This window comes from Catenibacterium sp. CAG:290, from assembly GCF_000437715.1.
Taxonomy (GTDB): domain Bacteria; phylum Bacillota_I; class Bacilli_A; order Erysipelotrichales; family Coprobacillaceae; genus Catenibacterium; species Catenibacterium mitsuoka_A.
Window position 1 is genome coordinate 1 of sequence record NZ_FR898781.1, and the last position, 49,354, is coordinate 49,354.

Annotated in this window: 53 protein-coding genes and 1 tRNA gene; 48 read left to right on the top strand and 6 right to left on the bottom strand. The window is 34.3% G+C overall.

The window, feature by feature from the left end:
* Window positions 1-186 precede the first annotated feature (186 nt).
* The 36 genes from QVO42_RS02480 to QVO42_RS02655 all read left to right on the top strand — a co-directional run bounded on the left by QVO42_RS02480 (window position 187) and on the right by QVO42_RS02655 (window position 30,932).
* Complete coding sequence (locus tag QVO42_RS02480) at window positions 187-600, top strand: PTS sugar transporter subunit IIA (RefSeq protein WP_022424605.1); 414 nt, start codon at window positions 187-189, stop codon at window positions 598-600.
* Window positions 601-619: 19 nt separating this feature from the next.
* Window positions 620-1,087: a PTS sugar transporter subunit IIB gene (locus tag QVO42_RS02485; RefSeq protein WP_022424606.1), complete on the top strand. Its 468-nt coding sequence runs from the start codon at window positions 620-622 to the stop codon at window positions 1,085-1,087.
* Window positions 1,088-1,105: 18 nt separating this feature from the next.
* Window positions 1,106-1,879, top strand: a complete 774-nt coding sequence (locus tag QVO42_RS02490; protein ID WP_055234119.1) for a PTS mannose/fructose/sorbose/N-acetylgalactosamine transporter subunit IIC — start codon at window positions 1,106-1,108, stop codon at window positions 1,877-1,879.
* Entirely contained in the window at window positions 1,869-2,717 is an 849-nt protein-coding gene (locus QVO42_RS02495; RefSeq protein WP_022424608.1) for a PTS system mannose/fructose/sorbose family transporter subunit IID, read from the top strand. Before QVO42_RS02490 ends, QVO42_RS02495 begins: the two co-directional genes overlap by 11 nt.
* 35 nt (window positions 2,718-2,752) lie before the next feature.
* Window positions 2,753-3,748 carry an SIS domain-containing protein gene (locus QVO42_RS02500; protein ID WP_022424609.1) on the top strand — a complete coding sequence of 332 codons (996 nt, stop codon included), beginning with the start codon at window positions 2,753-2,755 and terminating at the stop codon, window positions 3,746-3,748.
* A 50-nt stretch (window positions 3,749-3,798) separates the two neighbouring features.
* Window positions 3,799-4,443 carry an HAD family hydrolase gene (locus QVO42_RS02505; protein WP_022424610.1) on the top strand — a complete coding sequence of 215 codons (645 nt, stop codon included), beginning with the start codon at window positions 3,799-3,801 and terminating at the stop codon, window positions 4,441-4,443.
* 4 nt (window positions 4,444-4,447) lie between these two features.
* Window positions 4,448-5,083 carry a hypothetical protein gene (locus tag QVO42_RS02510; RefSeq protein ID WP_022424611.1) on the top strand — a complete coding sequence of 212 codons (636 nt, stop codon included), beginning with the start codon at window positions 4,448-4,450 and terminating at the stop codon, window positions 5,081-5,083.
* Window positions 5,084-5,209: 126 nt separating this feature from the next.
* Complete coding sequence (locus QVO42_RS02515) at window positions 5,210-5,467, top strand: type II toxin-antitoxin system Phd/YefM family antitoxin (RefSeq protein WP_022424612.1); 258 nt, start codon at window positions 5,210-5,212, stop codon at window positions 5,465-5,467.
* 167 nt (window positions 5,468-5,634) lie between these two features.
* Entirely contained in the window at window positions 5,635-6,594 is a 960-nt protein-coding gene (locus QVO42_RS02520; protein ID WP_022424613.1) for a helix-turn-helix domain-containing protein, read from the top strand.
* Between the two features lie 145 nt (window positions 6,595-6,739).
* On the top strand, window positions 6,740-7,483 hold the full coding sequence (gene larB, locus QVO42_RS02525) for a nickel pincer cofactor biosynthesis protein LarB (protein ID WP_022424614.1): 744 nt from the start codon (window positions 6,740-6,742) through the stop codon (window positions 7,481-7,483).
* The gene (gene larC, locus QVO42_RS02530) at window positions 7,480-8,274 is read left to right on the top strand and encodes a nickel pincer cofactor biosynthesis protein LarC (RefSeq protein ID WP_022424615.1); all 795 of its coding nucleotides are present in this window, start codon (window positions 7,480-7,482) and stop codon (window positions 8,272-8,274) included. Before larB ends, larC begins: the two co-directional genes overlap by 4 nt.
* A complete protein-coding gene (gene larC2, locus QVO42_RS02535) occupies window positions 8,249-8,713 on the top strand; it encodes a nickel pincer cofactor biosynthesis protein LarC2 (protein ID WP_055289682.1) in 465 nt (154 codons plus the stop codon). The genes larC and larC2 overlap by 26 nt, the downstream gene beginning before the upstream one ends.
* A complete protein-coding gene (gene larE, locus QVO42_RS02540) occupies window positions 8,691-9,491 on the top strand; it encodes an ATP-dependent sacrificial sulfur transferase LarE (protein WP_022424617.1) in 801 nt (266 codons plus the stop codon). Before larC2 ends, larE begins: the two co-directional genes overlap by 23 nt.
* 1 nt (window position 9,492) lies before the next feature.
* The gene (locus tag QVO42_RS02545; protein WP_022424618.1) at window positions 9,493-10,479 is read left to right on the top strand and encodes an energy-coupling factor ABC transporter permease; all 987 of its coding nucleotides are present in this window, start codon (window positions 9,493-9,495) and stop codon (window positions 10,477-10,479) included.
* Between the two features lie 4 nt (window positions 10,480-10,483).
* The gene (locus QVO42_RS02550) at window positions 10,484-11,188 is read left to right on the top strand and encodes an energy-coupling factor transporter transmembrane component T family protein (RefSeq protein WP_288163644.1); all 705 of its coding nucleotides are present in this window, start codon (window positions 10,484-10,486) and stop codon (window positions 11,186-11,188) included.
* Complete coding sequence (locus QVO42_RS02555; protein WP_022424620.1) at window positions 11,185-11,913, top strand: energy-coupling factor ABC transporter ATP-binding protein; 729 nt, start codon at window positions 11,185-11,187, stop codon at window positions 11,911-11,913. The genes QVO42_RS02550 and QVO42_RS02555 overlap by 4 nt, the downstream gene beginning before the upstream one ends.
* 23 nt (window positions 11,914-11,936) lie before the next feature.
* Entirely contained in the window at window positions 11,937-12,443 is a 507-nt protein-coding gene (gene nrdG, locus QVO42_RS02560) for an anaerobic ribonucleoside-triphosphate reductase activating protein (protein ID WP_022424621.1), read from the top strand.
* 96 nt (window positions 12,444-12,539) lie between these two features.
* Window positions 12,540-14,162: a peptide ABC transporter substrate-binding protein gene (locus QVO42_RS02565; protein ID WP_022424622.1), complete on the top strand. Its 1,623-nt coding sequence runs from the start codon at window positions 12,540-12,542 to the stop codon at window positions 14,160-14,162.
* Between the two features lie 117 nt (window positions 14,163-14,279).
* A tRNA-His gene (locus tag QVO42_RS02570) sits at window positions 14,280-14,356 on the top strand.
* A 105-nt stretch (window positions 14,357-14,461) separates the two neighbouring features.
* Complete coding sequence (locus QVO42_RS02575; protein ID WP_022424623.1) at window positions 14,462-15,055, top strand: L,D-transpeptidase family protein; 594 nt, start codon at window positions 14,462-14,464, stop codon at window positions 15,053-15,055.
* Between the two features lie 74 nt (window positions 15,056-15,129).
* On the top strand, window positions 15,130-15,969 hold the full coding sequence (gene dapF / locus QVO42_RS02580; RefSeq protein WP_022424624.1) for a diaminopimelate epimerase: 840 nt from the start codon (window positions 15,130-15,132) through the stop codon (window positions 15,967-15,969).
* Window positions 15,962-16,666 carry a 2,3,4,5-tetrahydropyridine-2,6-dicarboxylate N-acetyltransferase gene (gene dapD, locus QVO42_RS02585; RefSeq protein ID WP_006505521.1) on the top strand — a complete coding sequence of 235 codons (705 nt, stop codon included), beginning with the start codon at window positions 15,962-15,964 and terminating at the stop codon, window positions 16,664-16,666. The genes dapF and dapD overlap by 8 nt, the downstream gene beginning before the upstream one ends.
* A gap of 2 nt (window positions 16,667-16,668) precedes the next feature.
* The gene (locus tag QVO42_RS02590) at window positions 16,669-17,784 is read left to right on the top strand and encodes a M20 metallopeptidase family protein (RefSeq protein WP_022424625.1); all 1,116 of its coding nucleotides are present in this window, start codon (window positions 16,669-16,671) and stop codon (window positions 17,782-17,784) included.
* Window positions 17,784-18,959 (top strand): aspartate aminotransferase family protein, encoded by a 1,176-nt coding sequence (locus QVO42_RS02595; protein ID WP_022424626.1) that lies wholly within the window; start codon window positions 17,784-17,786, stop codon window positions 18,957-18,959. The genes QVO42_RS02590 and QVO42_RS02595 overlap by 1 nt, the downstream gene beginning before the upstream one ends.
* A gap of 55 nt (window positions 18,960-19,014) precedes the next feature.
* Window positions 19,015-21,033, top strand: coding sequence for a cysteine peptidase family C39 domain-containing protein (locus tag QVO42_RS02600; protein ID WP_022424627.1), 2,019 nt, complete (start codon window positions 19,015-19,017; stop codon window positions 21,031-21,033).
* A gap of 6 nt (window positions 21,034-21,039) precedes the next feature.
* Complete coding sequence (gene ybeY, locus QVO42_RS02605; RefSeq protein ID WP_022424628.1) at window positions 21,040-21,507, top strand: rRNA maturation RNase YbeY; 468 nt, start codon at window positions 21,040-21,042, stop codon at window positions 21,505-21,507.
* Window positions 21,507-21,902: a cytidine deaminase gene (cdd, locus tag QVO42_RS02610; RefSeq protein WP_022424629.1), complete on the top strand. Its 396-nt coding sequence runs from the start codon at window positions 21,507-21,509 to the stop codon at window positions 21,900-21,902. The genes ybeY and cdd overlap by 1 nt, the downstream gene beginning before the upstream one ends.
* Complete coding sequence (era, locus tag QVO42_RS02615) at window positions 21,899-22,795, top strand: GTPase Era (protein ID WP_022424630.1); 897 nt, start codon at window positions 21,899-21,901, stop codon at window positions 22,793-22,795. Before cdd ends, era begins: the two co-directional genes overlap by 4 nt.
* Window positions 22,782-23,519 (top strand): DNA repair protein RecO, encoded by a 738-nt coding sequence (gene recO / locus QVO42_RS02620; RefSeq protein WP_022424631.1) that lies wholly within the window; start codon window positions 22,782-22,784, stop codon window positions 23,517-23,519. Before era ends, recO begins: the two co-directional genes overlap by 14 nt.
* 15 nt (window positions 23,520-23,534) lie before the next feature.
* Entirely contained in the window at window positions 23,535-24,458 is a 924-nt protein-coding gene (locus QVO42_RS02625) for a serine aminopeptidase domain-containing protein (protein ID WP_022424632.1), read from the top strand.
* Between the two features lie 138 nt (window positions 24,459-24,596).
* Entirely contained in the window at window positions 24,597-25,973 is a 1,377-nt protein-coding gene (locus QVO42_RS02630; protein ID WP_022424633.1) for a glycine--tRNA ligase, read from the top strand.
* Between the two features lie 12 nt (window positions 25,974-25,985).
* Window positions 25,986-27,752, top strand: coding sequence for a DNA primase (gene dnaG / locus QVO42_RS02635; protein ID WP_022424634.1), 1,767 nt, complete (start codon window positions 25,986-25,988; stop codon window positions 27,750-27,752).
* A gap of 2 nt (window positions 27,753-27,754) precedes the next feature.
* Window positions 27,755-29,011, top strand: coding sequence for an RNA polymerase sigma factor RpoD (gene rpoD / locus QVO42_RS02640; protein WP_022424635.1), 1,257 nt, complete (start codon window positions 27,755-27,757; stop codon window positions 29,009-29,011).
* Entirely contained in the window at window positions 29,011-29,682 is a 672-nt protein-coding gene (locus QVO42_RS02645; RefSeq protein ID WP_022424636.1) for a tRNA (adenine(22)-N(1))-methyltransferase, read from the top strand. The genes rpoD and QVO42_RS02645 overlap by 1 nt, the downstream gene beginning before the upstream one ends.
* 46 nt (window positions 29,683-29,728) lie before the next feature.
* Window positions 29,729-30,472, top strand: coding sequence for a Nif3-like dinuclear metal center hexameric protein (locus QVO42_RS02650; protein ID WP_022424637.1), 744 nt, complete (start codon window positions 29,729-29,731; stop codon window positions 30,470-30,472).
* A gap of 1 nt (window position 30,473) precedes the next feature.
* On the top strand, window positions 30,474-30,932 hold the full coding sequence (locus tag QVO42_RS02655) for an NUDIX hydrolase (RefSeq protein WP_022424638.1): 459 nt from the start codon (window positions 30,474-30,476) through the stop codon (window positions 30,930-30,932).
* 13 nt (window positions 30,933-30,945) lie between these two features.
* Here the strand turns inward: QVO42_RS02655 and QVO42_RS02660 are convergent, their stop codons facing one another.
* On the bottom strand, window positions 30,946-31,797 hold the full coding sequence (locus QVO42_RS02660) for a Cof-type HAD-IIB family hydrolase (RefSeq protein ID WP_022424639.1): 852 nt from the start codon (window positions 31,795-31,797) through the stop codon (window positions 30,946-30,948).
* 8 nt (window positions 31,798-31,805) lie between these two features.
* Window positions 31,806-32,717, bottom strand: coding sequence for a 4-hydroxy-3-methylbut-2-enyl diphosphate reductase (locus QVO42_RS02665; RefSeq protein WP_022424640.1), 912 nt, complete (start codon window positions 32,715-32,717; stop codon window positions 31,806-31,808).
* A 98-nt stretch (window positions 32,718-32,815) separates the two neighbouring features.
* On the opposite strand from QVO42_RS02665, the gene QVO42_RS02670 reads away from it, so the two are divergent.
* The 3 genes from QVO42_RS02670 (at window position 32,816) to QVO42_RS02680 (ending at window position 36,961) form a co-directional block, all read left to right on the top strand.
* Complete coding sequence (locus QVO42_RS02670; RefSeq protein ID WP_022424641.1) at window positions 32,816-34,189, top strand: DEAD/DEAH box helicase; 1,374 nt, start codon at window positions 32,816-32,818, stop codon at window positions 34,187-34,189.
* Entirely contained in the window at window positions 34,186-35,058 is an 873-nt protein-coding gene (locus QVO42_RS02675; RefSeq protein ID WP_022424642.1) for a deoxyribonuclease IV, read from the top strand. Before QVO42_RS02670 ends, QVO42_RS02675 begins: the two co-directional genes overlap by 4 nt.
* Before the next feature lie 649 nt (window positions 35,059-35,707).
* Complete coding sequence (locus QVO42_RS02680) at window positions 35,708-36,961, top strand: RNA-binding domain-containing protein (RefSeq protein WP_022424643.1); 1,254 nt, start codon at window positions 35,708-35,710, stop codon at window positions 36,959-36,961.
* Window positions 36,962-36,998: 37 nt separating this feature from the next.
* Here the strand turns inward: QVO42_RS02680 and ispG are convergent, their stop codons facing one another.
* On the bottom strand, window positions 36,999-38,066 hold the full coding sequence (gene ispG, locus QVO42_RS02685; protein ID WP_022424644.1) for a flavodoxin-dependent (E)-4-hydroxy-3-methylbut-2-enyl-diphosphate synthase: 1,068 nt from the start codon (window positions 38,064-38,066) through the stop codon (window positions 36,999-37,001).
* Window positions 38,067-38,178: 112 nt separating this feature from the next.
* A complete protein-coding gene (gene rpsT, locus QVO42_RS02690; RefSeq protein ID WP_022424645.1) occupies window positions 38,179-38,442 on the bottom strand; it encodes a 30S ribosomal protein S20 in 264 nt (87 codons plus the stop codon).
* A gap of 144 nt (window positions 38,443-38,586) precedes the next feature.
* Between rpsT and fmt the strand changes: the two genes are divergently transcribed.
* Genes fmt through QVO42_RS02710 form a run of 4 tightly spaced genes read left to right on the top strand, consistent with a single transcriptional unit; the run spans window position 38,587 to window position 42,377 of the window.
* Window positions 38,587-39,537, top strand: coding sequence for a methionyl-tRNA formyltransferase (fmt, locus tag QVO42_RS02695; RefSeq protein ID WP_022424646.1), 951 nt, complete (start codon window positions 38,587-38,589; stop codon window positions 39,535-39,537).
* 9 nt (window positions 39,538-39,546) lie between these two features.
* Window positions 39,547-40,848, top strand: a complete 1,302-nt coding sequence (locus tag QVO42_RS02700; RefSeq protein WP_022424647.1) for a pyrimidine-nucleoside phosphorylase — start codon at window positions 39,547-39,549, stop codon at window positions 40,846-40,848.
* Between the two features lie 3 nt (window positions 40,849-40,851).
* Entirely contained in the window at window positions 40,852-41,694 is an 843-nt protein-coding gene (locus tag QVO42_RS02705) for a Cof-type HAD-IIB family hydrolase (RefSeq protein WP_022424648.1), read from the top strand.
* 11 nt (window positions 41,695-41,705) lie between these two features.
* Window positions 41,706-42,377, top strand: coding sequence for a TIGR00266 family protein (locus tag QVO42_RS02710; RefSeq protein ID WP_022424649.1), 672 nt, complete (start codon window positions 41,706-41,708; stop codon window positions 42,375-42,377).
* A gap of 24 nt (window positions 42,378-42,401) precedes the next feature.
* On the opposite strand, the gene QVO42_RS02715 is transcribed toward QVO42_RS02710, so the two are convergent.
* On the bottom strand, window positions 42,402-42,992 hold the full coding sequence (locus QVO42_RS02715; RefSeq protein ID WP_022424650.1) for a sugar O-acetyltransferase: 591 nt from the start codon (window positions 42,990-42,992) through the stop codon (window positions 42,402-42,404).
* Window positions 42,993-43,130: 138 nt separating this feature from the next.
* Here QVO42_RS02715 and pyrB point away from each other — a divergent pair, with 138 nt between their 5' ends.
* From pyrB to QVO42_RS02740, 5 genes are all read left to right on the top strand, one after another.
* Window positions 43,131-44,066, top strand: coding sequence for an aspartate carbamoyltransferase (gene pyrB / locus QVO42_RS02720; RefSeq protein WP_022424651.1), 936 nt, complete (start codon window positions 43,131-43,133; stop codon window positions 44,064-44,066).
* Complete coding sequence (locus tag QVO42_RS02725; RefSeq protein WP_022424652.1) at window positions 44,063-44,488, top strand: aspartate carbamoyltransferase regulatory subunit; 426 nt, start codon at window positions 44,063-44,065, stop codon at window positions 44,486-44,488. Before pyrB ends, QVO42_RS02725 begins: the two co-directional genes overlap by 4 nt.
* Window positions 44,489-44,583: 95 nt before the next feature.
* Window positions 44,584-45,012: a MarR family winged helix-turn-helix transcriptional regulator gene (locus QVO42_RS02730; RefSeq protein ID WP_022424653.1), complete on the top strand. Its 429-nt coding sequence runs from the start codon at window positions 44,584-44,586 to the stop codon at window positions 45,010-45,012.
* A 13-nt stretch (window positions 45,013-45,025) separates the two neighbouring features.
* On the top strand, window positions 45,026-46,777 hold the full coding sequence (locus QVO42_RS02735; RefSeq protein WP_022424654.1) for an ABC transporter ATP-binding protein: 1,752 nt from the start codon (window positions 45,026-45,028) through the stop codon (window positions 46,775-46,777).
* Window positions 46,767-48,659 carry an ABC transporter ATP-binding protein gene (locus tag QVO42_RS02740; protein WP_022424655.1) on the top strand — a complete coding sequence of 631 codons (1,893 nt, stop codon included), beginning with the start codon at window positions 46,767-46,769 and terminating at the stop codon, window positions 48,657-48,659. The genes QVO42_RS02735 and QVO42_RS02740 overlap by 11 nt, the downstream gene beginning before the upstream one ends.
* 11 nt (window positions 48,660-48,670) lie before the next feature.
* On the opposite strand, the gene QVO42_RS02745 is transcribed toward QVO42_RS02740, so the two are convergent.
* Window positions 48,671-49,090: a hypothetical protein gene (locus tag QVO42_RS02745; RefSeq protein WP_022424656.1), complete on the bottom strand. Its 420-nt coding sequence runs from the start codon at window positions 49,088-49,090 to the stop codon at window positions 48,671-48,673.
* Window positions 49,091-49,354: the final 264 nt, after the last annotated feature.

Genomic DNA, 49,354 nt, shown 5'->3' on the forward strand with positions numbered 1-49,354 from the left:
AAACTGGCACGAAGCTTGCTTGAGTATAAGTGGAAGTTAGTTGTACAGATCAAGTGCAAAGATCTATAAACTGGTACAAAGCTTGCTTGAGTATAAGTGGAAGCTAGTTGTACAGATTGAGCGTAAGAATCTATAAACTGGCACAAAGCTTGCTTGAACTAAGATGAGTGGAAAGGAGTGTAAATCATGGCAAAAATCATACTTGCATCACATGGAGGATTATCTGCAGGAATGCTTGATTCAGTAAAAATGATTGTTGGAGAATTAGCTGCTGACGTAGAAACATATAGTTTATTACCAGGACGCAATCCTAACGAATATGTAACTGAATTAAAAGAAAGAATCAGTACTTCTTCAGAAGAATTCATAATTTTATGTGATATCAAAGGAGGTAGCGTTTATAACGCTATGATTCAGTTGCTGGATATGGGTAATGTAGAAATTATTTCAGGAATGAACATGAATATAGTTTTAGAATTAGTTATTAAAAACAGTAGCGGATGTATTGATATTGATAATGCCTTAAAAGAAGGAAAAGAAGGAATTCAATTAAAAAATAAAGATAATGTCGCCGTTAATACAGAAGACGAAGATTTCTAAAAAAAAGGAAGGTGGATTTATGTTAGTAGGGTTAAGAGTTGATCATCGTTTATTGCATGGTCAGGTAGCATTTTCTTGGACAAGTGCATTAGGAGCTGATTGTATCTTGATTGCAAATACAGCAGTTACTAAAGATAATCTTAGAAAAACAGCTATTAAAATGGCAAAGCCAGCAGGAACAAAATTAGTTATTAAGAATATTGAAGATTCAATCAAAGCATTAAATTCAGGAGTAACAGATAAATACAAGTTATTTGTTATTGTTGAGAGCGTAAAAGATGCTTACGAATTGATGACAAAAGCAGATATTCATTCTGTAACACTTGGCGGAACAAAGGCTACAAATGAAACAAAGAATATTTCTAAAGCAGTGAATCTGACTGATGAAGAAATTTCATTAGTAAAGGAACTAATCGAAAGAGGGGACGAAGTTGAAATTCGAATGGTTCCAGCAGATAAAAAGATGTTAGCTAAAAACGTTCTATAAAGGAGGAAAAAGATTATGATGTTGAAGGCGTTTTTACTTGGCTGTATCGCATTCTTAGGGAAATGTGATTTGGCTACAGGTACTAACCAGTTACAGAGACCTATTATTTTGGGCCCGCTAGTAGGTCTAGTGTTAGGTGATCTTGATGCAGGAATTAAGATTGGTGCAACACTTGAACTTGCATTCTTAGGTTCTTATTCAGTTGGTGCATTTATTCCACCAAACGTTATTGTTGGTGGTGTATTAGGAACAGCATTTGCGATTGTTACAGGTAAGGGACCTGCAGTTGCATTTACAATGGCGTTCCCAATTGCTTTACTTGCAGTAGCAATTGATAATATCTTCTTCTCATTAGTTAGACCATTGCTTGGTAAAGTTGCTGATAACTATGCTGAAAAAGGTAATGTACACATGGTAAGTGTCATTCATATGGCTACAGGGTTCTTAACATGTACAGTACTATTTTTAATGGTATTCCTTGGATTCTCAGTTGGATCAGATGCAATGAAGAAATTTGTAGAAGCTATTCCAGCTGTTATTACTAACGGATTAACTGTCGCAACAGGTTTGTTACCAGGTATCGGGTTTGCTATGTTAGCTCAGATGATCATGAATAAGAAGGTCGTACCATTCTTCTTCTTAGGATTTGTATTATCAGCATATTTCAAATTACCAGTAGTTGGTATCGCACTCTTAGGTCTTATTATTATTTTTACAACAATTGATTTCACAGCTAAAAAAACACAGTTAGCAACAGATGTAGTAGAGGAGGATGATGACGATGACTTCTAAAGTAGATACACCAATCAATGCTGAAAATGGTGGTGTTATTACAAAAAAAGATTTAGTTAGAATGTTCTGGAGATCATTACCAATGGAATTCTCATGGCACTATGAAAGACAGATGCATATGGGATTTGAATTCATGATAGGTCCAGCTCTTAAAAAGATTTATAAAGATGATCCTGAAGGATTAAAACAAGCATTACATAGAAACTTGGAATTCTTTAACTGTACAGCCCATGTCACACCTTTCATTGGTGGTATCACACTAGCTATGGAAGAAATGAATAGAGCAAATGATGATTTTGATGCATCATCTATCAATGCAGTAAAAGCTGCGTTAATGGGTCCTTTAAGTGGTATTGGTGATTCACTTATCTTAGGAACACTTCGTGTATTAGCAGTAGGTATTGGTACATCTCTTGCTATTAAGGGTAATATTCTTGGACCAATCCTATTCTTCTTAATTTTCAATGTTCCTACTTTCATCTTACGTTATGTATGTGCAATTAAAGGATATGAATTAGGAGCAAACTATTTAGAAAAAGTTCAGGCTTCTGGCTTGATGGAAAAATTCATGTTAGCAGCTGCAATTCTAGGGGTTATGGTCATTGGTGGTATGACAAACGAACTTGTTGTAGCTAAAACAGCATTGAAAATCGGTAGTGGTAAGTCAGCTACACAGATTCAAAGTGTATTAGATGGTATTATGCCAGGATTGTTACCATTAGCAGCAACTGGAATCTATTATAAGTTGTTGCAAAAAAAGACAAATGTCATTCTTATGATTATTGGTACAGCTATCTTTGGTATTATCTGTGCACAATTTGGAATCTTAGCAGCTTAAAAAAAATATTTATAAATAAAAAAGGAGAAAATTTTATGTTTAATTTTGATGAAAAGAAAGTTTATACAGATCATTTAAATGGGGTTAATATGATCCCTCAGGTAGAAAAGGTAGTAGATAAGATTTGTGAAGATGGATACAAGAATATCTTTTTAGTTGGTATTGGTGGAACATTATTATATGCAGGACAGATTTTCCATACAGCTAGACAGTTAGGATGCTCTTTACCTTTATATTTAACTAATGCTACAGACTTCTTATATGAAGGTGATGCAAACTTTACAAAGGATTCAGTAGTAGTTGTTGCTTCATTATCTGGTCATACAGTAGAAGTAGAACAGGCTATTGATAAGGCACATGAAGTAGGTGCTAGAGTTATTGGTTATGTAGAAGTAGTTGATTCTCCAATTGCAAACAAAGTTGATGAATTAGTCACAACAGTAGGTGGAGAATATTACTGGTGGTATACAGTTGTCTTAAGATTCATGAAGAATGCTGGACAGTTCGATAAGTATGATGAATTAGTATCTGATATGCAGAACTTACCAAAAGATATCGTTCAGGTATATAAAGATGCAGATGCTCAGATGAAAGAATATGCAGATAAATACTGTGATTCACCACTTACATACTTAGTAGCTTCAGGTAACCTTGAAGACTGGGCTAATTGTTATGGTATGTGTATTATGGAAGAAATGCAGTGGATGCGCACTCGTCCTATCTCAGCAGCTAACTTCTTCCATGGTTTATTAGAAGTTATCGAAAGAGATACTACAGTATTATTAATCAAGGGTGAAGATAAGACTAGACCAGAAATGGATCGTGTTGAAAACTTTGTTGGTAAAATTTGTGCAAATGTTACAACTATCGATACTAAGAACTTTGAATTACCTGGTATCAGAGATGAATTCAGAGGTATCTTATCTCCAATCGTAATGAGATCAGCATTCATGAGACTTAATGTTCATCTAGAACACAACAGACGTCATCCATTAGACATCAGAAGATACTATAAGTGCTTAGAATACTAAAAAGAGAAAACGAGCAAGGCATTATATAATGCCTGCTCGTGTTTATAATTATGATTAAAACTGTTATTTTTGATATGGATGGTGTGATCTTTGATAGTGAAACCATGTATATAAATGATTTGATAAGATTTTTTAAACAGCATGATATAGAAATACAAGTAAGTGATTGTATTCCTCTCATTGGTATTGATAGTAAACTATATTATGAACATGCATACACAATGTGGAATGGAAAAACTGATTTCATGACATTTAAAAATATGCTTCAAGAATATTTTCGTTCATTAGATCGTGATTATAAAGCGGTAGTTAGACCTCAGATCTATTCCGTTTTAGAACACTTAAGTAAACATTATAAAATAGCGTTAGCGTCCTCTTCTAGGTTATATACTATTAATAATGCATTGGATCAGGCTGGTTTAAGAAAGTATTTCTCACTTATAGTAAGTGGTGAACAATTCAAAGAAAGTAAACCAAATCCAGAAATATATTTATATACAATCAAAGAATTGAATGTGAATAAAGATGAAGCTATTATTATTGAGGATTCATCTAAAGGAATATTAGCTGCAAATAGAGCTGGTATTAAGGTGTTGGCTTTAAAAGATGATAAGTTTGGCTTAGATCAGAGTCAGGCAGATATAATTATTAATGAATTAAATGATATTATAAAGTTGATTGAGAAAGGGGCATAAAAGTATGAATGCTATGTTAATTGTCGCTATAGTGATTGCTATTATTGGTACTATTCCAGTAATCATCAGAAAGAAACTCCTAAAAAATTATCTAACATTACTCCAAAACAATGATATTAAGGCAATAAAAGACTTAATGGCAACTCAACTAGCTAAGATATGTATTCCTCTATTTAATAGGGAATATTTACTTTTAAATGCTTATCTAAAAGTAAATGATGACAAACAAATAGATAATCAAGTAAACAATATAATGGATCATGTTCCTATGAATTCTAAGCAGAAGTCTGCTCTTGTAAAATCAGTATTCTATATATATATAGATAAGAAGAATGCATCTATGATTGATCGTTTGTTGGAAATGGTTAGCACTACAAATGATCATGCCCTATATAGACAGATGGATATGGTTAATGATACTTTGATTAGTGGTGGAATTAAGTATTATGATGAATTAAAATCTGATCTAGAAGATGTAGAATATACTAAAAACAATGAAGATACTCCCTATCTTGAATTCTTATTATCAGTTATCTACAAGAATATGGGTAATGAATCAAAAAGCAAGGAATATAAGAATAAAGCCTTAGAAGACAGTAAAGGAACTGTATATGAATCTTTAATTAAATCCCAAAATTAATAGGATGATTGAAAGATTCCTTACCGTAAAGACAGCCTAATAGGTTGTCTTTTATATTTACCAGAATATTTCTATCACATCAACATAATTATGCTATAATTATGTCGATGAAAGGAGTGAAGTATTATGCCACTAATTCTACCTATTAAGGAGTTAAGAAATACAAATGATATCTCTAATATTGCACACAAACATCATGAACCTATTTTCATTACAAAAAATGGCTATAGTGACCTGGTTGTGATGAGCAGTGAATTATATGATGAGTTTGCTAGAATAAATCGTATAGACAAAGCAATCTTTGAATCTGAACAAGAACTGTTGGATGGTGCAGAAGCAGTTGATGCAAAAAAAGTATTCGATGATTTGGAGAAAAAGCAATAAGAATATAGATGACTATAAAACGCATTCACACCATGCGTTTTTTTTATATAATCAGACTTGTTTAGAAAAATCACCTCCTGCAACCACCAGTTGACATATTTACAACCTGAATTGGTAGAAGGAAATTACCATAATTGGTATATTTGGTATGTAAGGAGGAGATGAAGATGATTCTTGCTGATAAGATTATAGAAGAAAGAAAAAAGAATGGCTGGTCACAGGAAGAACTCGCTAATAAGTTAGGTATCTCTAGACAAGCTGTTTCTAAATGGGAGAGTTCAGGATCTATACCAGACCTACAAAGAATACTTCTGATGTCTGAACTATTTGGTGTGACTACTGATTATTTACTAAAGGATGAAATAGAAGAAGAACGACTGAATGAATATGTTGAAACAAAAACAATCAAGGTAAGTATGGAAGAAGCCAATCAATATCTTGATATGAAGAGTAGAGGTTCAAGAATAGTCGCAAATGCGACGAGTTTATGCATATTAAGCCCTGTACCTCTTATAGTATTAGGTAAAATGACAGAAGATCATACAATTGTAGGTTTTGGTTTAGTATTTCTTCTTATACTAGTCGCAATAGCTGTTTATCTGTTTGTGAATTATGGATTACATGAGTCGCATATGCAGCATCTAGAAAAAGAAAGCTTTGAAACAGAATATGGTGTATCAGGAATGGTACGTGAAAGAAGAGAACAATATGAATCAACATTCACAAGGAATATTGCGATAGGAGTAGTACTTTGTATTCTTTCTGTCATTCCTACTATAATGGCAAGTGTAATGGAAGTAGAAGATTATATAAGTGGTATATCTGTGGGTCTATTACTTATTATTGTTTCTATTGGTGTCAATATTCTTATTCGTGCAGATATGATCAAGTCTAGCTATGATACTTTATTGCAGGAAGGAGAATATACAAAGGAAGAGAAACATTTGAAAAAGAAGACAGATGCTTTTTTGGGTGCTTATTGGCGTTTGGTAGTCGCGATATATCTTGGATGGAGTTTCTGGACAAATAACTGGGAGTTCACATGGATTATATGGCCAGTGGCTGGAGTATTATATGCGGCAGTACCTGGTATTGTGAAAATGATTATATGTGATAGAGAGAAGTAGATCATTCATTCTTAAAATAATTATTAGAAAAGTGATAGTTTACAAGTTTTCTTGTGAACTATTTTTTTATCATTGTATAATGAATATACAAAACATTTGACACTAAACTAGGGTTTAATGTTACCCTAATAAAGGTGGTGATTGTATGGAAACAAAAGAAATACTAGAAAAAGTAAAAACAGGAGAACTATCTGTAGAAGAAGCTGAACAGTTCTTTAAGAAATCCGCTTTTGAGGAATTAGGCTATGCGAAATTAGATACAAATAGAGAAATACGTTCAGGTTTTCAGGAAGTGATTTATTGCCAGGGAAAAGCAGATGATCACTTAGTTGGTATTGTGAGAAGACTTTATGAGGTGCAGGGAGAAGTTTTTGGGACTAGAGCCTCAGTACATCAATATGAACTCTTAAAGAATGAATTTCCTGAACTAGAATATGATCCATTATCACATATTATTAAGATAGAAAAAGAAAAGGAACATAAAGGGAAGATTGTTGTATGTAGTGCTGGTACAGCAGATCTTAATGTGGCTGAAGAAGCAGCACAGACAGCTGAATTCTTTGGCAGTCATGTAGAACGTTTGTATGATGTAGGTGTGAGTGGTATTCATCGCTTATTATCTAAATTAGATATCCTACAATCAGCACGATGTATTATTGCGGTGGCAGGAATGGAAGGAGCTCTTGCAAGTGTTATTGGCGGCCTAGTAGATTGTCCTGTTATTGCAGTACCTACATCAGTGGGTTATGGAGCCAGCTTTCATGGTGTCAGTGCTTTACTTACAATGATTAATTCTTGTGCCAATGGTATTGCGGTAGTGAATATTGATAATGGCTATGGTGCAGGTTATATCGCAACTCAGATTAATAGAACGGGAGAATCAAAATGAATCAATTATATTTAGAATGTTATTCTGGAATAAGTGGAGATATGTTTGTCGCAAGCTTACTTGATCTAGGGGCTTCAAAAGAAGTATTAGAAGAAGTACTTTCATCATTACCTCTTACAGGTTTTAAAACTGAAATCACAAGAGTCAATAAATCAGGACTTGATGTCTGTGATTTTAATGTTATTTTGGATCATGATAATCATGATCACGATATGAACTACTTATATGGTGAACATACACATCATGAACACCATCATCATGAACATCGTCACTTGCATGATATTTTACATATCATTGATCATGCACAAATGACAGATCATGCTAAAGAATTGGCTAAAAAGATCTTCACTATTTTAGGTGAAGCAGAAGCCAAAGCCCATGGTACAACTATTGAAGAAGTCCATTTTCATGAAGTAGGTGCTGTGGATTCTATTGTAGATATTATTTCTGCAGCCGTATGCTTTGATGATTTAGGTATTGATGAAGTCTATATCCCGGTTATTTATGAAGGAACAGGAACTGTACATTGTGCTCATGGAACACTTCCTATCCCAGTTCCTGCAGTGAATAATATTGTATCGAGTCATCATTTACCTATTCATATTGATACTATCAAAGGTGAATTAGTGACTCCTACAGGTGCTGCCATTGCTGCGTCTATTGTGACATCTCATACACTTCCTTCTACCTTCACAATTAAAAAGACAGGGATAGGGGCAGGTAAGCGTGCTTATGAAAGACCAAGCTTACTTCGTGCAATGTTGATTGAAACAGATCCCAGGCACCAATAAGGTATGTAAGCTAGAAACAAATATTGATGATAGTACAGGAGAAGTATTAGGTCATGTGATGGAGTTGTTAATGTCTCATGGTGCTAAAGATGTTCATTATATTCCCGTAATGATGAAAAAGAACAGACCTGCTTACTTACTCAATGTATTATGTGATGAAGAAAAAAGAAAAGAATTAGAAACAATCATCTTTAAAGAAACAAGCACCATCGGTATTAGACGTACTTACATGGAACGTACAGTTCTTCAAAGAACTTTTGAAACAATTTCTACTCCTCTTGGTGATGCTATATTTAAGGTAGTTAATATAGAAGGAAATATAAGAGCGTATCCTGAATATGAAAGTGCGAAGTTATTAAGTGAAAAACATAATTTATCTATTATTGATGTTTATCAGTTGCTGGAAAGGAGTTATTATGAATTTAGTCGCCATCATTGATCAGTATCTACATGAAGATGTTATGATTGCTTTTTCTGGTGGCGTAGACAGTACACTCTTATTAAAAATGGCAGTTGAAGCATCAAAGAGATATCATACGCATGTCTATGCTGTTACTATTCAAACAGCGCTTCATCCTGTGATGGAGGCGGATGAAGCCAAGCAAATAGCTGAAGAATTAGGGGCTATTCATAAAGTGATTCATGTAGATGAATTAGAAGGTGCAGGAATAGAGAATAATCCTGTAGATCGTTGTTATTTATGTAAGAAGTATATGTTTACTAAAGTGAAGGAACTTGCACATAGTTTAGGTGTTTCTACTATTCTTGAAGGTACAAACGCCGATGATTTAAAACAATATCGTCCTGGTATCAAAGCAATTCAAGAATTAGAATTACATAGTCCACTCTTAGAGGCTAATATGACTAAAAAAGAAATTAGAGAATTGGCTGGTACTTACGATTTAAAAGTGGCTAATAAGCCATCTTCACCTTGTCTTGCGACAAGATTTCCTTATCATACATTACTTAATTATGAGGCAATGCGTAAAGTAGAAAAGATTGAAGATTATCTTCATGCATGTGGTTTTTATAATGTACGTGCAAGAATACATAATGACTTAGTACGTTTAGAAATTGACCAGGATGCTTTTATGAAATGTATGGATAAACGTCAAGAGATTGTCTTATTTATTAAAGAATTAGGATATGACTATGTAACACTTGATCTAGAAGGATTTAGAAGTGGTAGTCAAGATATTAAACTGGAGGAAAAATAATATGCATATGGCTGACGCCCTAGTCTCACCTGCTGTTGCGACAACGATGTATCTGGCATCAGGTGCAATGACTATTTATTCAATTAAAAAACTAGAAGAAGAAAATGATCCACAGAAACTCCCAATGATGGGGGTTATGGGTGCCTTTGTCTTTGCAACCCAGATGATCAATTTCACTATCCCAGGAACAGGTTCTTCAGGACACTTGACAGGAGGACTGATGTTAACAGCGTTACTTGGCCCTTATGCAGGTTTCTTAACGATGGTAGGTATACTGGCAATACAATGTCTGCTTTTTGCGGATGGTGGGTTACTTGCCCTAGGATGTAATATATGGAATATGGCATTTTATGGATGCTTTATCTCTTCGATGTTGATATTTAAGCCAATAATCAGTAAAAAATTATCTAAGAAAAATTTGATGATTGCCTCTATCTTAGGTTCTATCATCTCTTTACAATTAGGTGCCTTCTCAGTAGTTGTAGAAACAGAATTATCAGGTATTACAGCACTCCCATGGAACTTATTCATTGGTGTGATGCAGCCTATTCATCTTGCGATAGGTGCGGTAGAAGGTATTATTACAGGCTTAGTTCTATCATTTATTTATGAAGCACGTCCAGAACTTATCTGGCAGGGGCATACAACTAAACTGGCAAAAACATCTAAAAAGAAGCTTCTTGCACTATTTGGTGGTCTCTCTGTCGCAGTGGCTGGAATCTTATCAATATTCGCTAGTGCTTTCCCTGATGGATTAGAATGGTCTATTTTACAGTTAACTGGTTCTACAGAACTACAACATAAAGGGGCTATTTATTCTATGTCTTCGCGTGTTCAGAAACTCACAGCATTATTACCTGACTATAATATTGCAGGACATGAATCAATCTTAGGTGGGATGTTTGCAGGAATTGTTGGAGTCTTAATCGTCATAGGACTCTATATGCTCATTCATCATTATCATGAAAAACATACAGAAAGCCATTAAGAGAGTGCATCAAATTGATGCACTTTCTAAGCGTACAACCATTCTTTCTGCCATTCATCCCACTTATAAGATTTTGATTGTATTACTTTATTTGATAATTACTGCTTCTTATTCTATTCATGATCTCTATATCTTAGTGATGTTTTTACCATTACTCTTATTTTCGTTATTGGGAGAAATCAATTTATTCAAATGCCTAGGAGAACTCAAACCATTAGTGGCTTTACTACTCTTTATGGGAACACCTTTCTTATTCTTTAAGGGATATGGAATCACTTGTTTTATTGTGCTTGCATTAAAAGGAATATTTGCTTTATTATTCTCTTACATATTGATGACCACAACATCTATGGAGGAACTTTGTATGGGATTATCTAAACTAAAAGTGCCTCAATCTCTTATTGTCGTCATCATGTTAATCCAAAGATATCTCATTCTTTTCTTTAAAGAAACAGACAAAACTTTGCTTGCCTATAGCTTGCGTGCACCAGGGCAGAAAGGTATTTCTATAAAGACATGGGGTACATTAGTTGGTTCAATGATGCTTCGTTCCATTGATCGTGCTATGAATGTCTATCAATCTATGATGTTAAGAGGTTTTAAAGGTGTAATGCCATTACAATCACAAAAATATGATTATAAGTTGTCTAAACTTACATTTGGTATTATGTGTATACTATTACTATTCTTAAAAGGGGTGACATTATGATTGAACTGAATCATTTCTCTTTCTCTTATATAGAGAATCGTATTATATTAGATAATTTGAATTTTCATATCCAAAAAGGTGAAAAAGTAGGACTCATTGGCTGTAATGGTGCAGGAAAATCTACACTTCTTAAAACTATTATTGGAATAGAAAATGGTCAAGGAGAACTGAAAGTTACAGATTTAACTATGAACAATCAAAACCTTGCATCTATTCGTTCCCATATAGGTTATGTCTTCCAGGATTCAGATAATCAGCTCTTTATGTCTTCTGTATATGAGGATGTAGCCTTTGGCCCAATGAATGAAGGGTTACAGGGAGAAGAATTAGAAGAACGTATCAACAAAGCATTAGATCTTGTACATATGCAGGAAAAGAAGCATGAAAAGATTTATCGCTTATCTGGTGGAGAGAAAAAAAGAGCTGCCATTGCGACAGTCCTCTCTATGCGTCCAGATATTCTATTATTTGATGAACCTTCTGTTTCATTAGATCCTAGACATCGCCGTGGACTAATCAACGTATTAAACGAACTCCCTTATACAATGTTGATAGCGTCCCATGATTTAGATTTTATTTATGATACATGTGATCGTGTTTTATTACTATCTAACGGAAAGCTTATTGCAGATGGACCAACTCAAGACATCTTAACAAATAAAAAGTTTCTTGAAGAAAATGGTTTAGAGCTTCCTCTTTCATTTAGTAGACAAAAGAGTATATAATAAAACTTTGTGAGGTGAAAAAGATGCGTTATGCACAAATAAGAGAAGTAGATATTGCGAATGGACCAGGTATTAGAGTATCTCTTTATACTCAAGGATGTCATCGTCATTGTCCATTCTGTTTTAATCAGGAAACATGGGATTTTAAAGGAGGAAAGGCTTTTACATCTGAATTAGAAGATGTATTAATTAAACTTATTAACAAACCCCATATTGCAGGATTCACACTTTTAGGTGGAGAACCTTTTGAAGAAGAAAACAGAGACGATATTTTAGAATTACTCAAACATATCAAAAAAGAATGTCCTACTAAATCTATCTGGGTCTATTCTTCATTCCTTTATGAAGAAATTATGGAATGGAAACAGCCATTACTTGATTATGTTGATGTATTAGTAGATGGACCATTTGTGAATGAATTAAAAGATGCGAATCTCAAATTCAGAGGTTCTTCTAATCAAAGAATTATTGATATTAAGAAAACAAAAGAAAATAAAGAAATCACTTTAGTTGAGTTCAAAGAGATATAATAAATACTTATCAAATTGATAAACATTTTTCTGTACAAAAGAAAGCGTTTTTGCGTATAATAGTATTTATAAAGATTATAAATGGAGGGGATTTTTATGAAAAGTCTCAAGATTATAGTGGCAGCAGCCTTGGTTGCTTCTATGTTAGTGGGATGTGGTTCTACTTCCGACGATAAAGCGATTTATAACTTTTCAAGTGAAGCAGATGTAACATCTCTAGATTCAAGTGTATCTGATGATGGTGTTTCATTTAATGCGATTCATGCATTTAGTGAAGGACTCATGGATATTACTGCAAAGGGTGGTACAAAGCTTGTACCAGCTGCTGCATCATCTTATAAGCTATCAGATGATGGATTAACTTATACATTTACTATTAGAAAGAATGCGAAATGGTCTAATGGTGATGATTTAACTGCAGATGATTTTGTTTATTCATGGAGAAAACTAATTGCGAATGCAGGTAGCTATGCCTATATCTTTGGTAAAGAAGGGGCATGTATTAAGAATGCAGATGAACTCGCTGAACTTGGTACAACTGCTGGTGATAAGATTAAGGAACTAGGTGTTGAAGCAAAGGATAAGAAAACATTACAGGTTACTTTATCTCAGCCATGCCCTTATTTCTTAGAAATCATGACATTCCCATGCTTCTATCCACAGAATCAGAAATTCGTTGAAAAGTGTGGTTCTAAATATGCCACTGATGCGAAGTATTTACTTGCAAATGGTCCATTCAAGGTAACTAAGTGGACTAAGTCTAATAAGATCACTTTTGTAAAGAATGATAAGTACTACGGTGCAGATAAGATTGAATTAGATGGTTTAAATATGTATCTTGTTCAAGATCCTAAGACTGCAGCTGCAGCATTTGATAATGGTAAAGTTGATTTTGCGACTATTAACTCAGCTTTAGTTGATAAGTATGAAGGTAAAGATAGTCTTGTAAAGTTCAAACAAGGTTATATGTATTATTTATATTTGAACTTCAACAATAAAGCACTTGCGAATACAAATATTCGTAAAGCATTATCTCTAGTTATTGATCGTAAAGACTTATGTAATAAAGTCTTAAAGGATGGTTCTAGAGAAGCAGATGGTTTTGTAAGTGCTGATTTCACTTATGGACCAGATGGTAAAGAATATCGTTCAGAAGGTAAAGATTATACTGAATATAATCTAAAAGAAGCACAGGCTGCTTTTGATCAAGGCTTAAAAGAACTTGGTGTTTCTTCATTAAAATTAAGATTACTTTATGGTACAGATGAAACACCTGCAGATACTGAAGCAGAATATTTACAGGCATGTTTCAAAAAACTTAAAGGTTTAGATATCGAAATGGTTGCAACTGTTAAGAAAGACCGTGTAGAACGTCAGAAATCAGGCGATTTTGATATCTCATGTGCAAGATGGGGACCAGACTTCCCAGATCCAATCACTTATTTGAACCTTGTTTCTACAGGCAATTCAAATAACTATGGTAAATATAACAATGCGAAGTATGACCAGTTAATTGCGGCATCTACTACTGAAAGAGATGCTAAGAAGAGATGGCAGATGCTTTATCAGGCAGAAGATATCTGTATGAGTGAATATGCTGTATTACCAGTATTCCAGAAGGGTGCTGCATCATTGCAGAATAAGAAATATACAGGTATTGTATATGAAGCTGCATTAGGTTCAGCATTCACATTTAAGTTTATTCATAAGACTAAATAAGATACAAATCCCGGGTCAATCTCGGGATTTTAAATTTCTTTAAAAAAAAGTTAAATTTTCTCTTTACAAACTATCAGCACTTGTATATAATCTTACTTGTCTCTTACGAGAGATATGGCGGTTGTGGTGAAGCGGTTAACACACCGGATTGTGGCTCCGGCATTTCGTGGGTTCGATCCCCATCAGCCGCCCCATTTGAAAATAACTCTGGTTTACCAGAGTTTTTATTTTATTTAAATAAAGGAACTGTATTTTCATATAGTTCCTTTTTTAATATAATGTAGCCAGGAGGCGGTTACATGAATATAGAAAGCTTAAAAGCATCAAAGAAAACAGATCAGCTCTTTTTGGTTTGTGTCGATCATTATAATACAAGTCATGCGACATTCTATTATTATAAGAAAGAAGAAAAATGGGAGCTTGTCTTACAAACACCGGCACTTATTGGACAAAGAGGCATGGGTGAAGGAAAAGAAGGAGCAAGACAAACACCTATAGGTGAATATACTTTTGGGAAACTCATGGGTATTGCGCCAAATCCTGGCACAAAGATGGATTATCATCAGATTACTGAAGATGATTATTGGTGTGGTGAACAGTATTATAATGAGTTTGTGGATGAAAAGACTAGGGACCATTCTCATTGTACAAAAGAGAATGATGAACACTTGATAGATTATACTAAACCTTATGAATACACAGCTTTCTTTAACTATAATAAGGAGTGTATTAAAGGGAGGGGCAGTGCTTATTTCTTTCATTGTTTTGGTACACATGACTATACAATGGGATGCGTTGCCTTACATCATGATGTTGTGAAATATCTCTTTACTATGATTGATGAGAAGACGATTATGATCATCGATTCTTACGATAATTTGTATAAATATTAGTTAGTGTTACTATGATAATTTTGTGTTATACTGTTAATAAATTCAGACTATGAACAAGAAAGGTGTAAAAGAAAATGTTGAAATTCTTGAAAATGGAAGGTATCGGGAATGATTATGTTTACTTTGACGGAATCAATCAGAATGTTCCAACAGATGAAACATTTATCAAGAAGGTATCTAATCGTCATATAGGTATTGGCAGTGATGGTGTCATTATCATCTTACCAAGTGAAACATGTGATTTCAGAATGCGTATGTTCAACCTTGATGGAAGTGAAGGAAAGATGTGTGGAAATGGAATCCGCTGCTTTTCTAAATTTGTGTATGATCAAGGCTTAACTGATAAGACAACATTGAAGATTGAAACACTTGCAGGAATAAGAACCTGTGAATTGAATGTAGAAGATGGAAAGGTAACAAGTGTCTGTGTAGATATGGGTGAACCAATTACTCTATGTTCTGATATTCCGGTGAATTATTCTAAAGTAGAGATGGTGAATGCACCTATTGAAATAGATGGTAATACATATTATTGTACAGCTGTTTCTATGGGTAATCCGCATGTCATCCAGTATGTAGATACACTTGATTTTGATATCGAAGCAATTGGTCCTAAGTTTGAGCATGCTTCTTTATTCCCTGAATCAGTCAATACAGAATTTGTAAAGGTTGTTGATAGAGAACATCTAAAGATGCGTGTATGGGAAAGAGGCAGTGGTGAAACAATGGCTTGTGGTACAGGCGCATGTGCTGTGATGTATGCAAGTTATCTCAACAACAAGTGTGATGAGAAAGTGGATGTAGAATTATTAGGAGGTCATTTACAGATTGAACTCCGTGATAAGAAGATATTTATGACAGGTCCTGCAAGGACTACTTTTGAAGGTACATTAAAGGAGGAAGAATATGCTTAAAACTGCAGAAGAAATTATCCAGTATATTGGAAATGCGAAAAAACAGACACCAGTCAAGGTATATATCAATGGTCATGATTTACCTAAGGCTGAAGGATTCAAGATGTTTGGTACAGAAGATTCAAAAATCTGTATTGGAGATTTAGATGCAATCCGTGCTTATTTAGAAGAAAACAAAGATAAGATTACAGAAACTTATATGGAACAGGATCGTCGTAATAGTGCGATTCCTATGATTGATATGACAAATATCAATGCTCGTATTGAACCAGGCTGCTTTATCCGTGAACATGTCACTATTGGAGATAATGCAGTTATCATGATGGGTGCAGTTATCAACATTGGTGCTAAGATTGGTGAAGGTTCTATGATTGATATGGGGGCAGTACTTGGAGGACGTGCTGAAGTTGGTAAACATTGTCACGTTGGTGCAGGTGCAGTGCTTGCAGGTGTTATTGAACCCCCTTCAGCAAACCCAGTTGTCTTAGAAGATGACGTATTGATTGGTGCCAATGCGGTTGTTATTGAAGGTGTAAGAATTGGTAAGGGTGCTGTCGTAGGTGCAGGTTCTATTGTTACTAAGGATGTACCAGCAGGTGCCGTTGTTGTGGGTAACCCAGCTCGTATTGTGAAAGAAGAAAAAGACGACCAGACAAAAGATAAGACTCAGTTAATGGATGATTTAAGAAAGATCTAATCATGGATGATTTAAAGAGATGGCGCAGGGATCTACATCAGATTCCTGAGCTAGGATTAGAAGAGACACAAACAACAGCTTATCTAAAAGCCGAACTGGAAAAGATGGGGTATCAGCCACAGCCATTATTAGAAACAGGACTCTATGTCTTTATTGATCATGGCTATGGTAAATCAGTGGCTTTTAGAACAGATATTGATGGCTTACCTGTCAATGAAGAAACAGGTGTAGACTTTGCTTCTACCCATAAAGGAATCATGCATGCCTGTGGACATGATGGCCATATGACTGCACTTCTAGGCTTTGCGAAGGCTTTAAAAGAGAATAAAGAACCTATTCTTTATGATATTCTTTTAATCTTCCAGCCTGCTGAAGAATCTCCTGGAGGGGCACGTATTGTCTGTGAAAAAGGTTTATTAAAACAGTTTAACGTAGAATCTATTTTTGGTATTCACCTCATGCCTTTGTTAGATGAAGGTGTGATTGCTTCTAAACCAGGTGGTTTAATGGCTGAATGTGGTGAATTAGATGTAAAAGTAATAGGAAGAGGGGCTCATGCAGGACTACCTCATGAAGGTGTAGATTCGTTACTTATTGCTTGTTCTTTAATAAATGAATACCAGCATATTTTGACAAGAATGAAGACACCATTCCATCCGGCTATTATGAATATTGGAGAAATTCATGGTGGTACAGCACGTAATAGTGTGGCCAAGGAAACAGAATTCCATGGCACAGTACGTTGTTATAGTGATGAAATGTTTGCCCATCTCACAGATTCTATAGGACGTATTAATAAAGGTTTTGAAGAAGCCTATGGATGTCAAATTGAGTGGAGCTGTCCACCATTCTATCCAGCTGTCATCAATGATAAAAAGCTATTTAACTATGTCTCATCAATCACTTCATTAAAAGAACTTGATGAACCACTCATGCTTGCTGAGGATTTCTCTTTCTATCAGAAAGAGGTAAAAGGTCTATTTATCTTTGTCGGTACTAAAACCAAGGAATTCCAGAGTGGACTTCATACAGGTACATTTAATTTTAATGAATCTGTATTACAGTCTGTTGTGGATATGTATATGAAAATTATTTTGAATTATCAGGAGGAGAACTAATGGGGTATTATGAAGAAGGAGAACAGTATTTTCTTCATGCTTATGGCAGATACGATACTGTTTTAGATCATGGAGAGGGAGTATATCTCTATGATACAGAAGGTAATAAATACTTAGATTTCTATAGTGGTATTGGTGTCAATTCACTTGGTTATGGTTATCCTGCTTATATAGAAGCAGTAGAAAAGCAGTTAAAGACATTAACTCATGTGTCTAACTATTTCTATACTGTTCCTGCCATTGAAGCAGCTAAGAAAGTAGTAGAAGCAACTCGTCTTTCAAAGGTATTCTTCTGTAACTCAGGTGCAGAAGCAACTGAAGGGGCATTAAAGCTTGCACGTAAATACTACTTCTTAAAACACCATAAGGCTGATAGTGAAGTCATCGCATTCCATCAGTCATTCCATGGACGTACTACAGGTTCTGTTAAGTTAACTGGTAATGCCCATTATCAGCAGGCTTTTGGTCCATTAATGGAAGGTGTAAAATATGCCACTTTAAATGACTTAGAAAGCGTTAAAGCCTTACTTACTGATCGTACAGGCGCTATTATTGTAGAACCAGTACAGGGTGAAGGTGGTGTCAATCCTTGCACAAAAGAATTCTTACAGGGATTAAGACAAATCTGTGATGAAAAAGATATCTGTCTTATTCTTGATGAAGTACAGTGTGGTATGGGAAGAACAGGAACTATCATGACTTATTTCCAGTATGATATCTTACCTGATATTGTATGTCTTGCGAAAGGTATTGGCTGTGGTGTGCCAGTAGGTGCATTTGTAGCTAATGCAAAGTTTGCGAAGGCAATGGAACCAGGAGACCATGGAAGTACTTATGGAGGTAATCCATTTGTGACTGCTGCAGTCTCTACTGTATTTGATATCTTAAAGAAAGATTCAATTGTAGAAAACTGTAAAGAAGTATCTGAATATCTTTTAGAAGAATTAGATAAAGTAGTCAAAGACTATGATTGTGTTGTAGGTCATAGAGGCTTAGGATTAATGCAGGGAATTGTATTAAATGTCCCAGCTAAGAAATATGTTCAGGCATTACTTGATGAAGGTGTTATTGTAGTAACTGCTGGTGAAAAGGTAATTCGTTTATTACCACCTCTAGTAATCACAAAAGAACATGTTGATGAATTTATTACTAAACTTAGAAAAGTTTTAGGATAAAATATTAAGAAATCTCTCACTTATGAAGGAATAAATAAGTGGGAGGTTTTTTTATATGCGTAAATATCCTATATATCTTCAGGATGATGAAGTATCCTGTGGCGTTTATTGTATCAAGATGATTTTAAAATATTATGATATTGAAGAAGACACACTCAATATTAAAAGAAAAGCACGTATGGATCATACTGGAACGACTATTAAAGGTTTAGTAGAAACATTGAAATCCTATGCGATAGAAGCAAAAGCCTATCATGCTTCTTTAAAAGACATAGAGGAACATATCACCTTACCTTGTATCTTACATACAATAGAAGATGGTATAGGTCATTTTGTAGTACTCTATGAAATCAAGGGAGATACGTATATTATTGGTGATCCAGCCCATGGTATTGTGGTCTATGATCAAGAAGAACTAACATCAGTTTATACAGAGAATGTTGTATCTATTACACATATTGGGCGCTATTTTGAATATGAGAATAAGACATTTAAACAGTTCTTAAAGGAAATCAAGAAACTCTATCATAAAGATATTAGAAAACTAGGAAGCTATACATTCTTTATCACATTATTCTCTTATGTTTTATCACTTATCTATGCATCACTCATTGATTATATGAAGGTTAAAACACCTATTGTGGTATTAATGATTGTATCAGGTGCATATTTCATTATCGGCTTAATAAAGATTGGAATAGAAAAGACAAAAGAGAAGAAAAGTATCCTTCTCACACGTGCTTTTGATAAAGAGTTTGTCTATACAAGTATTAGTCAAGTTATGGATCATAAAGGAGATACAGGAACACTCCATCCACAAATCATGGACTTATATCAGTTAAGTGAGTTTTGTATTGCCTATTTTAGTATCTTCTATGTAGATCTTGTTTCTATTGTATTAGAACTACTTGGTTTATTACTTATTTCTACGCAATTATCATTAGTACTTATTATTGTGTTAGTTATTTTAGGTATCTTTGTTTATTTTAAGAGTAAACATTTTATAGAACTCTATAAAGACTATATCGCTGCTCATATTGAATCAGAACATGCACTCATTGATTATTTAGATCAAAGAGAAATAGGAAAGAGATATTATGGAAAACATCAATGGCTTAAAAGATATGAACATTACTATGAGAATGAAGCCAATCATAAACAGGATCAGGAAGAATTCTCATTAACACTCTCTACTGGTATGCATATGATCCAAATACTTGGAGAAGCACTTATATTATTTGTAGGATTGTTCCTCTATCATAATAAGAGTATCAGTATGGGTGAATTGATTCTATTCTATATGGTTTATAATATGATTCTTATTCCCCTTATTCATCTTTGTACTACTTTAGTAGAATATTCTCAAAGTACAGTACTTTATGAGAAATATAAGGAACTTACAACACCACTCGTACAAGGTAAGTTATTGATAGAAGAACCTATTCATACTATTTATATGAATAATGTAAGTTATGCTTATGGCTTCCATGAACCTGTCTTAAATCACCTTGATTTAGAAATCAATCATTCATTCTTTATATTTGGAGATAATGGTTCAGGTAAATCTACATTAGCTTATTTACTAGAAGGTAATGATCCACATTATCGTGGTGAAATACTCATGAATAATAAGTCTTTAAAAGATATCAATCAGGATTCTTTAAAGAAACATATCATTCTTGTAGAAGAACATGAATCATTTATACCTGGTTCTATCAAAGAAGTATTGAATTGTGAGGATGAAGAACGTATACTTCATGTATTACTTTCCTTAACAGGAGAAAGATTGATTGAATTAGGAGATTCACCTATCACTTCTCAGGGACTTCCTTTATCATTAGGAGAACAACAGATTCTTTCACTTACCCGTGCATTGTTGTGTGATGGAGATATTTATATTCTTGATGAAGCCCTCAGTCATCTCTCTTTTGAGCGTAAAGAAATCATTATTCGAACTTTGTTTGAAACATATTCAGAAAAGTTATTTATGGTGATTTCACATGATAAAAAAATCATGAACATGGGATATGACTATGTTATAATGGAGAAAGGAAAAATCATCGAGAAAGGGTGATCATAAATGAATATAGATTTTGTATTTGATAATGAAGTAGAGAACTTCGAAAATAATTATGAACAGGATTTTACAGCTATTATTGAACAGGCTTTAAAGACTTTAGGTATTGAAGATGATGTAGAAGTATCATGTGTTCTTGTAGATGATGAAAGAATACATGAAATTAATAGAGAATACCGTCATATTGATCGTTCCACTGATGTTATCAGTTTCGCAATGGAAGATAATGATCAATTTTATGTAGAAGGTATGCCTAGAACTTTAGGAGATATTTTTATTTCTGTAGATCATGCTAAGAAGCAGGCAGAAGAATATGGTCATTCTTTAAGAAGGGAAATGTGTTTCTTATTTACACATGGTATTCTTCATTTGTTAGGATATGATCATATGACAGATGAACAAGAAAAAGAAATGTTTGGCTTACAAGATCAAATCCTAGGTGCCTTGAATATTGAAAGAGAGGGAGCTTAATGGATTATCAATATCTTGTAGATGAAGCTTTTAAGGCAAGAGAGAATGCTTATGCTCCTTATTCACATTTTAAAGTAGGTGCCTGCTGTGAACTCAATGATGGCAAGATGATTTATGGTGCCAATATTGAGAATGCAGCTTATGGCTCTACAATGTGTGCTGAGCGTAATGCAGTATTTCAGGCTTATTGCCAAGGCTACCGTAAAGAGGATATTAAAGCACTTGCGATTGTCGGAGATGGACCGACATTGATTTCACCTTGTGGTTCATGTCGACAGGTATTAAGTGAACTCTTGAAATCTGATACACCTATTGTATTAGGGGCTAGAGATCACTATGAAGTGACTAATATCTATGAATTATTACCTAGAAGTTTTAGTGAGGAGGATTTATGAGTTATAAATCAGGTTTCGTAAGTATTGTAGGACGTCCTAATGTAGGAAAATCTACTTTATTAAATCATATTTTAAAGACAAAATTAGTGATTACATCACCTACTGCCCAGACGACAAGAAATACAGTTCAGGGTGTTTATACAGATGATGAAGCACAGATTGTATTTGTAGATACACCAGGTATTCATAAGCCACAGGATGGCTTAGGATCATTTATGAATACAACAGCTTTAAATAGTATTGTAGGAACTGATGTGATTCTATTTATTGAACCTGCCAATGAACGTATTGGTAAGGGAGACCGCTTTATTGTAGAAAGGTTAAAGAAAGCAGAATGTCCTGTCTATCTTGTATTAAATAAAGCAGATCTTCTTTCTAAAGATGAATTAATGGATAAACTGATTGAATGGAATCAGATGATGAACTTTAAGGAAATCATCCCAATTAGTGCACTTAATGGGGATAATGTGGATGAATTAATTAAGACTGTCAAACAGGATTTACCAGAAGGACCAGCTATTTATCCAGAAGATACAATTACCGATCATCCAGAACAGTTTATTATGGCTGAATTTATTCGTGAAAAGATTCTTTATTTCACTCATGATGAAATTCCTCATGATGTGGCGATAGAAATTGAACAGTGGATTGAAGATGAAAATGGAATAGATATCATGGCTGTGATTATTGTGAATAGAAAGAGTCAGAAGGGTATTATTATTGGTAAGCAGGGTACAATGATCAAGAAGATCAAAGACCAGGCAAGACGTGATATGAAACGTTTTGCGGGTGTTCCTGTTAAACTTTCACTCTTTGTAAGAGTAGAAAAAGACTGGCGTAATAAAGCACAGTATTTAAAGGAATTTGGTTATAACCAGGATGACTACTCATAATATCGAGAAAACAGAAGGGGTTGTACTTAAAATAACACCTTCAAAAGAATCTGATGCAATACTTTCTATTTATACATATGACTATGGTAGAATATCAGTCTATGGAAAAGGAATTAGAAAAATCAATTCTAAAAATGCGCGTGGTGTCACACCTTCCTCGTTAAGCTTATTTGAGCTAAATGTACGTAAAGGATTATCATCTCTTATACGTGCTTCAGGAATTAAGTATTATACACATATCCAGGATCATATAGAAACAGATATACTGGCACAATGCTTATTAGAATACTATTATCGCTATGTTCCTGAAAATAAACCTGATCTAGAGACTTATACATTCTTAGTAGATGCTTTAAAAGCTATAGATACAGGATATTCATATAAATTGATTTATGCATTGATTCTTGTCTTTATTATGAAAGATAACGGAATAGAGTTAGAAGTAGACGGATGTGTTCATTGTGGACATACATCAGTCACTTCTTTTTCACTTGTAGATGGTGGTTTTGTATGCCATAAGCATCAAACGCCACAGGATGTAGAATTATCTATAGATGCACTTAAGGCAATACGTCATATATATAAGACACCCATAGCCCATATTGATGCATTATCTATAGATGAAGCAGTACTTAAAGAGATATTATTTATATTTGAATATTATATTGATGAATATTGTGGAATATATCTCAATGCGTTACGTTTTGTGAAGGAATGGATATGAGGGGAGGAATGATGTATGAAGCATGAAGAAACTTATACATCAACACTACATACACATGTTCACTTTTTCATTTATGAACCACAGGTGATCATTAGAGTCAAGGCTGTCTTATTTGTACAGCATGATCTTAATGAAAATGCATCTAACTATGATCATTTTGCGAATTTCATGTGTGATAAGGGATATGTAGTCGTAGTGAGTGATATGGTCGGACATGGTCATTCACTTATTGATTTTGAACAAGGTTATTTTGGGAAAACAGATGTCCTTGATCATTTGATGAAGGATATGCATCATCTGCAGAAGGTGATGATGGCACGTTATACAGATACACCTTATTATTATATAGGTACAGGACTAGGTGCACAGATGATTCGTGAATATGCAGCACGCTTTGGAGACTATTTCCAGGGAATGTTGTTGATGGGAGCAGTGTCCGGTGTCAGAGCGTACCGCTATAAGAATCTTTGTCTTAACTTCTTTAAACTGATGAAGGGTGAAAGATATCATCTCAATAAACTGGCATTAAGAAACAGAATGAAGTTATCACATCGTTTCAATGGAAATCATCCATTCTCTTATCTTACAGATAATGAAAAATTAGTAGATAGATTTTCTAATGATACATTGACGAATTTCTCTTATACAGTTAAAGGGTATAGTGATATCTATAAAATTTCTAGACATGCCAACAGTGAAGAGACATATCAGAAAACACCAACATACTTATCTACATGGATTGCATCTGGTGCACTTGATCCTCTTACTCGTTTAGGTAAAGATGCGCAGCTCATCTATCATAACTATAAAACACTAGGTATGGCCGATATCACATTAAAAATCTATGACAACAAACGTCATGCATTACTATTTGGTAAGGATCGTATCAATGTCTATACAGATATTCTTGCCTGGCTAAACGCACGTACTTACATCTAACCTTTCTTTCAGAAAGGTTCTTTTTTAATACACTTATAATTGGTTGACAAATATACACTATAAGGGTATAAATAGTGGGACTATAAAGTTCATGGCTTAGGTTATTCCTAAGTCATTTCTTATCTCAAGGAGGAAAATATGGCTACAAAAGATATGGAAAAGCTAATTGCACATGCAAAAGGTGAAGGTTTTGTCTATCAAGGTTCAGAAATCTATGATGGACTCGCAAATACATGGGATTACGGACCAATGGGTGTTCAGTTAAAGAACAACATTAAAAACTTATGGTGGAAGAGATTCGTTCAGGAATGTCCTTACAACGTAGGTATTGATTCAGCAATCTTTATGAATCCAAGAGTTTGGCAGGCAAGTGGACATGTAGGTAACTTCAATGACCCACTTATTGACTGTAAACAGTGTAAATCAAGACATAGAGCGGATAAATTAATTGAAGCTTATGATCCTGAATTACATCCAGATGGATGGACTCCAGAAGAAATGATGACTTTTATTAGAGAACATAACATCGCATGTCCTGAATGTGGTGGACATGATTTCACAGATATCAGACAGTTTGAATTGATGTTTGAAACATCTATGGGTGTTGTAAAGGATGCAAAGAGCAAAATCTATTTAAGACCAGAAACTGCTCAGGGTATCTTTGTAAACTTCAAGAATGTTCAGAGAACATCACGTAAGAAATTACCATTTGGTATTGGACAGATTGGTAAATCATTCCGTAACGAAATCACTCCAGGTAACTTCATTTTCCGTACAAGAGAATTTGAACAGATGGAACTTGAATTCTTTACAAAACCAAATGAAGACTTAGAATGGTTTGAAAAATGGCGTCATGACTGTATGCAGTTCTTATATGATTTAGGTATCAAAAAAGAAAACTTAAGATACAGAGACCATGACCAGAAAGAACTTTCTTTCTACTCTAAAGCAACAACAGATATCGAATACTTATACCCATTTGGATGGGGTGAATTATGGGGTATCGCAGATCGTACTGATTACGACTTAGGACGTCATCAGGAATATTCTAAGAAGAACTTAGAATACTTAGATCCAGACACTCATGAAAAGTATCTTCCATACGTTATTGAACCATCAGTAGGTGCTGACCGTTTATTCTTATCAGTTCTTGCAGATGCATTCGAAGAACAGGAACTTGAAAATGGTGATGTAAGAAAAGTTATGCATTTCCATCCTGCATTAGCTCCAGTAAAGGTTGCAGTATTACCACTTACTAAGAAGCAGTCTGATGAAGCAATGGAACTTTATAATGATTTAGTAAAAGACTTCTATTGTGAATATGATCAGGCAGGTCAGATTGGTAAGAGATATAGAAGACAGGATGCTATTGGTACACCATTATGCGTGACTGTAGACTTCGATACAGCTGAAGATCATAGCGTTACTGTAAGAGATCGTGACACTATGGAACAGATTAGATTACCAATTGATCAGTTAAAAGCTTATATTGCAGATAAAACACGTTTTAACTAAGAGGATGATTAGATGGCAAGATTATCACAGGAAAAGATTGATGAAATCAGACAAAGCGTAGATATCGTTGATGTGATGGGCCAGTACCTTGAACTTCATAAAAAAGGCAAGAACTATATGGCTATCTGTCCTTTCCATGATGATAATCATCCATCTTTATCTATTTCACAATCGAGACAGATTTATAAATGTTTTGTATGCGGCAACGGAGGGAATGTTTTCACATTCATTCAGGAATATTTAAAGGTTCCTTTTGTAGAAGCCGTTATGAAAGTGGCAGAATTTGGACATGTAGATATGTCCGGCTATTCACTAGAAAAGCGTGTTGTGAAAGTAGATGAGGCGCTTGCGCCTCTTTATGATATGCACGCTTTTGCCTTGAAGCTTTATATGTATTATCTCTATACACAATCAGGTAAACAGGCACTTGATTATTTACGTCATCGTGGTTTTGATGATGAACTCATTAAGATGTTTGGAATTGGGTATGCGCCAGATAAATCCATCTTACATGAACGTTTCCAGAAGGAAGGCTATACTGAAGTCGCTCAGGTGAAATCAGGATTAGTTTTAGAAAATGAACGTCATTATGATCGTTTCCATGATCGTGTGATGTTTCCTCTCCATGATGAATTTGGAAAGGTTGTAGGTTTTTCTGGAAGAGTCTATAAAGCACAGGATAAGAATTCTAAATATATGAACTCACCAGAGTCCGATATATTTATTAAAGGTAAAACACTTTATAATTACCATCGTGCGAAAGAAGCAGTCCGTCAGGCAGGCTTTGTATATATTAATGAAGGGTTCATGGATGTGATTGCGATGCATCGTGCTCATCATGATAACTGTATTGCTTTGATGGGTACAGCTCTTACTAAAGAACATTTAAGAATGTTGAAGCGTATGACACGTACAATTCATTTATGCTTAGATGGTGATATGGCAGGGCAGGCTGCCGCTATGAAATCCAGTGATTTACTTACAGCACAGGGCTTTGAAGTCAAGATTGTATTATTACCTGATGGAAGAGATCCAGATGAGATCTTATCAACAGAAGGTATAGAGGGTCTTGATGCTGTTTTAAAGGATACTTTAAGCCCTATTGATTTCATGATGGCCTTTGAATGTTCAAGACTTGATTTACGTAATTATGAAGATCGTAAAACCTTACTTATAAAGGCATGCGAGAAGATTGCGAAGATAGAAGATAGAATTGATCGTGGACACTATATTACGAAACTTTCATCATTGACTGATTTCCCTAAGGAAATCATTGAGGAACAACTTTTAAATAGTTCTGCAATTATTGAACATCGTGAACAGTTTTCTCAAAATCGTATTGAAACAATTCAGGACCAGCGTCCTATTCTAGATAAATATACTTTGGCAGAAAAGAATTTATTATTCTATATGTTGAATGACCGTCAGGTCAGTGATATTTATGAAGCAAAAGCAGGCTTTATGCACAATGATACATATCGTGCACTTGCTGCTTATATTAGAGACTATTATCGTACGCATCAAACAATGGATATTGCGAATCTGATTGATAAGATTGGGAGTTCTCATTCAAGCCTTGTGAATGCGTTGACAGATATTGCGGAGTGTTCACTTCCACTCCCTTATCAAAAAGAAGTGATTGATGATTATATTGCGAGAATTACAGAAAATACCAAGAATATTCGTGAACAGGAATTACAGGAACAGTTTAAGAATGTTCTTGCGCCTAGCGCAAAAGCTGAGATTCTCCAAAAGCTAATTGATTTAAAAAAGGAGTAGCTATGGCAAAAAAGGAAAAAGCAGTACAGGGTATTACTCTTGAAGAACTTGAAAAAATGCTGATTAGTGCCGCTAAGGCTAAAGGCAACCGTTTAACTCAGGATGACTTAGATGCTTTCCAGTCTAGATATGATTTAGATGATGAAGCATATGAAAACCTTATTGATGCAATCAATGAAAACCATATTGAAATTGAAGATGGTTTAGATGCATTAGAAATAGATGATGATGACTTCATGGCTGGAGGGGCAGATGATCTTGATGACCTTGAAGGCTTAGAAGTAGATACAGATGATGATTCAGGTGATGATGATATCGCTAATCTAGATTTCGGTAATGATCTAGATATGGACTTCGGTGATACAAATAAGATGTATAACCAGTCTGATGACGATGATGATATGAACCAGTTAGGTTCTAACGTTAAAATCAATGATCCTGTAAAGATGTACTTAAAGGAAATTGGTCGTGTAGACTTATTAACTCATGAACAGGAAATTGAACTTGCAAAACGTATTCTTGAAGGTGATGAACAGGCTAAGAAAGAACTTGCAGCTGCAAACTTAAGATTAGTTGTATCTATCGCTAAGAGATATGTAGGTCGTGGTATGTTATTCCTAGACTTAATTCAGGAAGGTAACATGGGTCTTATTAAGGCTGTAGAAAAGTTCGATTATACAAAAGGATTTAAGTTCTCTACATATGCAACATGGTGGATCAGACAGGCTATTACTCGTGCAATTGCCGATCAGGCACGTACTATCCGTATTCCAGTACATATGGTAGAAACTATCAACAAGTTAACTCGTATCCAGAGACAGCTTGTTCAAGAATTAGGTAGAGAACCAACAGCTGAAGAAATCGCAGAAAAGATGGATGGAATGACTCCTGCAAAGGTAAGAGAAATCCAGAAGATTTCTTTAGAACCAGTTTCTTTAGAAACACCTATCGGTGAAGAAGATGATTCTCATTTAGGTGACTTCATTGAAGATGAAGGTGCTATGAGCCCTGATGATTATGCATCTAACGAATTATTAAAAGATGAATTAAATGAAGTATTATTAGAACTTACAGATAGAGAAGAAAAAGTATTAAGACTTAGATTCGGTCTAGATGATGGACGTACAAGAACACTTGAAGAAGTAGGTAAAGAATTCAATGTTACTCGTGAACGTATCAGACAGATTGAAGCAAAAGCTTTAAGAAAATTAAAACATCCTTCACGCTCTAAACGTCTAAAGGATTTCTTAGATCACTAATGAAGCTTCATTCAAAACGTCTAAGCAAAGTTGCTTGGATGATTGAAGAACATAAACAAGGAACTATCCTGGCAGATATCGGCACTGATCATGCCTATCTGCCTTGTTTTTTACTTGATGAAAACATCATCACATCAGCTTATGCATGTGATGTAGCGGAAGGACCTCTCTCTAGTTCTAAAGAAACAATTCAGTCTTTACATCTTGAAGATCAAGTCATCCCATTACTTGGTAATGGATTAGACCCTATCATTGATAAGAAAGTAGATATGATCTCTATTTGTGGTATGGGTGGCTTATTGATGAGTGAAATATTAGATGCCCATCTTGACTATGTAGAAGATAAAATACTCTTCCTACAGGCAAATACAGCCATTGATTTATTAAGAGAATACTTAATGAATCATAACCTACAGATTATTGATGAAGCATTAGTCAAAGATGCTCATCATATTTATGAAATCATGGTTGTGAAAAAAGGCCATCAGGAATTAGATGAAAAAGATATTCTCTTTGGACCAGTCCTTAGAAAACAGAAGGATCCTCTCTTTATTGAGAAGTGGGAAAGAGAACTAAAGATTCAAAGACGTATATTGGATTCATTAAATACTGAACATGAAAAATATGCAAAGGTATTACATTCTATTGCCTTAATTGAAGAAGTACTCTAGGTACTTCTTTTTTGTGTTATAATGATTGAAACGGAAGGTGATATTTATGAAAGCAGAACAGATTATTAAAATCATGGAATCTCATTATCCTTTAAGCTGTCAAGAGGACTGGGATCATTGTGGATTACAGGCGGGTAATATTCATACTGAAGTGAATAAAATAATGATTGGTTTAGATGCAGACTTACAAACATTGCAGGAAGCCATTGATGCAGGATGTCAGATGTTGATTACCCATCATCCATTCTTATTCAATACATTGACTTTAGATACAACAACACCGGTAGGACGTTTTATTGAAAAAGCGATTAAACATAATATTGTTGTCTATAGTGCGCATACATCTTTAGATAAGATTTCTATGAATAGATGGTTAATGGAAGCATTAGGATGTTTAAATATTGAAGACGCCGATGAATCTAATATTACTAAGAAGGGTGTACTCCCAGATACAATGGGTATGTATGAATTCTTAGACTATGTAAAGAAAGCTTTTAATATTCCATCAGTCAATTATGCAGGTAAAGTGAAAGAAGTCTCTACAGTAGGAATCTGTGGTGGTTCTGGAGGAGATTTAATAGATGAAGTCGCTCCACAGGTAGATGCTTATATCACAGGTGATTTGAAATATCATAGTGGTTTAAAAGCATCAGATTATAATATTCTTTTAGTAGATGTAGGGCATCATGTAGAAGTCATTATGGTACATAAATTAAAAGAATTATTAGAAAAAGAAATAGATTGTGAAATCGTAGAAGCCACTTCTCCAGGTTATTTTAAGGGGTATTAAGATGATTCTGACTACAATTGCCTATTTAAAGAAAGATGGGAAAACATTACTTCTTCATCGTATAAAAAAGAAGAAAGATATCAATGAAGGTAAATGGATTGGTGTAGGTGGTAAATTAGAACCAGGTGAATCACCCGATGAATGTGTAAAAAGAGAAATACTAGAAGAAACAGGTTATACAGTACATTCTATTCAATGTCATGGTTATGTTACATTTCCAGGTCTTTATTATGGTGAAGATGAAGGTATGTTTGTCTATTCTTGTCATGACTTTGAAGGGACATTAAAAGAATGTGATGAAGGTGTTCTTGAATGGGTGGATGATGATTTGATTCCTGATTATCCACAATGGGAAGCAGATTATCATTTCTTAAACTGGATGGAAGATGATTATTATCACCATGCTAAGGTTGTTTATAAGAATGATGAACTTATAGAATATAAAGAAGAAATATATTAAAAAGGAGCGCGGATTAGATTAATCCGTGCTCCTTCATATTTTTATAAATACCATCATTCGCAATATCATCACATACCTCATCAGCAATAGCCTTTAAACCTTCTTTCGCATTACCGACTGCAACACCATGAGCTACAAATGTCAACATCTCTGCATCATTCATGCCATCACCATAAGCATATGTATCCTTTTGATCAATACCTAAATGGTTAATAAGTGCTTCAATGGCAGTATGCTTATTCACACCTGCTACAGATAATTCACCTGAAGCATCACCAAATGCAGGAACAGTACATTCAATCACTTGGAATGCATCACTAAACTGCTTTCTAATTTCATCAAATGGAATAGATTCATGTTCTAAGAAACAAATCTTATTCACATCGTTTCTATACATATTCTCATTTTCAATCAGCGCAGTTATAAAATGACTTGGTTCCTCTTCCTTCTTTCTTCTTGCTTCAGGATCATTTTCTAGATCACCATAGATGATGCTTTCTAGTCTTTTAATGAGGTTCTTAGAGGCAAATAAACCACCATTAGACTCTAAATAATAGTCATAATGATTTGTTTCAAAGAAGTCTACAACACGATGAACATCTTCATCACTGACCTTCTTATGATACAACATTTCATCACCCATCTGTACAAATCCGCCGCCAGCACCAATGATGCCATCAAATCCTACATCTAGAATATAAGGATAGATTTCTGCAAGAGAACGTCCTGTACAAAGGTAACATAAATTTCCTTTTTTACGCGTCTCGTGCACTGCCTGAATAGTTGATTCAGGAATACATTCCTTTACAGGTCTCACATCTACTAAAGTCCCATCTACATCAAAAAATATAATCTTCTTACTCATATATTCTCCTATAACATCTTTTCATAAGGTATTTCAGGTTTAATAAAACTATCTGGATTGTTTTCATCATACTGTTTCAAGAAATCAATAATCTGATTAGTCAATACAGTAGGTGTAGAAGCTCCAGAACTTACTCCTACATGCTTCTTTCCTTTAAGCCATGATAAGTCTAACTCTTCAAGACTTCCAATCATCTTAGTATCTTTATGTGCTTTCTCCATACTAATAGAAGCCAGCTTCTTTGTATTATTAGAATGAGGATCACCTACAATAATGACTAGATCAATATCTTCATCCATCTTCGCAATGGCTTCCTGTCTAATCTGTGTAGCTGAACATGTTTCCTTCATGATCTCTACATCTAATATTTTTTTTGCATACTCACATAAATCATAAACATCATAAAGGGACATAGTTGTCTGGTTAGTCATCACATAATGTTTATCTTTATCTAGTGTCTCTAAATCTTTCTTAGATGTAATTAAATGAATATGTTCAGGATCAATCAATAATGCACCTTCAGCTTCAGGATGATTCTTTTTACCTATATATAAAACATCCTTCCCACGCTTTAACTGTTCTTTAATAAGTGTATGTGTCTTAATAACATCTAAACATGTTGCATCCACTACATTGAGTCCTTTACTCTTTGCCTTCTCAATGACACAATCTCCTGCACCATGTGCTGTAATAATGACTGTACCTTCATTAATTTCATCAAGAAGTTCCATTCTTGTCTTACTTGCATCCTCAATTGTGATGGCACCTCGTTTCTTTAATGCATCCACAATAAATTGATTATGGACAATCATACCAAGTACTGTAATAGGACCTGGCTGTTCTATTGTCTCTTTTACTATATTAATAGCACGAATAACACCCTTACAATATCCTCTAGGGACAATTCCTGTAACCTTCATATTCTTCACCTCAAAAACAATTCTAACATAAGTGAGATTAGATTTGTTTTTTTTTAAAATCATGGTATGATAATAGACGCTAAAGGAGGCGAATTATAATGGATTTATTTGATAAATTTCAATTTAATGATTATGTAAAAAAGACTTTAAACAAAATACATTTCACATCACCAACACCTATCCAGGATGAGGTGATCCCCCTTGTTTATAAGAATAAAGATATTATTGGTATTTCACAGACAGGTACTGGTAAAACTCATTCATTCTTAATTCCTATTATTGATCGTATTGATACAAGTGCAGATTATGTACAGGCAGTTATAACAACACCTACTAGAGAACTTGCACATCAGATCTATGAAAACGCAAAGGAATTCAAGAAAGAAAACCCTGATTTAAGAATCTCACTTGTGATTGGTGGTTCTGATAAACAGAAGGCTATTAATAAGCTTTCTACACAGCCACATATCGTTATTGGTACACCAGGACGTATTAAAGACTTATCTTTAAATGAACAGGCTTTAATTATCACTACAGCAACTACATTTGTAGTGGATGAAGCCGATATGACTTTAGAATATGGTTATCTTGAAGATTTAGATGCAGTCTTATCTAAGATGAGAGAAGATTTACAGATGCTTGTATTCTCAGCAACTATTTCTGAACATTTATGGCCATTCTTAAGAAAATATATGAATGCGCCAGAATTAGTACAGATTGATGCCCATAAGAAAACAACAGACAATACAAAACATTACTTGATTCATACAAAGCATCATGATCGTTATACAGTATTAAAGAATATCATGGATATCATTGATCCATATATCTGCTTAATCTTCTGTAATAAGAGAACAGAAGCCACTAAGCTATCTGATCAGTTAAGAAGCGATGGTTATCGTGTCGGTGAAATTCATGGTGACTTAGAACCACGTGAACGTAAACAGATGATGAGACGTATCAATAATAATGAATATCAGTACATTGTCGCTACAGATATTGCGGCTAGAGGTATTGATATTGATGGTGTATCTCATGTTATTAATATGGAATTCCCAACAGAAAGAGACTTCTATATTCATCGATCTGGTAGATGTGGTCGTGGTAAGTATAAGGGTGAATGTTATTCTATGTATGATTCATCTAATCAGCAGATGGTTGAATCACTTGAAAAGAAGGGTATTCACTTTGAAGTAAAAGAAATCCGTAACGGTGTATTAACGGATGCCAAGGCACGTAATAAGCGTAAGAATAGAAATGCGCCACAGTCTGAATTAGAAAAAGAAATTCAGCGTATTATTAAGAGACCTAAGAAGGTTAAACCTGGTTATAAGAAGAAGAGAAAGAGAGAAATCCAGGCTATTTACCAGAAGAAGAAGAGAGATATTATTCGTAGAGATATTCAGAAACAGAAAAAAGAACGTGCTAAACAGGCACAAAGAGAAAAACGTGAAAGGGAGAATATGCAGTGATTATAGGTTCACATGTCTCAATGGGTGGTAAGGAAATGCTTCTAGGAAGTGTAAAAGAAGCATTAAGTTATAACGCCAATACATTCATGTTTTATACAGGTGCGCCTCAAAATACGAGACGTAAACCTGTTTCTGAATTACGTGTAGAAGAAGCTAAAGAATTAATGAAAGAAAAGGGATTAGACATGGACAAGGTTGTTGTTCATGCCCCTTATATCATTAATTTAGGAAATACAATCAAGCCGGAAACAAGAGAACTTGCTGTATCATTCTTACGTCAAGAAATTGAAAGATGTGATGAAATTGGTGCTTCAAGACTTGTTCTTCATCCAGGTGCCCATGTTAAAGCAGGGGATGAAGCAGGATTAGATGCCATCGTATCTGGCTTAAATGAAGCAATGAAGCCAGAACAGAAGGTACATATTGCCTTAGAAACAATGGCAGGTAAAGGCACTGAACTAGGTAGAACATTTGATCAGTTAGCTTATATTATTGATCATTGTGATTATCCTGAATTATTAGGTTTATGTTTAGACACATGTCATTTAAATGATGCAGGTTATGATATTTCTGATTTTGATGCAATTCTTGATGAAGTCGATGAAAAGATCGGTTTAGATAAGGTATTAGTTGTTCATGTCAATGACTCTAAGAATCCACAAGGTTCTCATAAAGATAGACATGAGAATATTGGTTTTGGGACAATCGGTTTTGATACATTGGACTCTATTGTATCTAATGAACGTTTAAAAGATGTTCCTAAGATTCTAGAAACACCTTATATTGAAAAGAATGCACCTTATAAAGAAGAGATTGAAATGTTGAAGAAGCATGAATTCAACCCAGATCTAAAAGAAATGTTTGAATAAGCAGCTATGGCTGCTTATTTTTTTACGTTCACTATTAGGTGAAAATCAATACATGATTTGGTCGAAAAGTGCGTAAATAGCCTATTTTTTTAGTTTTCGATTGAAATAATTTGGACGTAAAACTTTTCGATTGAATTTACGATTGTTTTTGATGTGTATTGTTGAATAATTCAGCTATATTATTACCCTGTCATGTAACAAGCGAGTTATTAATTTTGATAAAAATCCAACAAAGAGGGTGTTTTAAAATTTACGATTGAAAATATCGCGGACGAAAAAGTTTTCGATTGAATCTTCGATTGTTTTTACGCGTATTTTTGCTTGAATAAGCTCTATGTATGTATCTAATGAGTGTTTGATATTGTAAAAAATACTGTTATATACTTTGTAATTTTTGTTATGTTTTAAAGCATGAACGAAAATTGAATCGATTGAAATTACGTTCGTTTTTAATTTTATTTATGAGAAATGGAATGTATTCTGAGATTGATATTCGTATAATTAAGTGTATTATTCGCTCGAAAATCATACAAAAAGGGTGTTTTTTCTGATTTACGATTGAAATAATTTGGACGAAAAAGTTTTCGATTGAATTTACGCTCATTTTTAATTATACTTAAAGTAGTAGAATAGGAAAGGAGATAATAATATGCGTGAAACAAGAAATCTAGAGTTTAAAGAAACAATCACAAGTACTTTCTTGAAAACAGTTAGTGCTTTTTCAAATTATGATGGTGGAACAATCTTGTTTGGAATTGACGATGATGGCAATATTAAAGGTTTATCAGATCTAATCAAATCATGTTTAGATATTGAAAACAAAATCAATGATACTATTTCTCCACAACCAGATTATGTACTTGAACCAAATGAAGTAAACAAGACTATAAAACTTATTGTGAAAAGTGGATTACAGAAACCATATTTATATAAATCAAAAGCATACAAGCGTAATGATTCTGCGACTATAGAAGTGGATACATTAGAGTTCTCAAGACTTGTATTAGAAGGTAAAAATATTAGCTTTGAGGAATTACCATGTAAAGACCAAAATCTTACTTTTCATTTTCTTGAAGAACAATTAGAAAAAACTGTTCAAATCAGTTCGTTTAATCTTGATACATTAAAAACTCTTAATCTCTATGACAATAATAATGGATATAATAACGCGGCTGGTTTACTAGCGGATAATAATGAATTCCCTGGAGTTGATATTATAAAATTTGGAGAAAATATCAGTGTTATTCAGAAAAGAATTACATTTGATCATATGTCTATTCTAGAAGTCTATAAGAAAACACTTGAGGTATTTAGAGATTATTATAGATATGAAGTGATAGAAGGACCTGAAAGAAAGAATGTAGAAAAGATACCAGAAGCAGCTTTTAGAGAAGCTATTGCGAATGCTCTTATTCACAGGGTGTGGGATGTGAATTCTCATATTAGAATATCTATGTTTGATAATCATATCGATATAGTGTCTCCAGGTGGATTGCCTTCGGGGATTTCTGAAGAAGAGTATTTGAATGGTAAAATATCTGTTTTAAGAAATAGAAATCTTGCGAATGTATTCTATCGATTAGGCTTTGTAGAAATATTTGGGACAGGTATTACACGAATCAAACAATTATATGAAAGTAGTTTTGTGAAACCTCGTTTTGAAGTATCAGAAAATACTATAAAGATTGAATTGCCTGTTTTTGAAGATATTTCTGATTTAACAGATGATGAGCATCTTATTTTAAAAGCATTAAGTAAAACAGTCCTAAAATCTATTAGTGAAATAGTACCAAGTACACCTTTTGGTAAATCAAAAGTATCTTCTCTATTAAAAATATTAGAGAAAAAGGGAGTTATACTGATTCAAGGAAAAGGTAGATCCACAAAATATATAATAAAATAGAAAACCTAACGTAACGTAAAAAAGCGAGTTTTATTAATTACTCGCTTTTTTCTTCAACCATCTTTAAAATTTCATCTTTAAGTGTCTGAACCATATCTTCCTGTTTAACACGTTTTACAATCTCACCATGCTTAATAAGAAGACCTTCACCAACACCACCTGCAATACCAATATCTGCATGACGTGCTTCTCCTGGACCATTTACTGCACAACCCATAATTGCGACAGTAATATCGAGATGAATATCCTTTAAGAAATCTTCCATCTCTTTAGCAATAGGAATCAAATCATACTGAATACGACCGCAAGTAGGACATGATACAAGGGTAGGAACACCCTTTAATAAACCTAATTCCTTTAATAGAATCTTAGCAACCTTAATTTCTTCTACAGGATCATCACTTAAAGACACTCTAATAGTATTTCCAATACCTTCATATAATAATGTACCAATACCTAAAGCAGACTTAATAGTGCCTCCTAAGGCAGTACCTGCTTCAGTGACACCTACATGTAAAGGGTAAGGAAATGTTTTAGATGCTAATTCATACGCTTTAATAGTCAACATTGTATTAGAAGACTTTAATGAAATAACGATATCATGGAAATCTAGATCCTCTAGAATCTTTACATGCTTCATTGCAGATTCAACCATACCTTCAGGTGTAGGTTCTCCATATTTCTCTAGAATATCTTTTTCTAAAGAACCACCATTAACCCCAATTCTAATAGGGATATGCTTCTCTTTGCATGCATCTACAACTGCTTTTACCTTTTCGATAGAACCAATATTACCAGGATTAATACGTACCTTATCAATACCAGATTCTATGGCGATAAGAGCGAGCTTATAATCAAAATGAATATCAGCCACTAAAGGAATATGAATCCCTTTCTTGATCTCTTTAATTGCATAAGCATCCTCTTTATCAAATACAGCTACTCTTACAAGTTCGCAGCCGGCCTGTTCTAACGCATTAATCTGTTTAATAGTTGCTTCTACATTCTTAGTCTTTGTATTACACATAGACTGAATCACTACATGATTATTATCACCGATAGTTAAATTGCCTACCTGTACACTTCTTGTTTCTTCTCTTAACATATTTCTATACCTCGCACTTATATTTTAAGAAACTTACACCCTAAATGCAAGGCATAAGAAAACATCCAGCAAAATGCTGGATGTTTATGTTTCATATAGAAAACTCTATCAATTATCCGATTGAGTTAATTTTCTTCTGAAGTCTTGCTTTCTGTCTGCTAGCATAGTTCTTGTGATGGATATGCTTAGTTACAGATGCATCTAACTGTCTTGTGCAATCGCTAAATTCCTTAGTAGCAACTTCTTTGTCACCAGCTTCTACAGCGTTTAATACTTTCTTGATTGAAGTCTTTAAAGCGCTCTTTACTGCGTTGTTTGCTAATCTTTTTTCATTATCGTTTTTATAACGTTTAATCTGCTGTTTCATGTTTGCCATAATAATCTCACCTCGTTCTATAGTTTGCTGAACTATAATACCAAAAATGCTAGATGATTGCAATAGTTTTTTTGGTTTTTCCTGTGTGGTAGCACTTATAAAATGAGTATGTTATAATAAAAAAGACAATACAGGAGGAATTTTATGAGTGAAAAAATAGTTTTTATGGGAACTGCATCTTTTTCATTAAAAGTACTGCAGATGTTACTAGAAAATAAATATGATGTTGTGGGTGTTGTTACTCAGCCAGATCGTTATGTAGGAAGAAAGAAAGTACTCACTATGAGTGATGTGAAACAGGAAGCATTAAAACATGATATTCCTGTATTACAGCCGGAACGTATTAGAAATGATTATCAGGCAGTCTTAGATCTAAAGCCTGATTTAATTATTACTGCAGCTTATGGACAGATTGTCCCAACTGCTGTATTAGAAGCACCACGTTTAGGTTGTGTGAATGTACATGCGTCTTTATTACCACTTTATCGTGGTGGAGCACCAGTGCATCGCGCTATTATTGATGGTCGCAAAGAAACAGGTGTGACTATTATGTATATGGCAGAAAAGATGGATGCAGGTGATATTATCTCTCAAAAATCCACACCAATTACAGATGATGATAACTTAGAAATTGTATATGATCGTTTAACTGATATTGGTGCTGAATTATTAAAGGATACATTACCATCTATCTTTGATGAAACAAATGATAGAATTCCACAGAATCCTGATGAAGTTGTTTATGCACCTATTATTAAGAGAGAAGATGAGAGACTTGATTGGAATAAGACAGCAAGAGAAATCTTTAATCATGTAAGAGGCTTATATCCTCATCCGGGTACATTTACAACTTATAATGGACAGGTTGTAAAAATCTATAAGGGTGAAATTCATAACTGCCCTAATGCTAAGGAACATCATAAAGATGAAAAGAATGGTACTATCGTTAAGATCTTTAAGGATGCAATCGGTGTAAAGGTAGAAGATGGTGTATTTATTATTACAGAGATACAGCTTTCTGGTAAGAAACGTATGTCTGTAAGGGATTATTTAAATGGTAAGAATATATTCGAGGTAGGAACTCAGTTTGAGTAGGTGACATTTATGAGAATGGTAGATCTTATTGAAAAGAAAAAAGATAATGTAGTATTAACTGATGAAGAAATTCATGAATTAATCCAGGGATATACAAAAGGTGATATTCCTGATTATCAGATGAGTGCTTTCTTGATGGCTGTTGTCTTTAATGGATTAACAGATCACGAAACAGCCCAGCTGACTTTAGAAATGATGCATAGTGGTGATGTGATTGATTTAAGTGGTATTCACGGTATTAAAGTAGATAAGCATTCTACTGGTGGTGTTGGTGATAAGACATCTTTAGTATTAGGTCCAATGGTCGCTGCATGTGGTGTACCAGTCGCTAAGATGAGTGGTAGGGGACTTGGACATACAGGTGGAACTCTAGATAAGATGGAGTCTATTCCAGGACTTAATATTTATGTCAATGAAGAAGATTTTATTAAACAGGTGAATGATATTCATTTAGCTATTATTGGTCAGACAGCGTCTCTTGATCCTGCAGATAAGAAGATGTATGCATTAAGAGATGTCACTGGAACTGTTCAGTCTATTCCTTTGATTGCTTCTTCTATTATGAGTAAGAAGTTAGCTGCAGGCAGTGATGCAATTTTACTTGATGTCAAATATGGTGATGGTGCTTTTATGAAAAACTTGGAGGATGCGAAGAAGCTTGCTCGTACAATGATCACAATTGGTCAGCATCTTCATAAGGATACAAGAGCCACTATTTCTAATATGTCCCAGCCTTTGGGCTATGCAATTGGTAATTCATTAGAAGTAAAAGAAGCAATTGCAACACTTAATGGCAATGGTCCTGAGGATTTATTAGAATTATGTTTAACTGCAGGAAGTACAATGTTGATAATGGCACAAAAGGCAGAAACAGTGACTGAAGCTAGAAAGATGCTAGAAGACGCCATTTCTTCTAAAAAAGCATTACATGCTTTAGAAGCAATGGTAAAAGCACAGGGTGGAGACAGCGATTATATTCTTTATCCTGAAAAGTTTACAATGGCTGAACATATATTTGATGTTTATGCACCTGAAACAGGATATATTGAAGATCTAGAGGCATTAACTCTTGGACTAGTATCAATGCGTCTAGGTGGAGGAAGAGAAACAGTCACAGATGAAATTGATCATAGCGTTGGTTTAATTCTACATAAGAAGATTGGTGATTATGTAGAACAGGGAGAACCATTAGTGACTGTTCATGATAATGGTAAATGGACACAAGAAAGAAAAGAAGAATTATTAAGTGCATTCCATTTTAGTAAAGAAAAGGTAGAAAAACCTATATTGATTGATGAGATTATGGAGTAGTATATGAGTAAATTTTTATTTTTTGATATTGATGGTACATTAGTAGGAAAATCAAGACATATAACAGAAAAAACTAAAGAAGCGATTCAAGCAGCAAAGAATGCAGGAAATAAAGTATTCTTATGTACAGGTAGAGCACCTACTTCTATTGTAGGTGATGTTAAAGCATTACCTATTGATGGTATTGTGGCAAGTGCAGGAGGATTTGTCCAGGTAGATGGAAAGTATATCTTTAAGAACTACATGGATCAATATACTTTTTCAGAAATGATGACACTTTTTGTGAATCATGGTATCTTATTCTGTCTAGAAACTGAACATGCTATTTATCAGACACCAGGTGTGAATGAATTCTTTGACAAGAGACACAATAAGGAATTTGGGGATAATGTAGAATTACAGAGATTCTTTGAATTAAAACGTCAGGAAGAAAATCGTATTCCTGTCTCTCAGTTTGACTTAGAAAAGACAGGTGTCACTAAGATTGGTTTTATTGCCCCTGATCCGATCGCTTTTTATGATTGTGTAAAGTATATTGCACCAATGTTTAATATTGTGACATTCTCTAAATATGAAGATGATTTCATTAATGGTGAAATCATCTTAAAGAACTGTACAAAAGCAGATGGTGTGAGACGTGTTGTAGATTATTATCATGGAGATATGAAGGATACAATCGGTTTTGGAGATTCTATGAATGATTTCCAAATGATTGATGCATGTGAAATTGGTGTCGTTGCAGAGAATGCGCCTGATAAATTAAAAGCTATTGGAACATGCTTTTTCAAGGACCCAGATGCTGATGGTTTAGCAGATGCAATTTATGAATTAAAATTAGATCAGTAGGAGAAAATTATATGAAGTATGAAATTAAAGGAAAACCACTTCCTGTCGCAATACTTCATCTAGATCAAGGTGAATCTATTTTGACAGATAGTGGCGCAATGGTATGGATGAAACCAGCCTTAACTATGGATACTGTATCAGGTGGTATGAAATCTCTATTTGGCCGTGCTTTTTCAGGAGAAACACTTTTCTTGAATAAGTATACAGCAACCGAGCCGAGCATGATTGCCTTAGGATCTTCTTTTCCTGGTGACATACTTGTGTATGATGTGAGCCAGGGAGATATTATTGTTCAGAAGTCTTCTTATCTTGCAAGTGAAGAAACAGTAAAAAGAGAAATCTCTTTTTCTAAAAAAGGTACAATAGGATTTTTTGGTGGCGAAGGGTTCATCATGAATAGATATTTTGGCTCAGGTTTACTATTTATTGAGATAGATGGTACAGCTATAGAATATGACTTAAATCCTGGTGAAGAGATGGTTGTGAATACAGGTAATCTTGTCGCAATGAGTTCATCTTGTCATATTGATGTTGTTTCTGTAAAAGGTATAAAGAATAAGTTCCTAGGAGGAGAAGGATTCTTTAATACAGTAGTCAAGGGACCAGGTCATGTCATTGTACAGACAATGCCTATTTCTACATTGGCTGAAAGCTTATCTGGTTTTATGCCTCAAAATGACTAAAAAGGATGTCAGTGACATCCTTTTTTAATAATGATTCCAATTTGTTTGTTCGTCTTTATCAGTTATTTCTCTTATCACATGGCATGGATTACCTACGGCTACACTGTTGCTAGGAATATCCTTTACAACAACACTGCCTCCACCAATGACAACATTATTTCCAATAGTGACTCCAGGCATTACTTGAACACCTGCACCAATCCAGACATTATTTCCCACCGTAATAGGATAAGCAAATTCAAGTCCTTGATTTCTACGTTTTGTATCAATTGGATGTCCCGCAGTATAAAAACCACAGTTAGGTGCGATAAAGACATTATCTCCAAAAGTTACTGGAGCACAATCAATAATGACAGTATTATGATTCGCAAAGAAGTTTTTTCCTACTTTGATGTTGTAACCATAATCACACCAGAAAGATGCTAGAATCGATGCGGTATCATCTATTTGTCCAAGCAGTTCCTTTAATAGTTTCTTTTGATTCTCTACATCAGAAGGCATCATCTGATTAAATTTGAAACATAAGTCTTTTGCGATTGTTCTTTCTTTAAGTAGATCTTTATCGTGGTTGGCATTATACAACATTTCTTTCAACATTTTCTCTTTTTCAGTCATAATCTTTCTCCTTACCTATATCATAATAATATAGTTAATATATCAATTAAACGTTTTTATTAGAAAAAACTGTTTAAATAGAGGGGCTGTGATATAATAGATAGGAATTAAAACAAGTTTATAAAGAAGGAGCTCACCATGAAAAAATTCATTATTGATCCAATGGACTTATCTGTTGAAGAAATTGATGATTTAATCGCACTCGCAAACGATATCATCAAAGACCGTACACGTTATCAGGACGTATGTGCACATAAGATTCTTGCAACACTATTCTTCGAACCTAGTACACGTACAAGACTATCTTTTGAAAGTGCTATGTTATCACTTGGAGGAAAGGTATTAGGATTCCCAACTGCAAACGTATCTAGTGCTTCTAAGGGAGAAACAGTATCAGATACAATTCATGTAGTTAGCGGCTATTGTGATATTATCGCAATGCGTCATCCAAAGGAAGGTGCTCCAGTTGTGGCTTCATCAACATGCACTGTACCTTTAATTAATGCAGGTGATGGAGGACATAATCACCCTACTCAGACATTAACTGACTTATTAACTATTCAGAGAGAAAAAGGCACTTTAAAGAACCTTACAGTAGGTTTCTGTGGTGACTTGAAGTTTGGACGTACAGTTCATTCATTATTAAAAGCAATGTCACGTTATGAAGGTACTAAGTTTGTATTTATCTCTCCAGATGAATTAAAACTTCCTGAATACTTAAAAGAAGACATTCTTGATCCAATGGGTATTGAATATAAAGAAGTACGTAGCATGGAAGAAGTTATGCCAGAATTAGATATTCTTTATATGACAAGAGTACAGCAGGAACGTTTCTTCAATGAACAGGATTATATCCGTTTAAGAGATACTTACATCTTAGATGAAGAAAAATTACAGGCTGCAAAGAAAGATATGATTATTATGCATCCACTTCCACGTGTCAATGAAATCAAGACTGAAGTCGATGCAGATCCAAGAGCTGCTTATTTCAGACAGGCTCATAATGGACGTTTTATCCGTATGGCATTGATCTTAAGCTTATTAGGATTACAGAATGAGGTGGAAAGATTATGAGAATAGACAGTATTAAAAATGGTATTGTGATTGACCATATTGCAGCTGGTAAAGCAAAAGAAGTATATGATGCTCTTGATCTAGGTAAGTTAGATTGTCAGGTTGCAATCATCATGAATTGCCGTTCTAATAAGATGGGTAAGAAAGACATCATCAAGATTGATAACGATTTTGATGTTGATTTAGATGTATTAGGTTATATTGATCCTAATATTACCGTATCTATTATTAAGAATGGTGAAACAGTAGAAAAGAAGAAATTACAGCTTCCTGAAAAAATCATTAATGTGGCTAAATGTAAGAACCCAAGATGTATTACATCTGTAGAAAAAGATTTAGATCAGGTGTTCTATCTAGCAAATAGAGAAAAACGTATCTATAGATGTTATTATTGTGAATCTAAGGCTGAGAAGAAGGACTAAGTCCTTCTTTTTTCATAATTTGATATTTAATAGTATGCTATTGACATTGAATCGAAAGTGTACTATCATTCTAATGCGCAGAAGGAGGTAAACTGATGAGAGAAAGTGAAGCAGTAAGCTATATTAAGCATATTAATGACTGTTTAAAGAAGCGTGCGAATAATTCTTTAAGAAAAGAAGGATTAACTTTAATGCAGTCCCATGTTTTATTGAAATTACAGGACGCACCTGATCAGAGAATGACCTTTAAGGAGATTGAGAAGGATTTACATGTAGCTCAATCAACAACTGCGGGACTTCTAGGAAGACTTCAAGAAAAGAATCTGATTGATTGTTGTGATGATCCGAAGGATAAGCGAATTAAAATTGCCTGTTTATCACAAAAAGGTGAAAGCCATTGTGCACAAGTAAGACATAATATAGCGCAGGCAAATCGTTTAATGGTGAGTGGGTTAACACAGGAAGAAATTGATACTTTAGCTGATCTTCTTAGTAAAGTCTATTCAAATCTAGAAAATGAATGAAAGGGGAAAAAATATGAATATAATTCGTGTGCTTAAGAAAAGTATTCGTGAATACAAGAGAGATTCAATTTTGACACCTGTTCTTGTGGCTTTTGAAGCATTAGTAGAATGTATTATTCCATTAATGGTCGCAAATTTAGTCAATAGAATGCAGAATGGTTGTGATCTCTCTGTTATTATGAGATATGGTGTGATACTTATTATCATGGCCTGTTTCTCACTCCTATTTGGGGCTCTTGCAGGTATTAAAGCAGCCAATGCTTCAGCTGGTTTTGGTAAGAATTTACGTAAAGACTTGTTTGTTGCAGTTCAGAACTTCTCATTTGAAAACATTGACCGTTTTAGTGCATCTTCACTTGTAACTCGTATGACAACTGATGTCACTAACGTTCAGATGGCTTATATGATGATTATTCGTACAGTTGTACGTGCTCCACTTATGTTGATCTTCTCATTGGTCATGGGATTTATTATGGGTGGTCGACTTGCGTTGATCTTCTTATTTACTATTCCAGTACTTGGTATTGGTTTAGGACTTGTTATTAAGAAGACAATGCCTTTATTTAGAAAAGTATTTAAGAAATACGATAACTTAAATAATTCAGTACAGGAAAATATCAACGGTATTAGAGTTGTAAAATCATTTGTACGTGAAGACTTTGAAAAGAAGAAATTCAATGAAGCTGCAGAAGATGTTTGTGGTGATTTCACAAGAGCTGAAAAGATTCTTGCCTTAAATAACCCAATGATGCAGTTCTGTCTTTATGTTGTAATGATCTTCGTACTTACTTTTGGTTCTTATTTAGTTGTTAATTTTGGTGGAGCTATTATTCAGGTTGGACAGTTATCTTCATTACTTACTTATAGTTTCCAAATTCTTATGAGCTTGATGATGTTATCAATGATCTTTGTAATGGTGACTATCTCTATTGAATCATGTGAACGTATTGTTGCTGTATTAGAAGAAAAACGTACTATTTCTAATCCAAAAAATCCTATTTATGAAGTAAATGATGGTTCTATTGATTTTGATAATGTATCATTTAAATATTCTAAGCGTGCTGATCGTTATGCTCTTGAAAATATTAATCTACATATTAAATCAGGACAGACTATTGGTGTTCTAGGAGGAACAGGTTCTTCTAAAACATCACTTGTTAACCTTATTTCACGTCTATATGATGTGACTGAAGGTGAAGTTAAAGTCGGTGGTGTAAATGTAAAAGACTATGACTTAGTCACTTTAAGAGATGCAGTCTCTGTTGTATTACAGAAGAATGTCTTATTCTCTGGCTCTATTAAAGAAAACTTACGCTGGGGTAATAAAGATGCCACAGACGAAGAAATAGAAGAAGCATGTCATCTTGCATGTGCAGATGAATTTATTGAACAGTTCCCAGATAAATATGATACACATATTGAACAGGGTGGTACAAATGTGTCTGGTGGTCAGAAACAGAGATTATGTATTGCTCGTGCATTACTTAAGAAACCAAAAATATTAATTCTTGATGATTCTACAAGTGCTGTAGATACTAAAACAGATGCTATTATTAGAGCGGGATTTAAGAAGTTTATTCCTGAAACTACAAAAATCATCATTGCACAAAGAGTTTCAAGTGTACAGGATGCAGATCAGATTATTATCATGAATAATGGTTCTGTTGAAGCAATCGGTACTCATGATGAACTTCTTGCATCAAATCCAATTTATCAAGAAGTATACTATTCACAAAACAAGGGAGGTGAGCAGGATGAAAAATAATCGTGGTAATAAGAAGAACACATTTACACGTCTCATTAAAACACTCTTTGAATTCTATCCTGTTCTTCTACCTATTATTATTGCATTAATTCTTTTTAACTCAGTCGTCAGCTCTATTCCATCTGTTTTTATGCAGAATATCATTGCTGTTATTGAAAAATACTGGCGTACAAAAGACTGGCTACATGCTAAGCCTGAAGTATTATCATTTGTAACTGTATTACTTATTCTTTACATTCTTTCATTAATTGCTTCATTTACATACAACCGTTTAATGGCTGTAGTTACTCAGGGTTCATTAATGAAATTCAGAGAAAAGATGTTTGCTAGAATGGAAAGTCTTCCAATCCGTTATTTTGATACAAATGCACATGGTGATATCATGTCTATTTATACAAATGATACAGATACATTAAGACAGCTTATTTCTCAGTCATTACCTGCATTGATGCAGACTTCTATTGTACTTCTAACAGTATTTTGCATCATGATCTACTATAGCTTCTGGTTAACAGGGGTTGTATTAATTGGCTGTGTTATCATGTTCTTTATTACTAAGAATTTTGGTTCTAAGAGTTCAAGATTCTTTATTAAACAGCAGCAGACTCTTGGTGCAACTGAAGGTTATATCGAAGAAATGATGAATGGGCAGAAGGTTATCAAAGTATTTAACCATGAAGAAGATGCAATCGAAGGGTTTGATAGAGTAAACAATGCTTGGTTTGAAGCATCTAAAAAAGCCAATACATTTGCGAATATCTTGATGCCTGTTCTTCATAACATGGGTAATATTCTTTATGTATTAATTGCCTTAACAGGAGGTGTTCTTCTTTATCTAAAGACACCAAATGTATCTTTATCTGGTATGGCACTTAATATTTCTATTGTTGTTCCATTCTTGAATATGACTAAGCAGTTCACTGGTCAGATTGGTCAGATTTCTCAGCAGATCAACTCTGTTGTTATGGGTCTAGCTGGGGCTAGTCGTATTTTTGGATTATTAGATGAAGAACCTGAATTTGATGAAGGTTATGTTACTTTAGTGAATGCTAAAGAAGAAAATGGTGAATTAGTAGAAACAACTGAACGTACTGAAATGTGGGCATGGAAGCATCCACATGAAGATGGTACTGTGACTTATACAAGACTTGAAGGCGATGTAGAAATGCATGATGTAGATTTCGCTTATAATCCTAATAAGATGATTCTTCATAACATCACATTATATGCAAAGCCTGGTCAGAAAGTAGCCTTTGTAGGGGCTACTGGTGCTGGTAAGACAACTATTACTAATCTTATTAACAGATTCTATGATATTGAAGATGGTAAGATCAGATATGATGGTATCAACATCAATAAGATCAAAAAGCCTGATTTAAGAAGATCACTTGGTATTATCTTACAGGATACAAACCTCTTTACTGGTACAGTTATGGATAATATCCGTTATGGTTATCTAGAAGCGACTGATGAACAATGTATTGAAGCTGCAAAGCTTGCTGGTGCTGATGATTTCATTACTCGTTTACCAGATGGTTATAACACAATGTTGACTGGTAATGGGGCAAGTTTATCACAAGGTCAGAGACAGCTTATTGCGATTGCAAGAGCTGCGGTGGCAGATCCACCTGTTATGATCATGGATGAAGCAACATCTTCTATTGATACACGTACAGAAGCGATTGTACAAAAGGGTATGGATGCTTTAATGAAGGGTCGTACTGTATTTGTTATTGCACATAGATTGTCTACTGTACAGAATTCAGATGTTATCATGGTATTAGATCATGGTCATATTATTGAACGTGGTTCTCATGAGGACTTAATTAAACAGAAAGGTCAGTATTATCAGTTATATACTGGAGCATTTGAACTAGAATAAAATGAGCATGCCTAGATGGCATGCTTTTTGATTACCTGAATAATATTATGAATGATTTGATGAGCATCTTCATGATAGTAAAGATACAATGAAGATGTCTTATTTGTAGGGGAAGAAGATAAGTACTTACAATAAGGACTCTGATTCATAAACTTCTGTAAGATGACATAACCTTCTTTCATACAGGCTTTTAAAAGTAATTGTTCTGTTTCTGTATCCATATTTTCATACTCTGTAGATGTATCATAGAGTAATGGAAGAGATTCTAAAGAAGTATCTTTATGATAATACTTGACGAGAGGGTATGTTTTTAACAAAAGAGAGGGGCCTTTTAGGGCATTATTTTCCATCATGATAATAAGATCCAGCTCTCTCTCATTAAACATTTGAATAAGCTCTATTCGTCTATAAGCACGATACTTTAATTCCATTTTACCTCATGTTTTTTATGGTTTTCTCTCCAAAATACAGTGAAAAACGGTTGAATTGCACCACCTATTTTGATTTGCCTGATTTCTTGGCACCGTTTTGGCACCGGAGAATACTCAAACCGATTCTCTTCTGTAGATACTAGATACTTCTCTACCAACTTTATATTGCACCGTAATTTTAAACTATTACAATCGAAACATGGGTGCTACCATAACGGTAGGCGGTTAGTCCTTCTCCAGAGGGACTGTGACCCTCTGATTACA

Bases quoted from the DNA above. Each gene is read 5' to 3' on its own strand.
- QVO42_RS02480 (WP_022424605.1), top strand. From the start codon at position 187: ATGGCAAAAATCATACTTGCATCACATGGAGGATTATCTGCAGGAATG.
- QVO42_RS02485 (WP_022424606.1), top strand. From the start codon at position 620: ATGTTAGTAGGGTTAAGAGTTGATCATCGTTTATTGCATGGTCAGGTA.
- QVO42_RS02490 (WP_055234119.1), top strand. From the start codon at position 1,106: ATGTTGAAGGCGTTTTTACTTGGCTGTATCGCATTCTTAGGGAAATGT.
- QVO42_RS02495 (WP_022424608.1), top strand. From the start codon at position 1,869: ATGACTTCTAAAGTAGATACACCAATCAATGCTGAAAATGGTGGTGTT.
- QVO42_RS02500 (WP_022424609.1), top strand. From the start codon at position 2,753: ATGTTTAATTTTGATGAAAAGAAAGTTTATACAGATCATTTAAATGGG.
- QVO42_RS02505 (WP_022424610.1), top strand. From the start codon at position 3,799: ATGATTAAAACTGTTATTTTTGATATGGATGGTGTGATCTTTGATAGT.
- QVO42_RS02510 (WP_022424611.1), top strand. From the start codon at position 4,448: ATGAATGCTATGTTAATTGTCGCTATAGTGATTGCTATTATTGGTACT.
- QVO42_RS02515 (WP_022424612.1), top strand. From the start codon at position 5,210: ATGCCACTAATTCTACCTATTAAGGAGTTAAGAAATACAAATGATATC.
- QVO42_RS02520 (WP_022424613.1), top strand. From the start codon at position 5,635: ATGATTCTTGCTGATAAGATTATAGAAGAAAGAAAAAAGAATGGCTGG.
- larB (WP_022424614.1), top strand. From the start codon at position 6,740: ATGGAAACAAAAGAAATACTAGAAAAAGTAAAAACAGGAGAACTATCT.
- larC (WP_022424615.1), top strand. From the start codon at position 7,480: ATGAATCAATTATATTTAGAATGTTATTCTGGAATAAGTGGAGATATG.
- larE (WP_022424617.1), top strand. From the start codon at position 8,691: ATGAATTTAGTCGCCATCATTGATCAGTATCTACATGAAGATGTTATG.
- QVO42_RS02545 (WP_022424618.1), top strand. From the start codon at position 9,493: ATGCATATGGCTGACGCCCTAGTCTCACCTGCTGTTGCGACAACGATG.
- QVO42_RS02555 (WP_022424620.1), top strand. From the start codon at position 11,185: ATGATTGAACTGAATCATTTCTCTTTCTCTTATATAGAGAATCGTATT.
- nrdG (WP_022424621.1), top strand. From the start codon at position 11,937: ATGCGTTATGCACAAATAAGAGAAGTAGATATTGCGAATGGACCAGGT.
- QVO42_RS02565 (WP_022424622.1), top strand. From the start codon at position 12,540: ATGAAAAGTCTCAAGATTATAGTGGCAGCAGCCTTGGTTGCTTCTATG.
- QVO42_RS02575 (WP_022424623.1), top strand. From the start codon at position 14,462: ATGAATATAGAAAGCTTAAAAGCATCAAAGAAAACAGATCAGCTCTTT.
- dapF (WP_022424624.1), top strand. From the start codon at position 15,130: ATGTTGAAATTCTTGAAAATGGAAGGTATCGGGAATGATTATGTTTAC.
- dapD (WP_006505521.1), top strand. From the start codon at position 15,962: ATGCTTAAAACTGCAGAAGAAATTATCCAGTATATTGGAAATGCGAAA.
- QVO42_RS02590 (WP_022424625.1), top strand. From the start codon at position 16,669: ATGGATGATTTAAAGAGATGGCGCAGGGATCTACATCAGATTCCTGAG.
- QVO42_RS02595 (WP_022424626.1), top strand. From the start codon at position 17,784: ATGGGGTATTATGAAGAAGGAGAACAGTATTTTCTTCATGCTTATGGC.
- QVO42_RS02600 (WP_022424627.1), top strand. From the start codon at position 19,015: ATGCGTAAATATCCTATATATCTTCAGGATGATGAAGTATCCTGTGGC.
- ybeY (WP_022424628.1), top strand. From the start codon at position 21,040: ATGAATATAGATTTTGTATTTGATAATGAAGTAGAGAACTTCGAAAAT.
- cdd (WP_022424629.1), top strand. From the start codon at position 21,507: ATGGATTATCAATATCTTGTAGATGAAGCTTTTAAGGCAAGAGAGAAT.
- era (WP_022424630.1), top strand. From the start codon at position 21,899: ATGAGTTATAAATCAGGTTTCGTAAGTATTGTAGGACGTCCTAATGTA.
- recO (WP_022424631.1), top strand. From the start codon at position 22,782: ATGACTACTCATAATATCGAGAAAACAGAAGGGGTTGTACTTAAAATA.
- QVO42_RS02625 (WP_022424632.1), top strand. From the start codon at position 23,535: ATGAAGCATGAAGAAACTTATACATCAACACTACATACACATGTTCAC.
- QVO42_RS02630 (WP_022424633.1), top strand. From the start codon at position 24,597: ATGGCTACAAAAGATATGGAAAAGCTAATTGCACATGCAAAAGGTGAA.
- dnaG (WP_022424634.1), top strand. From the start codon at position 25,986: ATGGCAAGATTATCACAGGAAAAGATTGATGAAATCAGACAAAGCGTA.
- rpoD (WP_022424635.1), top strand. From the start codon at position 27,755: ATGGCAAAAAAGGAAAAAGCAGTACAGGGTATTACTCTTGAAGAACTT.
- QVO42_RS02645 (WP_022424636.1), top strand. From the start codon at position 29,011: ATGAAGCTTCATTCAAAACGTCTAAGCAAAGTTGCTTGGATGATTGAA.
- QVO42_RS02650 (WP_022424637.1), top strand. From the start codon at position 29,729: ATGAAAGCAGAACAGATTATTAAAATCATGGAATCTCATTATCCTTTA.
- QVO42_RS02655 (WP_022424638.1), top strand. From the start codon at position 30,474: ATGATTCTGACTACAATTGCCTATTTAAAGAAAGATGGGAAAACATTA.
- QVO42_RS02660 (WP_022424639.1), bottom strand. From the start codon at position 31,797: ATGAGTAAGAAGATTATATTTTTTGATGTAGATGGGACTTTAGTAGAT.
- QVO42_RS02665 (WP_022424640.1), bottom strand. From the start codon at position 32,717: ATGAAGGTTACAGGAATTGTCCCTAGAGGATATTGTAAGGGTGTTATT.
- QVO42_RS02670 (WP_022424641.1), top strand. From the start codon at position 32,816: ATGGATTTATTTGATAAATTTCAATTTAATGATTATGTAAAAAAGACT.
- QVO42_RS02680 (WP_022424643.1), top strand. From the start codon at position 35,708: ATGCGTGAAACAAGAAATCTAGAGTTTAAAGAAACAATCACAAGTACT.
- ispG (WP_022424644.1), bottom strand. From the start codon at position 38,066: ATGTTAAGAGAAGAAACAAGAAGTGTACAGGTAGGCAATTTAACTATC.
- rpsT (WP_022424645.1), bottom strand. From the start codon at position 38,442: ATGGCAAACATGAAACAGCAGATTAAACGTTATAAAAACGATAATGAA.
- fmt (WP_022424646.1), top strand. From the start codon at position 38,587: ATGAGTGAAAAAATAGTTTTTATGGGAACTGCATCTTTTTCATTAAAA.
- QVO42_RS02700 (WP_022424647.1), top strand. From the start codon at position 39,547: ATGAGAATGGTAGATCTTATTGAAAAGAAAAAAGATAATGTAGTATTA.
- QVO42_RS02705 (WP_022424648.1), top strand. From the start codon at position 40,852: ATGAGTAAATTTTTATTTTTTGATATTGATGGTACATTAGTAGGAAAA.
- QVO42_RS02710 (WP_022424649.1), top strand. From the start codon at position 41,706: ATGAAGTATGAAATTAAAGGAAAACCACTTCCTGTCGCAATACTTCAT.
- QVO42_RS02715 (WP_022424650.1), bottom strand. From the start codon at position 42,992: ATGACTGAAAAAGAGAAAATGTTGAAAGAAATGTTGTATAATGCCAAC.
- pyrB (WP_022424651.1), top strand. From the start codon at position 43,131: ATGAAAAAATTCATTATTGATCCAATGGACTTATCTGTTGAAGAAATT.
- QVO42_RS02725 (WP_022424652.1), top strand. From the start codon at position 44,063: ATGAGAATAGACAGTATTAAAAATGGTATTGTGATTGACCATATTGCA.
- QVO42_RS02730 (WP_022424653.1), top strand. From the start codon at position 44,584: ATGAGAGAAAGTGAAGCAGTAAGCTATATTAAGCATATTAATGACTGT.
- QVO42_RS02735 (WP_022424654.1), top strand. From the start codon at position 45,026: ATGAATATAATTCGTGTGCTTAAGAAAAGTATTCGTGAATACAAGAGA.
- QVO42_RS02740 (WP_022424655.1), top strand. From the start codon at position 46,767: ATGAAAAATAATCGTGGTAATAAGAAGAACACATTTACACGTCTCATT.
- QVO42_RS02745 (WP_022424656.1), bottom strand. From the start codon at position 49,090: ATGGAATTAAAGTATCGTGCTTATAGACGAATAGAGCTTATTCAAATG.